Source organism: Bradyrhizobium sp. CCBAU 65884, assembly GCF_028128835.1.
Classification (GTDB): Bacteria; Pseudomonadota; Alphaproteobacteria; order Rhizobiales; family Xanthobacteraceae; genus Bradyrhizobium; species Bradyrhizobium ottawaense.
In genome coordinates, this window is the sequence record NZ_LBJU01000083.1 from 1 (window position 1) to 40,378 (window position 40,378).

The following is a 40,378-nucleotide window of genomic DNA, read 5'->3' on the forward strand; positions in this document are numbered from 1 at the left end:
CCGCGGTCACGGCTCCCGCCGCTCCGGCCGCGACGGTTGCTGCCGCGCCGTCGGTCGGCTTTGACGCCAATACGCAGCCGGCGCCCGTCGCGGCTCCTGCTCCTGCACCCGCGCCGGTCGCAGTTGCTCCGGCGCCCGCTCCGGCCCCTGTGGCCGCCGCGCCTGTGGTGGTCGCCAACACGCCGATCGGCGTCTGGGCCACCGAAGAGAACAAGGGCAATGTCCGCGTCGAGCAGTGCGGCGCCAATCTCTGCGGCTATGCCGAAAAGACCAATGCGCGCATCCTGATCAACATGAAGCCAGAGGGCTCGAAGTGGAGCGGCCGCATCCACGATCCCGACTCCGGCCGCAATTACGACTCGACCATCGCGATGAAGGGTCCGAATGCGATGCGCGTGCAGGGTTGCGCCTTCGGCGGCATGTTCTGCGGCGGCCAGACCTGGAAGCGCGTGAGCTGACACCGCAGGTGTCATCCCGGGGCGATGCGAAGCATCGAACCCGGGATCTCGCGCGGCGAACTCGCACCACAACTTCGAGATTCCGGGTTCGCGACTTCGTCGCGCCCCGGAATGACGAGTAAGAAGGCGGCGCCAAATCCCTCACCGAACGTGACGTCTGAACGTTCGGCCCTCCTCCTGCCACACACGTTCATCCACCATTCAGGTCCCCCCGGCTGATATCAACCGATCTCGCCTCGCGTTCTCACCGGGACTTCCTCGTGACATCAATGCTGGCCTGGCGCCGCTTCGTGTTCGCGCTCGTGCTGCCGGCATTGCCGCTGGCAGGCGCGAGCGTTGCGATCGCATCCGATGCGATCGAAGTCGCCCAGGCCCAGCCACAAGCGCAGCCGGCGCCAGCGCCCTCCCCAACGCCATCGGCTTCACCGACACCGGCCGCGGACGCACAACCCGCCGCCGTCGAGCCGATCGGCAACGTTGCGACCGTCACGGGCATCGCGACCGTGATCCGCGACAAGAATTCCTATCCGCTGCGCGTGCGCGACGACATCTATCTCAACGACGTGGTGCAGACCTCGTCGAACTCCACGGTCGGCATCACTTTCGACGACGCCACCACGTTCAATCTTTCAGCCAGCTCGAAGATCACCATCGACAATTACGTCTATGAGGACGGCGGCAAGCAGAACTCAGGGATATTCGACGTCGGAAAGGGCACAGTGGCCTTCGTTGCAGCTGCGGTGGCGAAGACCGGTAACATGAAAATCACGACGCCGACCGCGACGCTCGGCATCCGCGGCACCACCGGCGTCGTCGAGGTGCCTGAAGGCGCGGCAGCGAGCAGCGCGCGCAACGTCAACATCAAGCTCTATCCCGACGCCGACGGCCGCGTCGGCCACATCGACGTCGACGACCGCACCAGCGGCACGCGGCTCGGCGCGCTGACGCAAGGCGCGAGCGGCTTTGCGATCCGGCCCGGCGCGGCCACTGCCGGAATCATGCGCTTCGCCGCGGTGCCGATTACGATTCCCGCGCAACAGATCGCACGCGATCGCGGTTTCGTCGGCCAGGTGCATCTGGCGCAAACCACGGGCCGCCAGATCGTCACCGAGCAGCGTGACTTCCGCCGCGCCAATCCGACCGCGCTCAGCCGCATTCCGCGGCCGGCCCAGGCGCCGCAGCAACAACAACTGCGGCCGACGACCGCACCTGGCCAACAGCCGCAGCGGCCGAACGGCCAGCCCGGTCAGAACAACCGTCCGGGTCAGCAGCAGCCGGGCACGCCGGGCCGGCAAGGAACGCAGCAGCCGCAGCGGCAAGGACAACAAGGACAAGGCGGCGTCGTGCAACCGGGCACGCCGCGTGCGGGCCAGGGGCAACTGCCGCGAGGACAACAGCAACAAGGCCAGCCGCAGCACGGCCAGCAGCAAGGTGCAGGGCGTCCAACGCGCCCTGGACAAGCCACCCCGCCGAACGCCACGCCGCAAACACAGCCGCAGCGTGGTGGGCAGATTCAGCCCGGAGGAGTCGTGCCGTCACAGCCGGGTGGGACTCATCCGCAGCCGCAACTGCCGCGCACCGGCATGCAGCCGGCCCATCCGCCCGCAGTCCAACCGCCGGGCATGCAGCGACCCGGCGGCTTCCAGCAGCGCCTCCCTGCCGCGCAACGCCCCGTAGCGCCGCGCAAACCGGCGCCGGCTCCGAAGGAGAAGGAGCGGCGGTAAAGTTCGGCGTGCATGAGCGCGCTCGGTGCGCTTCCTCGCCTGAGGGGCTGCTTCCGCAGAAATAGTGGCAGTGAGACTCGCGGAGAGTGCCCTCACCCGGATTGCATCTACGATGCAATCCGACCTCTCCCCGCAAGCGGGGCGAGGTGAAGACAACTCACGCCTCGCCGCGCAGCCAGGCCTTCACCTTCTGCAGGAGACCATGCCGCAGCTCCTCGACGGATGCGGCTTCGGCCGGCGTCAGCGTCTGCAGCGTTGCATCGATATCGTCGGCCGCGAGCGGCGGCGTCGGCTCGGGCGCGGGCGGCGACGCCAGCCCCGCTGCCGCAAGCGCGATCGGGCCGATCTGGGTCAGAAAGGCGCGCTCATATTCGCGCGACAGGCGCGAAAGCGCGTCGTCCAGCGGCAGCCAGTCGACCGCCTTGATGTCGTTCATCAGCTTGCGGACCGGACCGCCCTCAGCTTCCATGCGCCAGAAATGCACGACCTTGGAACGCCCGCCGGACTGATAGACGAGCGTGCCCAGGAATTCGTGGATGGCGACGTCGTGTCCAGTTTCCTCGAGCACCTCGCGGTGCGCGGCCTGTTTCGGCGTTTCGCCGTCGTCGAGCTTTCCCTTGGGCAAAACCCATTCGTTGCGCTTGCGCTGGCGCACGACCGCGATCAGCGGCACAGCTCCACGCCGCAGCACAATACCACCCGCCGCCATGACCGGCGCTCGCGCCATCACTCACATCCGTGTCGATCTATGCATCCCCACAGGACGATATAGGCGTCGGACGCGGCGGATTGAAGGCTATCCTCTCCTCAACAGCGCTTGACCGGCGCGAATGCGCGTGCCCTCGGCGATGCCGTCGCAGAAGGTGAAATCGCCGGGCGCGAGGATGATGATGGTCGAGCCGTGCTCGAACCAGCCGAGCTCCTCGCCCTTGGCCACGTTGACGTCGCAGGGGAAATTGACCGGGCCGCGGGTCTGCGCGTTCAGCACCATGTCGAGGAAGTGCAGGCGGATGCTCGCGACCAGGATCGCGGCAACCGGCACCAGCGTCACGGCCTCGCCGGTCGCTAGACGCGTCCGGATCACGGCGCGCTCGTTCTTGCAGAACAGACGCTCGACCCGCTTCAAGGCGATCGGGTTGACGTTCCAGACATCGCCATGGATCAGCGTGACCCGCTCGATATGCGCACCATGGGGTGCATGGAAGCGGTGATACATGCTCGAGGTCAGCCGCAGCGTGACGAAGCTTCCGTCGCGATGCTGATCAACCAGTGCGGAATCGCCGAGCAGGTCGAGCAGCGAATAGGGCGCGCCCTTGACCTGAAACAGCTCGGTGTCGGCGATCTTCCCGTGGGCGCCGACGATGCCGTCAGAGGGGCTGGCGACAGTGGAAGGATCCGGATCAAAGGGTCGCAGGCCCGGCTTGAGCTCCCGGGTGAAGCAGTCGTGCAGACTCCTGAAATGAGTCTTGCGCGCCTCGGACAGATCGAGGTCGGAAAACAGCTTCCACAGCGCGATCGAGAAGTCCCGCACGAGCGGATTCTCGATCTTGGAGAACCAGCCCATGAAGCGGGTCAGGGCCGCGCGGGGGATGCGGTTGGTCAACAGGAAGTTGAGGTCTTCCTGCTGGGTGAAAGAGGCGATGAGGGCTTTGACTGTCATGAATCTGTCAGCTCACAGTATTAGCGCTTGTTGTCATGGAAACGACACTCCCGATTCTCTCGATGTCCGTGGCCGCCGCAGCGTCTGCTGCCGCCGTCCTCCCGAAGATCAAGGCGCGGGTCGAATTGTCCCGCGCCAAGCACCGGTCGCTCGCCGGGCACTCCAAGATGTCGCGCCGGGTGGCAAAGCTGCTCCCGTTCTACGAATTCGAGGGCGACAAATATTTCGGCTGCGACGGCGCGCCTGATAACGTGGTGGCGCAGCGTAAGGACGCCTTCTTCCGCCTCGCCAAGCTTTACGCCGAGCGCTACCCCAGGGGTCGCGCGATGACGAAGGAAGCGGCGGAAACGATCTCCGACCTGAACTTCACCGAGAGCTACCGCGTGCCGTTCCAGTTCTCGCGTCTCGTCCGCGAGCACCTGGGCACCTCGACCTTCATGGAGTCCTCGCGCGGCGTCACCGTCACGGACGTCGACGGCAACACCTCCTACGACCTCACGGGCTCCTACGGCGTCAACATCTTCGGCAACGACTTCTACAAGGAGTGCATCGAGGGCGCCGAGAAGCGGGCGCATGCACTCGGCCCCGTGCTCGGCCCCTACCATCCCGTCATCCTCGAGAACGTGCAGCGGCTCCGCCAGATCTCCGGCCTCGACGAAGTCTCGTTCCACATGTCCGGCACCGAGGCCGTGATGCAGGCGGTGCGGCTGGCGCGCTACCACACCAAGCGCACGCATCTGGTTCGCTTCGCCGGCGCCTATCACGGCTGGTGGGGCGACGTGCAGCCCGGCGTCGGCAACCCGATTCCGGCGCACGAGACCTACACCCTCGCCGAGATGTCGGAGAAGACGCTGCACGTCCTGCGCACGCGCAAGGACATCGCCTGCGTGCTGGTCAACCCGCTGCAGGGCCTGCATCCCAACGCCAACGCGCCCGGCGATTCCTCGCTGGTCGACTCGTCTCGCGGCGGCAATTTCAATCGCGCGGCCTACACCGAATGGCTCACGAGGCTGCGTGAAGTCTGCACCGAGCGCGGCATCGTGCTGATCTTCGACGAGGTCTTCGTCGGCTTCCGTCTCGCCGCCGGCGGTGCCCAGGAATATTTCGGCGTGCGCGCCGACATGGTGACCTACGGCAAGAGCCTCGCCGGCGGCCTGCCGGTCGGCGTGGTCTGCGGCAAGAAGGAATTGATGCGCCGCTTCCGCGACGACCGCCCCGCCGACGTCTGCTTCGCCCGCGGCACCTTCAACTCGCATCCGTACGTCATGACGGCGATGGACGAGTTTTTGAGCCGCCTCGCCTCCCCGAATTTCCGCGCCATCTATGACGGGCTGGATGCGACCTGGAACGGCCGCGCGCAGAAACTCAACCAGATGATGACCGACGCCGGCCTGCCAGTACGGTTCGCCAACTTCTCGTCGATCTGGACGGTGAAATACACCACCCCGTCCCGCTACAACTGGATGCTGCAATATTACCTGCGCGCCGAAGGCCTGTCCTTGAGCTGGGTCGGCACCGGCCGGCTGATCTTCAGCCTGAACTACACCGACGCCGACTTCAGCGAAGTCGCCGAGCGCTTCGTCCGCGCCGCCGGGAAGATGAAGGCCGACGGCTTCTGGTGGCACGATGGCGTGCTCACCAACAAGAACATCAAGCGGCAGATCTTGAAAGAGATGCTGGCCAAGCGCTTCGGGCGCTGAGGCTTTCTCACTCTCACCCCCGATCACCGCCCGCCCTTCTCCCTCGCCCCGCTTGCGGGGAGAGGGTTGGGGTGAGGGGGACTCTCTGCGCGCGCGGTGAGAGTTGGCGGACAGCCAGCTAGTAGCGCCCCTGTGGATAGCACCCCTCACCCGAATTTGCGCTACGCGCAAATTCGACCTCTCCCCGCGCGCGGGGAGAGGTGAAGGAGCAGCCCCCAAGACGTGGATGCCCGGGACAAGCCCGGGCATGACGTAGGCCATGGACATTCGCGATCCGGGCAACGGCCGTGTCAGGCGTGCTGCTCTTCGAGCGTGGGCTCGCCGATGAGGCCCAGCGTGTGCTCGGGATTGAGGTGCAGGCCGGGGTCCATCAGCTCGCCGCGCATCAGGGCGAGCGGCGCGCTGCGATAGAGCATCAGATCGTGGAAGGGATCGGTCAGGATCTTGGTCATCCAGACGAGGCCGGTCTCGACGTCGCGAATGAAGAACAGGTGCACGGTGCGGAACAACAGACCGCCGCCGCCGACCACGAGCCAGATCTTGGCAACCTGCCGCATGAAGTCGGTCGCGCTCGCCCAGGGGGTGAACAGGCCGAACAGCGAGGGATCGGCGAACAGCACCAGGGGCGAAGCCGCCCAGATCGCCATCAGCACCACCTTGCGCTGAAGATTGTAGCCGACCTTGATCTCTTCCTTGTGCTCGTGGGTGGCCTGGTTGATGTGGTCGTAGCCGTGCGGCTCGAAGAAGAAGTGACCGGCCTGGCGCGAGGTCATCGAGACCAGCCAGCCGACCAGCGCGGAGACGACAGGGTCGATGAACAGCCAGACATAGGCGAAGAGAAAGCTCAGCGCGCTGATGAAGTGCAGGCTCTGGTTGATGCGGCTGTGGTGATAGTAGCGATGGTCGTCCCAGCGCTGGATCCGCAGCTGCTCGAGATAATTCTTGATCATGCTCTCCCCCAAAATGCTTTCGGGTACGGGATTACAGGGATTCGATGTAGGCCGTGTGACATCATCATTTTGTCATGTGACGATGTGCAGCGGCGCGATGACGCACGCGACGCGTGAGCTTCAGCTCACGCCGCTTTCGCGACGTCGACCTTGCGGAAGCGCACCAGTGAGAAATGGCCGAGCGGCGGAATCAGGCGGCGCTCGGCGAGCTCGATGCCGTGGGCGCCGGCCAGCCATTGGGCATAGCGCGACCAGGCGAACTCGGCGGTGCGGAAGCCGAGCGGACGCACCACCGGCTGCAGCTTCTGCTCGATGAAGCGGCGCATGCCGGCATCGGCGCTGACGCGGGTGAGGATGATCAGCTCGCCGCCGGGCCGCAGCACGCGGGCGAATTCGTCGAGCGCCTTCTCGGGGTTCGGCACCGCGGTGACGACATATTGCGCCATCACGACGTCGAAGGAATTGTCGGGGAATTCGAGCTTCTCGGCGTCCATCACCGCGAGGCCTTCGACGTTCTTCAGCTTGCCTTCGGTGACGCGCTGGCGCGCCTTGTCGAGCATCGCTTCCGAGATGTCGGTGCCGAAGATGCGCAGGTTCGGTGCATAGAGCGGCAGCGAGATGCCGGTGCCGACGCCGACCTCGAGCACGCGGCCGCCGATCTTGTTGGTGGCCGCGATCGCCGCCTGCCGGCCCTTGGCGAACACACCGCCGAACACGAGATCGTAGACGGGCGCCCAGCGGTCATAGGCCTGCTCGACCGTGCCACGGGTGAGATCGAGCTGCTGGGTGCCGTCAAGGTTCATGATCTTAGCCATCGATGAGGTTCTCGCTGTGGGTCAGACGTTTGGGATCAACCGCGCACCGGCCGCCGCGCCATCCGAGGCGAGGCGCGCAAGGCGCGGCTGGGCTGAAGTGAGGTGAGATTGCCGACGAACTGGCGCGCGCTGTTTTCCCAGGAACGCTCCAGCGCGAAGTTACGGCAGGTCTCGCGCGACATGGTGAGCGCGCGCAGGCACGCGGTACGCAAATCGTGGTCGATCGCGCCGATCGGATGATCGGCGATGACGTCCTTGGGACCCGTCACGGGAAACGCCGCAACCGGCGTGCCGCAGGCCAGCGCCTCCAGCTGCACCACGCCAAACGTATCGGTCAGACTCGGAAACACGAACACGTCGGCGGCGGCGAGATGCGCGGTGAGATCCGCGCCCTTCTTCTCGCCGAGGAACACCACCTCCGGATATTTCTTCTGGAGCGCCGCCTTCTGCGGGCCGTCGCCCACGACCACCTTGGTGCCGGGCAGATCGAGCGAGAGAAACGCTTCGAGATTCTTCTCTACCGCGACCCGGCCCATGGTCATGAAGATCGGCCCCGGCAGATCGAGCCGTGCCGGCGAGTCGGGATGAAACAGCTCGGTGTTGACGCCGCGCGTCCAGAAGCCGAGCCGCTTGAAGCCGCGCTCGGAGAGCTCCTGCCGCAGCGAGGGCGTCGCCACCATCGTCATCGCGGCGGCATCATGGAAGTGGCGCAGCACGGCATAACCGACGGCGGCGGGGATGCCGGTCCGCACCGAGACATATTCGGGAAAGCGCGTCGTGTAGGACGTGGTGAAGGCAAGCCGGTTGCGACGGCAATAGGCTCGCGCGGCCCAGCCGATCGGACCTTCGGTCGCGATGTGGAGCGCGTCCGGCGCAGCCTTCTCGATCCGCCGCGCGATCTCCTTTCCACTCGGCAGCGCGATGCGCAGGCCCGGATAGGTCGGCAGCGGCCAGGACGGAAAGCCGTCCGGCGTCAGGAAGTCGATCTCGACATCGAGGGCCTTGGCGGCATTCGCCAGCGAGGTCAGGGTGCGGACCACACCGTTAACCTGGGGATGCCAGGCGTCAGTCGCGATTAATACCCGCATGGGGAAATCCCGAGAGTTTGATGATTCTCGGTTTCCGACCATCAACGAAGGATATTTCAGGCGTGTGACGTCACAGAAGTGTCGGCCCACCGTTTTGTTCGTTAACGGGCACCTGCGGCCACGAAACTGTCATGAAACAATCCTTGCCGCCGTGAAACCGTTTTCGGTTTTCCGCGCAAATGTCCCGAAACGTTTTGCGGTTAGTGATCTCAGCAACAGAGCACCGCAACGGTGCCGCGGTGGCCGAAACCACCGAGCAAACAGGGGCGATCACATGTTCAATCTGGATACGTTCAAGACGTTTTCGCGCGCCGTTGCGCTCAGTGCAGTCGCGGTCTCCGCGATCGCATTCGCGGGTAGCGCCAAGGCCGCGCCGGTGCAGCTCTTCCCCTTCTTCCAGCCGCTGCCGCCGTTCGCCGCGCCGCAGCCGATCCAGCCCTATCAGCCATACCAGGCGCCGACCTATCAGACCGAGCCGTCCGAGGACCAGGACGCCGTGGAGATGCCGGCGCGCTTCCGCCGCCAGACCGTCTCCTACGCGACGCGTGAGGCGCCGGGCACCATCATCATCGATACGCCCAACACCTATCTCTATTATGTGCTCGGAGGCGGCCAGGCGCTGCGCTACGGCATCGGCGTCGGCCGCGACGGCTTCACCTGGTCGGGCACGCAGTCCGTCACCAGGAAGGCCGAGTGGCCGGCCTGGACCCCGCCGCCGGAAATGATCGCCCGCCAGCCCTATCTGCCGCGCCACATGGCCGGTGGCCCCGGCAACCCGCTTGGCGCCCGCGCCATGTATCTCGGCGGCACCATCTACCGCATCCACGGCACCAACGCCCCCGACACCATCGGCAAGCGCGTCTCCTCCGGCTGCATCCGCCTGACCAATGATGACGTTTCCGACCTCTACTCCCGCGTCAACGTCGGCACCAAGGTGATTGTGCTGCCGATGACGGAACGGCGCGCGGAGCTCGGAACCGCGACGCGCTGAACCGACAGGACATTGTGACGCAAACGGCCCCGGAACATCCCCGGGGCCGCCTTCGTTTGCCCTCGACATTCCGGCGCGCGCTTGCTGCGGCGCGGGTCCCCGATGGAGGCGCAAATGCAACCACGCCTGCAATCCTCGCCGTATCAGTGGCTGCGCCCAGTCGCCGGTGCCGGAGCGTTAACGCTGCTCGTGTCCGTACCCTCCTCGCTCGCGCAGCAGCCGGCGAGCGACGCGGCAGCTCAGCAGGCCTTCAACAATTCCTGCCGCACCTGCCATTCCGTGAAGGAAGGCGACAATCGCCTCGGTCCCAATCTCAACAAGATCGTGGGACGCAAGGCCGGCTCGCTGCCGGACTACAACTACTCGTCCTCGATGAAAGAGGCCGGCTTCGTCTGGGACCAGGACAAGCTCACGCGCTTCATGGTCAAACCGGACGAGGTGGTGTCGGGCAATAAGATGCAGCCCTATGGCGGCGTCTCGGCGGAGGACGCGGCGAAGGTGGTGGCGTATCTGCAGGCGGCGGGCGGGCAATAGTCGCGTGGGCGCCGCGTGTGAGGCTTGCATTCGAAATCTCAGCGCATCCTTCGAGACGCCCGCCTGCGGCGGGCCCTCAGGATGAGGGCGGAGTGTGCGGCAGCTCGTGCTCACGCAGCTATTGCACCAGGGCGCGAATGCCAGTTAGCCTCATCCTTGAGGAGACCGCGAAGCGGTCGCCTCGAAGGACGAGGCGTTCACACCGGCGGAAATCGCTCATCCGCCGGTCCTCTCTGAGATCAATCGCAGCCACGCCGCTGAATGAAACGCGCTCATCAGCAGATACATCGGCACCATCTCGCCGAGCGAAGACCCGCGCCCGGCGGCGCACAGCATGTCCGCCTGACCGCCGCCGATCATGGCCGTCAGCCCGGCCATGATCGCAAAGGTCGGCGTGGCCGCGAGGCCGAGCCATCTGGCAAGGCTGGCGGCACTAGTCACGACCTTCCGCCGCCTCCTGACGAAACGCCTTCTCGCCGGCGTCCGAGATCTCGACCCACTTCTGGTCGGGCGCCGCGCCTTCGGTGTAGCTGTCGTGCCAGTTCCACCATTTGTAGGTCGGCGTCTGCGGATAGCCTTTTGGCGAGTCTTCCCAGACCTCCTGGCGGCCGAGCGGCGTGATGTCGAGATAATTCCAGGTGCCGCCCATCTGCTCGTCGCCGCGGCTCTTGATGAAATAGGTGCGGAAGATGCGGTCGCCGTCGCGGTAGAACACGTTCGTCCCGTGCCATTCGTCGACGCCGAAATCGGCATCAAAGCTGTCGGTGACGGTGACCCACGGCATGGTCCAGCCCATATGCTTCTTCAGCCTGATGATGTCGGCTTGCGGCGCCCGCGAGGCGAACACCAGCGTGGTGTCGCGAGCGTTGAGATGCGCGACGTGGGCGACCTGGTCGGCCACCATGGAGCAGCCGCGGCAGGCGTGATCAGGCCAGCCGAACACGCCGGGCTCGAAGAAGGCGCGGTAGACGATCAGCTGCCGTCGGCTCTGGAACAGGTCGAGCAGGCTGACCTTGCCGCCGGGCCCCTCGAACGCATAGGTTTTGCTCACTTCCATCCACGGCATGCGCCGGCGCTCGGCGGCTAGGGCGTCGCGGGCACGGGTATGCGCCTTTTCCTTCACGAGCAGTTGCTGACGGGCGGCCTCCCAATCCTGCGGCGACACCACCGGCGGTGTTTGCATGTCGGCCTGTCCGTTGTTCCGTTCGTTTTGGGCTAATGTCATCATGACTCTCCGAATCTCTTGCCTGACGTCTTGCCTGGGCGATCACTCCGCGTCTCGCGGAACCGCTCGCCCTTCACCGCACCTTGTCGGCCGTCAACGAATTCTGGCACCTCGTGGTTGCGCGGTGGGAGTAACAAGTGTGGCGGGATTGACATGGAGTCGCTGATCACGGCCGCAGCGCGCGCGCTCGAGGCCGGCGATCCGCTCGGCGCGCTGAACCGCGTTGCGTTGCGCAACGATGCGCCGTCGCTCGCGCTGCGCGGCATCGCGATGGCGCAGCTCGGCGATCTCGCAAAGGCGAAGACGCTGCTGCGAAGCGCCGCGCGCGCCTTCGGTCCGCGCGAGGCGGTGGCGCGCGCGAGATGCGTGGTGGCCGAAGCCGAGATCGCGCTGGTTTCGCGCGATCTGAGCTGGCCGACGAAGACGCTCGCGGCGGCACGGACGACGCTCGAAAAGCACGGCGATGTCGCCAATGCCACGCATGCAGGCCACATCGAGGCACGCCGTCTTCTTCTCGTCGGACGGCTCGACGAAGCCGAGCGTATCCTCGCCGAGCTTGGCACCTCCCCGCTGCCGCCTGCCCCGCAGGTCGTCCGCGAGCTCGTGGTCGCCGGCATCGCAATACGGCGGCTCAGAACCAAAGACGCGCGCGCGGCGCTTGCCCGGGCAACCCACGCAGCGAGCCTGGCGGGCATCCCCGGGCTGACAGCCGAGGTCGAGAGCACGAACCGCGTGCTCGATACGCCCGCAGCACGCCTGATCACGCATGGCAACGAACGTCCGTTGCTGCTGGAGCAGGTCGAGGCGCTCGCGGCTTCGGACGCACTGGTCGTAGACACGTTCCATCATTCGGTGCGCAGGCGGGGCAGGATCGTCTCGCTCGGAACCCGCCCGGTGCTGTTCGCACTCGCCCGCATCCTGGCGCAGGCCTGGCCCGCGGACGTCTCGCGAGAGGCGCTGATGGCTGGGGCGTTTCAGGCGAGGCACGTCGATGAATCGCACCGCGCGCGCTTGCGCGTGGAGATCGGCCGCCTCCGCGCCAAGCTCAAGCCTGTGGCCGATGTGACTGCGACGAAGCAGGGTTTTGAACTGACGCCGCGCAAGACGCGGCAGGTCATGGTACTGGCGCGGCCCGTCGAGGAGAAGCACGCCGCTGTCCTCGCCTTCCTCTCCGACGGCGAGCCGTGGTCGAGCTCGGCGCTCGCGCTGGCGCTGGGAACCAGTGCGCGCACGGTGCAACGCGCGCTCGACGAGTTGGCGCGATCGAACAAGGTGCAGTCGTTCGGACATGGGCGGGCGCGGCGCTGGATGACGCCGCCTGTCCCGGGTTTCCCGACAGGCTTGTTACTCCCGGGACCGCTCCTGAAGACGTAAGGTAGGAGCACATCACAGGGAGCGATCACATGAAGCGTTCAGCCGCCGAGATCATCAGGGAGTACGGACCTTTTGCCGGCGTCGAGGCCGTGCATGGCGTCACCTATGACGGCAGCCATGTCTGGTTCGCATCCGGCGACAAGTTGAATGCGATCGATCCTGATAGCGGCAAGGTCGCGCGCTCCCTCGATGTCGCCGCGCATGCGGGAACGGCGTTCGACGGCCGGCACCTGTTCCAGATCGCCGAGGATCGCATCCAGAAGATCGATGCGGCCTCGGGCAAGGTGCTCGCCAGCATTCCTGCGCCGGGTGGCGGTGGCGATTCCGGCCTGGCCTGGGCCGAGGGCTCGCTGTGGGTCGGGCAATATCGCGAGCGCAAGATCCATCAGGTCGATCCGGACACGGGCAAGGTCCTTCGCACCATCGAGAGCAAGCGGTTCGTGACCGGGGTGACCTGGGTCGACGGCGAGCTCTGGCACGGCACCTGGGAGGGCGAGGATAGCGATATAAGGCGGATCGATCCTGACACGGGCAAGGTACTCGAACAGCTCGACCTGCCGGCGGGGACGATGGTGTCAGGACTGGAGTCCGACGGCGGCGACCGCTTCTTCTGCGGCGGTGGCGCTAACGGCAATGTGAGAGCGGTCCGCCGTCCCCGGCGCGGGGCCTGAATGCACGGCAGCGATGCGGTCGCTGCCGTTAGCCCGTTCGCCCCAATTCCACCCCATCGGTGCGCTCTAGCGCCCTCCTCGCCTGCCCTGTAGAATCCCTGCCGGGGCGGCTTGGGGGATCGATGCGACTGACGTTGAATCTGAAGACCATCACGATCGCCGTCGTAGTGCTCGCGGCGTCGTTCTTCATCAGCTTGAAGGCCATGGACTGGCTGTCGCCGCGCGCGACGAATTCCGCGCCGCCGGTGGCGCAACTGCCGCCGTTGCCGCCGGTCGCGAAGAGCTCGATCGTCGTGGCGCCGGTCGCCATCGCGCTGTCGGCGATCCGCGACCAGGCCGAGAAGGCCGCCCCGCGCAATTTCGCAGGGAAGGCCGACAACCCGATCTCGCAAATCCTGGAGAACGCCGACATCGGCTGGACCGCCGTGCGCGGGCCGATGGCAGCTGCCGGCGACAAGGACGTGCTGACGATCTCGACACCGCTCAGCGGCAAGCTGAACGTGACGGGCTCGCTGTCCTCGAAAGCCACCGGCGCGCTCGGCGATGCGCTCAGCGGCGTGCTCGGCGGTGACGCAGCGAAACGGATCGGCGCGGTCAATATCAAGAATCTCAACGCCAGCGCTGAGATCAAGGGCAACGTGATCGTCACTTCGCGGCCAAAGCTCGCGGCCAACTGGCATCTCGAGCCCAATCTCGGCGCCCAGGTCAATCTCGGCGACACCAACCTCAACGTCGCCGGCGCCAAGGTCAACGTGCCGGCGCAGGTCAAGCCGCTGATCGACAAGAATGTCGGCGAGCAGATCAACATCGTCTCCGAACGCATCCGCAACGATCCGAGCCTGCGCGAGAATGCGAAGCTGCAATGGGCCAAGGCCTGCCGCTCAATCCCGCTGCAGGGCTCGAGCTCCTCGGCCGCGCTTCCGCCGCTCTGGCTGGAGATGAAGCCGATCCGCGCCATTGCCGCGCAGCCGCGCGTCGATGCCCAGGCCGTGACGCTGCTGATGGGCCTGGAAGCGGAAACGCGCGTGACGTCGACGCAGACCAAGCCGGACTGCCCGTTCCCCGACAAGATCTCGATCGTGCCGCCGACCGGCACCGGCGTGAGCATCGGCGTACCCATCGACGTGCCCTTCACCGAGATCAACAAGCTGATCGCCGCGCAGATGGTCGGCCACACCTATCCCGAGGACGGCTCCGGCCCGGTCGACGTGACCGTCAAGAGCGTCAACGTGGTCCCGTCGGGCGAGCGCCTGCTGATCTCGCTTTTGGTGCGCGCCAAGGAAAAGAAGAGCTGGCTCGGTCTCGGCGCCGAGGCGACCGTGCACATCTGGGGCCGGCCGGTGCTCGACCAGGGGCAGCAGACGCTGCGGCTCACCGACATCCAGCTTGCTGTGGAATCGGAAGCCGCCTTCGGCCTGCTGGGCGCCGCGGCGCGCGCGGTGGTGCCGCAGATGCAGCAAGCACTGCTGCAGAGGGCGACGCTCGACCTGAAGCCGATCGCCGCCAACGCGCGCGAGAAGATCGCTGGCGTCATCGCCGACTTCCAGAAAAGCGAGGACGGCGTCAAGGTCGACGCCAAGATCGACAGCCTGACGCTGGCCGACATTGCCTTCGATTCCAAGACGCTGCGCGTGGTCGCGGAAGCCGGCGGCACGCTGAATGTGTCGGTGACGAAGCTGTCGGGGATGTAGCTCGCCTTCATTCGCCGCGCTTGGACGCCTCTTGATCGGTTGCGCCGCTGGCATTCTGATCGGAGGATGCTAAGCTGTTCCTCGCAACCTCGAATGAGGTGCCGACAGCACTGTAGTGGGTAAACGCGAGGTCAACATGGAAGCCGGCATGGTCACGCCTGCGCCGGCACTGGTGCGCTTTTCCGGCATTCAGAAGACCTATGATGGCGAGCATCTCGTGGTGAAGAACCTCGATCTCGACATCAGGAAGGGCGAGTTCATCACCCTGCTCGGCCCGTCGGGCTCGGGCAAGACGACCACGCTGATGATGCTGGCCGGCTTCGAGGTCCCGACCCATGGCGAGATCTACCTCGCTGGCCGGCCGATCAAGAACATGCCGCCGCACAAGCGCGACATCGGCATGGTGTTCCAGAACTATGCCTTGTTTCCGCACCTGACGATCGCGGAGAATATTGCCTTCCCGCTATCCGTTCGCAAGACGAACAAGGCGGACGTGCAGGAACGCGTTGGATCGGCGTTACGCATGATCAAGATGGAAAACCTGGCGCACCGGCGGCCCGGACAGCTGTCCGGCGGTCAGCAGCAGCGCGTGGCGCTGGCCCGCGCGCTGGTCTTCAATCCGCAGCTCGTGCTGATGGACGAGCCTCTGGGCGCTCTCGACAAGCGCCTGCGGGAGCAGATGCAGCTGGAGATCAAGCAACTGCACGAGACGATGGGCATCACCGTCGTTTACGTCACCCACGATCAGAGTGAAGCGCTCACCATGTCGGACCGCATCGCCGTGTTCAACGACGGCATCGTGCAGCAGATCGACAAGCCCGACGCGCTGTATGAGCATCCGGTGAACAGCTTCGTCGCCCATTTCATCGGCGAGAACAATGTGCTGGCCGGCACCGTCGAGACGGTCGACAAGGACTATTGCCGCGTCGCGCTGGCTGGCGGCGGCACTGTCACCGCACGGGCGGTCAATGTATCAGGCGCGGGCGCATCGACCTCGCTGTCGGTGCGGCCGGAGCGGATCACCATTATCCCGGACGGCACCTCCAGCGACGGACCGAACCGGCTGCCGGCCAGGGTGCAGAACACTATCTATCTCGGCGACCACGCGCTGGCCGTGCTCGATGTCTCGGGGAATGCCGAGTTCATGGTCAAGCTTCAGCCCGGCGCACATGACAGCCTGACACACGGTGCAAACGTGCTCGTCACCTTTCACCCCGAGGACTGCCTCGCCCTCGATCCCGTCTGATCCAGCGATCGAACTCAACGCAACGCACATGAAGAAGGAACCATGACCATGCTGAAGCGCAAGATTGGCAAGATTGCTCTGGGTTTCGCCGCGGCCTTCACCGCTAGCGCCGCGCTGGCCACGGTCGGGCAGGCGCGCGACCTCACCGTCGTGTCGTGGGGCGGCGCGTATCAGGATGCCCAGAAGAAGGCCTATTTCGAGCCGTTCAAGAAGGCGGCCGGAATTGCCATGAACGATGAATCCTGGGACGGCGGCGTCGGCGTGCTGCGTGCCAAGGTGCAGGGCGGCGCCGCCACCTGGGACGTCGTCCAGGTCGAGAGCGACGAACTCGCGGTCGGCTGCGAGGAAGGCCTGTTCGAGAAGCTGGACTATTCCAAGATCGGCGGCGAGGCGGCCTACATCCCGCCGTCGGTCAATCCGTGCGGCGTCGGCGCCATCCTCTATGACTTTGTTCTCGGCTATGACAAGGACAAGCTGAAGGAAGCGCCCAAGGGCTGGGCCGACTTCTTCGACACCAAGAAGATTCCGGGCAAGCGCGCCCTGCGTCAGGGCCCGAAGACCACGCTGGAGATCGCTCTGATGGCCAACGGCGTCGCGCCGAAGGACGTCTACAAGGTGCTGGCGACCGACGAAGGCGTCGAGCGCGCGTTCAAGAAGCTCGACACCATCAAGGGCGACATCGTGTGGTGGAAGGCCGGCGCCCAGCCGCCGCAACTGCTCGCCTCCGGAGAAGTCGCGATGACCTCGGTCTACAATGGCCGCATCGACACAGCGAACAAGAACGAGAAGAAGAACTTCGGCATGGTCTGGGACGGCGCGCTGTTCACGCTCGACAGCTGGGTCATCCTGAAGGGCAGCCCGAACAAGGACGCCGCCTACAAGTTCCTGGACTTCGCAGGCAAGGCGGAGAACCAGTCGAAACTGTCGGAGAATATCTCCTATGGCACCTCGAACAAGGACGCAGCCGGACGGCTCGCGCCGGCCGTTCTGAAGGACCTGCCGACGGCGCCTGACAACATCAAGAATGCGGTCGAGATCAACGTTGCGTTCTGGCTCGAGAACATCGACCGCCTGACCGAACGCTTCAACAAATGGGCCGCGAAGTAGCGCGCCCGGCAAGGCTCGACGAATGACGGATGCGTCCCTGTCCGGTGCCAATGCGTCGACCGAGGTGCCGCTCAAGCGCCGATTGAGGCGCGCGGAGCGGGCACGCCAGGTCAAGGCATTGGCGCTGGTCGCGCCGCTTCTCGTCTTCCTGCTCTTCACCTTCGCAGGCCCCATCGCCGGCATGCTGTGGCGCGCGGTCGATGACCGGGAAGTGCGTCAGGTTCTGCCCCAGACGATCGCCGCTCTCGCCAGCTGGGACGGCAAGGACCTGCCGGACGAAGAAGCCTTTGCTGCGCTGGCAAGCGACATCATGGCGGCGCGCGCCTCCGGCACCATTGCGATTGCGGCCAAGCGGCTGAACTACGCACTCAACGGTTTTCGCACGATCCTGACCAGCACGGCGCGCAATCTGAAGACGATGCCCGAGCCCGGCACGGCCAAGGAGACGCTGGGCAAGATCAATCCGGCCTGGCGCGAACGCACGACCTGGACGACAATCCGGGATGCCAGTGGCCCGGTCACGGGCTTCTACCTTCTGGCGGCGCTCGACCTTGTCAGGAACGTCGACGGCGTGATCGTCGCGGCCCCGACGGACCAGGCCATCTATCGCAGCCTGTTCACCCGCACCTTCATCATCAGCCTCAGCGTCACCGTACTCTGCCTGATCCTCGGCTTCCCGGTCGCCTACCTCTTGGCGACGCTGCCGCCGAGCCGCTCGAACCTGCTGATGATCTTCGTCCTGCTGCCGTTCTGGACCTCGCTCCTGGTCCGCACCTGCGCCTGGATCGTGCTGCTGCAGAGCAAGGGCGTCGTGAACGACAGCCTGCACTGGCTCGGCATCATCGACGAGCCGTTGCGCCTGATCTACAACCGCTTCGGCGTCTGCGTGGCGATGACCCACGTTCTCCTGCCATTCATGATCCTGCCGCTCTACAGCAGCATGAAGGCGATCTCGCCGGCTTACATGCGTGCCGCGGCCTCGCTCGGCGCGCCACCGGTCACCGCCTTCCTGCGGATCTACCTGCCGCAGACCCTGCCCGGCATCGGCGCGGGAAGCCTGCTCGTCTTCATCCTGGCGCTCGGCTATTACATCACACCTGCGCTCGTCGGCGGCGCCGCCGATCAGATGATCAGCTACTTCATCGCGCTCTACACCACCGAAACCGCCAATTGGGGCCTTGCTTCGGCGCTCGGTGCGGTGCTGCTGCTCGCCACTCTTCTGCTGGCGCTCGTCTATGGCAAGCTGGTGCAGGGCCAGCAGGTCACGGGAGGGATGAAGAATTGAGCGACAATGCTTCCCTCCGCACGCCCAGCCAGCGCATCGCGTGGACCGCGACCATCATTGTCTCCACGCTGGTGTTCATCTTCCTGATCGCGCCGATCCTGGCGATCATGCCGTTGTCCTTCAGCTCGGGCTCGTACCTGACCTATCCGCTGCCGGGCCTGTCGTTGCGTTGGTACGACGACTTCCTCAATTCGCCGCGCTGGATGAATTCGCTGAAGAACAGCATGATCATCGGCGTCGCCTCGACGCTGCTGTCCATGGTGCTCGGCACGCTGGCCGCGCTCGGTCTGGCGCAGTGGAAGAGCCGGTTCAAACCGCTCGTGCTGGCCTTCGTGCTGTCGCCGGTCGTCGTCCCCGGTGTCATCACCGCGGTCGGCCTGTATTTCTTCTTCGCGCCGATCGGACTGACCGGCAGCTATCTCGGCTTGATCCTGGCCCACACCGCGCTGGCGACGCCTTTCGTCGTGATCACGGTCGGCGCGACGCTGCAGAGCTTCGACACCAATCTGGCCCGCGCCGCCGCCTCGCTCGGCGCCTCGCCGCTCGAGGCGTTCCGCCGTGTGATCCTGCCGCTGATCCTGCCCGGCCTCGCTTCGGGTGCATTGTTCGCCTTCGCGACCAGCTTCGACGAGGTGGTAATCGTTCTGTTCATGGCAGGTCCGGAACAGCGCACCCTGCCGCGCGAAATGTTCAGCGGCATCCGCGAGAACATCAGCCCGACGATCACGGCAGCGGCGGTCATTTTGACGACGGTCTCGGTGATCCTCCTCGCCACCCTCGAAGGCCTGCGCCGCCGCAATGAACGGCTCAAGGGTGGCGGCTGAGAGCCGGGCGTGACTTCTCTCCTTCCCCGCAAGGACGGCGGCAGTATCGTAGGGTGGGCAAAGCGAAGCGTGCCCACGCTTCTATCGCAATGTTGGTGAGATGGTGGGCACGGCGCAAGTGCGCCTTTGCCCACCCTACGATCCTGATCTCGCTGATCCTGCTTCGCGGAGAGAGGCGAAGGGGAACACCGCCCGCCCCTTCTCTTTTTGCATTCCGCTATGGCGCACACCGCTTAGCTGCCGTGACTGATTGTCGCTAGAACAGTCCCCGTAACAAAGCCCGAATAACAACACACAGGGAGAAGAATAACCATGCAAAAACTCATCGCCGCCGTCGCGGCCGGTCTCGCCCTCGCCGCTACGTCCGGCACGGCGCAGGCGCAGATTTCCGACGACGTCGTCAAGATCGGCGTGCTCACGGACATGTCGAGCCTCTATGCCGACGCGACCGGCAAGGGCTCGCTCGCCGCCGTCGAGATGGCGGTCGCCGATTACGGCGCCAAGGCCGCTGGCAAGCCGGTCGCCGTGGTCGCGGCCGATCACCAGAACAAGCCCGACGTCGGCGTCAACATCGCCCGCAACTGGTACGACAACGACAAGGTCGACGCGATCTTCGACGTTCCGACGTCGTCGGTGGCGTTGCCGGTCTCGGCCCTGACGCGCGAGAAGAACAGGATCCACATCAATTCGGGGGGCGGCTCGTCCGATATCACCGGCACCGCCTGCTCGCCCAACACCGTGCACTGGACCTACGACACCTATGCGCTATCAAACGTCGCCGGCAAGGCGATGGTGAAACGCGGCGAGGACAGCTGGTTCTTCGTCACCGCCGACTACGCCTTCGGCATGGCGCTGCAGCGCGACGCCGCCAACGTCGTCAAGGAGAGCGGCGGCAAGGTGCTCGGCGAAGTCCGCCATCCGCTCAACTCGTCGGACTTCTCCTCCTTCCTGCTCCAGGCCCAGGCCTCCAAGGCCAAGGTGGTCGCATTGGCCAATGCCGGCGGCGACACCACCAATGCACTGAAGCAGGCGTCCGAGTTCGGCCTGACGCAGGGCGGCCAGAAGATGATCGCGCTCCTGCAGGAGATCACCGACACGCATTCGCTCGGCATCAAGGCGACGCAAGGCCTGATCGTCACCGACGCCTTCTACTGGGACATGAACGAGGAGACCCGCGCCTTCTCCAAGCGCTTCAACGAGAAGGTCGGCCACATGCCGACCATGATCCAGGCCGGGCTCTACTCGGCGACCATGCACTATCTGAAGGCGATCGACGCCATCAAGAGCGACGAGGCGCCGAAGGTGATGGCGCAGATGCGCGCCACGCCGGTCAACGACTTCTTCGCCAGGAACGGCAAGATCCGCATCGACGGCCGCATGGTCCACGACATGTATCTGTTCGAGGTCAAGAAGCCCGAGGAATCCAAGGGCGAGTGGGACCTCTACAAGCTGATCGCCACCGTGCCCGGCGACGAGGCCTTCCGCCCGCTCGACAAGGGCGGCTGCCCGCTGGTGACGCACTGAGAGCCGTCTCCCTCGCCCCGCTAGCGGGACGAGGTAAGAAATAGACACGACAGCGCGCCCGGCGAAAACCGGGCGCGCTTCGTTTAGGCAGTTACGCGGGCTGCATTACTCCCTGCATTACTCCGCGTACTTGAACTCCGGCATGTTCTTCAGCTCGTCCTTGCTGGCATTGAACACGGCATGGTCCGGATACCACTTCGAGGTGGACGACGTCGTGGTCGCAGCCGGCCTGTCGGTGCCGGTCGCAGCGCCTGTCGTGGTGGATGCGGCGGGCTTGGCGCCCGGGTTCGTGCCGGTGCCGGTATAGGCGACGGCCTCGTTGACGAACTTCAATTTCTCATAGGGCACGGCGACCAGATGCTCGCCCATGCCGAGGAAGCCGCCGACGCCGATCACGGCAATCTTGACGTTGCCGCTCTTGTCCATCAGCAGCTCGTTGATCGAGCCGATGTTCTCGTTGGCCTCGTTATAGACCTTCAGGCCCGACATTTTCGACGTACGCCACTCGCCGGAAGCGGTCGTGGTGGCCGTCGTCGCGGTGGCCGCGGTCGGCGCCTTGTCGGTGGTGGCGGTCGGCGATTGCGCGAACGCAACGGTCGCAAGCAGTGCGGTGCCGGCGAGGCCGGCGGCGATGGATTTCGTCAGCATGTTGTCCTCTCCTTCACAGAAAAACTCGTGTAGAGAAAACAGCGCTGATCACACGCAGTTCCGTGCGCGCCGCAATTTCGTCGCGCTATGCGCGAGCGCGAAAACCTCGCAGGGACTGTTCCTGCGTCACCCAGGAACATTTTGCGGCGCACGGTTCCCCGCCGACGATCATGCGCCCTGGGTGAAGCATGATCGCGGCGAGGACCCGCGCCGACCCGCGTCGCTCAGGGTCAGCTCTTGTAGTCGATCAGAAGCGCGGAGAAGTCGGAATTGCCGGAGCCGCCGTTGGCGCCGTAGGGCGAGCTCGATGATTGCGACTGTTGCAGCGCCTGCAGGAACTGCTGGAGGATCTCGGCGGTGGTCTGGTCGCTGGAGGTACTGCTGGTCGAGTCCGTGGACGACGCCGAATCCGTGGAGCTGTCGTCCGGCGGCGGACCGGGCGGAGGTCCGCCTGCACCACCGGGGCCGCCCGCCCCGCCCGGACCGTTCGCGAAGGCGGACTGAAACACGTTCTTCAGCTCCTCGGCCTGGTCCGAGGTCAGCGTGCCGTTCGACAACTCTTTCGAGATGAGGTCGTCGATCTTCGACTGCATCTCGTCCTTGGAGGGGCGCGTGCCGCTGGACTGGTCGCTCGACCGGCTCTGCTGGAGTGCCGTGTCGATGTCGGTCAGCGCCGTCGAGAGCGCCGACTGGTCCGAAGACGAGATCGTGCCGGCGGACACTTCCGATTGCAATTCCTGCTGCAGCCGCTGAAGCGGCGACTGGTGGTTGCCGGCGGAGGCCGCCGAAATCGAGGTCATGATGGCTCCTTGGATTTTGCGGGGTTTCGTCGCGGACCACGCCACGCTATGGTTAACGGCCTTAACGAGACCTTGCCCTTTCGCGACGGCGCGATTGCCGCCTGTTGCGGGAAGCCAACCAGAAACAATCCGAAACAAAAATCTTCGCCATTTGGCCCGAATCCTGGACAAACAAAGCGCATGGCCATTCCCAATCCCAACATCCTGGTCGTCGAAGACGACCGCGAAACCCGGACGTTGATTGCGAAGTACCTGCGCAACAACGCCTGCAACGTCACCGCCGTGAGCGACGGCCGCGAGATGTCGCGCGCCATGGCCGATCACCGCGTCGACCTCATCATCCTCGACGTCATGCTGCCGGGCGAGGACGGCCTCAGCCTGTGCCGCAAGGTGCGTGCCGAGGCGCAGACGCCGATCATCATGCTGACCGCGCGCGGCGAGGACGTCGACCGCATCGTCGGCCTCGAGATGGGCGCGGACGACTATCTGCCGAAACCATTCAATCCGCGCGAGCTGCTCGCCCGCATCAACGCGGTGCTGCGCCGCCAGGCCGCGGCTCAAGCGGCAAGTTCGATCGAAGGCGCGAGCACGCTCACCTTCGAGGGTTGGCACATCGACCTGCGGCTGCGCGAGCTGCGCAATCCGGAAGGCGCGCGCGTCGCGGTGACCAGCGCAGAATTCGATCTCCTGCGCACGTTCTGCGAACGGCCCGGCCGCGTGCTGTCACGCGACAGCCTGCTCGACCTCACGCAGGGCCGCAACACCGGCTCGTTCGAACGCTCCATCGACGTGCTGGTCAGCCGCATCCGCCGCAAGATCGAGCCCAATCCGGCCGATCCCACCCTCATCAAGACGGTGCGCTCCGGCGGCTATCTGTTCACGCCGCGAACGCAGGTCGCAGGCCCTCAAGCAGCAAGCCCTCAAGCAGCGAGCACTGAAGCGGTTGCGGCGCCCCTGAGCAGTTGAAGCGGGCGCCGAGGATGAAGCCGTTCGGATTCTTCCACCTCAAGGGGATCGGCGGGCAGATCGCCGCGCTGGTGCTGGCTTCGACCGTCGCGCTCCATCTCGTCGTCACCACCGCCTTCCTGATCAGCCGGCCCGACCGCCCCGACACGCCGCCGGACGGCGCGCATCAGCTGACCGATGCCGCGCTGCTGCTCGGCTCGGCCGAGGCCGGCGAGCGTCCGCGCCTCGTCGCCGATCTCGCGCGCGCCTTCCCCAAGCTCGGCATCGAAATGCTCGCGCCCGGCACCGCAAGCGTCGAGGAGAGCGACAATCAGCACCTGCGCGGGATGCGCCGTCATCTCGGGCGCGGCTACCGGGCGGTCCAGCTGACCTCGGACGGCACAGTATCCCGCGTCGGCGTCGCGTTGCCCGACGGCACCATGATCGCCGGGCATGTCGAGGGCGGGCCGCGGCCATGGTTCTGGGGCGCGCCGTGGCTGATGGCGCTGATGTCGGCTTTCATCTGCGTCAGCGTGCTCGGGCTGTGGGCGGCGCGCGCGCTGGCGGCTCCGCTGTCGTCCTTCGCCAAGGCCGCCGAGAATTTCAGCCTCGATGGCGGGGCGGAGCCGCTGCCGGAGCGCGGCCCGGAAGAGATCCGCTCGGTGGCGCGCGCGCTCAACCGCATGCATGAGCGGATCGCCCGCCTGATGTCGGATCGCACCAGGATGCTCGCTGCGATCAGCCACGATCTGCGCACGCCGATCACGCGGCTGCGCCTGCGCGCCGAATTCATCGAGGACGAGGGCAACCGCAAGCGGATGCTGGTCGATCTCGACCAGATGCGCGCGATGCTGGAATCGGTGCTGTCGCTGCTGCGCAACGACCGCAAGGTCGAGGCGGTCACTCTGGTCGACATCGCCAGCACGCTCCAGCTCGTCGCCGACCAGTTCGGCGACATGGGCCATGTCGTGCATTATGACGGGCCGGCGTCCGTGACCGCCGCCGCGCGGCCCGACGATCTGCATCGCGGCGTCACCAACCTGGTCGAGAACGCCGTGCGCTTTGGCGCCGAGGTGATGATCCGCCTCGACATCTCGGGCACCACGCTCGTCATCGACGTCGAGGACGACGGCCCCGGCATTTCAGATTCGCGCAAGCAGGAGATGCTCGAGCCGTTCGTGCGCGGCGACGATGCGCGCACCATGGACGAATCCACCGGCTTCGGGCTCGGCCTGTCGATCGCGCGCGCTATCGCGCTCGCCCATGGCGGCGAGCTATCGCTGCACGACCGCAACCCACATGGACTAATCGTACGGATGCAATTGCCGCTCTGGCAGCAGCCGCGGCTCGCCGCCTGACTCAAGCCGCGAGCGGCGGGTGCTCGATGGCGGTCTCGTCGAAGATGGCCACGGCCTCGAAACGATAATTGCAGGCGTGGCAATTCCAGAGATAGGAGACGCGCCCCTCACCCGGCTCGATCCAGTCAGGCTGCGGGATCGGCGTGCCGCATTGGGCACAGGGGTTCTGTCTGGGGATGTCGCCGGCATACAGCCTGGCCATGTTTGATTTTGTCATGGCACCTCTCCCGATTTGCAGCGTCTTCTTACTCGCTTTCGCTGGCACGCGCGAATAGACAGGCGTGCTGCCGCGAGCGGGGGTCGTCCGCCCCCGAAGCTCTCTTGCGCCAGCTTTGAGTCGTAACAGCGGCTCGGCACCGCAAAATCGGGCGATGGCGGCGTTTGGTCACATCATCGCCGCGTTCGGAAGGCCTAACGACGACTGGGCGCAGGTCACTCTAGGGGACCTCAGGGATATCTGATGAAAATTTTACGCATTGCCGCGCTGCTCGCGGCCGGATTGACATTGCCGCAGGCCGCAATCGCGGGTGAAGCTGAATATGCCGAGATGGTCGCGGCCCATGCCCGCGCCAACGGCGTGCCGGAAGCGCTGGTGCATCGCGTGATCATGCGCGAGAGCCGCTACCAGCCACACCTCGTCGGCCGCGGCGGCACCATCGGGCTGATGCAGATCAAGCTCGCGACCGCCCGCGGGGTCGGCTACACCGGCGACGCCGCCGGTCTGCGCGATCCCGACACCAACCTCACCTATGCCGTGAAATATCTCGCCGGCGCCTATCGCGCCGCCAATGGCGACCACGCCCGGGCCGTGCGTTATTTCGCCGGCGGCTATTACTACGCCGCCAAGCGGCAGCGGCAGGAGACCGTGCAAATCGCCAATATGGGCGAGCCCACTATGGGCAATATGGGCCAGCCCTGGCTCGAGCCGAACGGCAACCCGCAGCCGATGTTCGGCAGCGTCCCGCATAAGAAGCTGGCCCAGCGCGTCCGCAACGCGCGGGCGCAGGCGCTGAAATAACTCCCATGTCCCGGACGCGCTGCGACGCGAAGCGTTGCTGCGCAGAGCCGGGACCCCGCATCCCTGCATCAGCATGGGCCCCGGCTCAGCAGCGCACCACTGCGTGATGCGCTGCGTCCGGGGCACGGCTGCAGTTCCCGTCAACACGCGTTGACCACCCCGCCCCACTGTCCTACATTAGAGCCGTTCCGAGGGGTGCTCCGAGGAGGAGCTGAGATACCGCTAAATGGGCAATACCGCCCAGGACCGCGGTGACCCTTTGAACCTGATCCGGGTCATGCCGGCGAAGGGACAGGGATGTTGCAAACGACCAAGCGACAGGATTCACCGGTATCCATCATTGGCGCAGGCATCGCGGGTGCCTGGCAAGCCCTGCTGTTCGCGCAGGCCGGCCATGCCGTGACCTTGCACGAGCGCGGTGACGAGGCGATGACGGACGCCACCAGCCATTGGGCCGGCGGCATGCTCGCGCCCTATTGCGAGGCCGAGGTCGCCGAACCCATCATCAGCCGCCTGGGGCTGCGCTCGCTCGACCTCTGGCGGCGCGAGCTGCCCGATACGCCGTTCAACGGCTCGCTGGTCGTCGCCCATCCGCGCGAACGCAGCGACTTCGAGCGCTTTGCGCGCATGACCGAGGACCACCGCCGGGTCGATGCCTCAGGCCTCGCCGCGCTCGAGCCATCGCTGGAAGGCCGCTTCCGCGACGCGCTGTTCTTCCCGGCCGAGGGCCATGTCGAGCCGCGCCGCGTGCTGCCGCAGCTGCACGAGCGCATCCGCGCCGCCGGCGGCACCATCAAGTTCTCCAGCGACGTCGCAGCCGGAGATCTCGACGGCATCGTGATCGACTGCCGCGGCCTTGGCGCCCGCGACGAGCAGAGCGAGCTTCGCGGCGTCAAGGGCGAGATGATCCTGATCGAGACCAGCGAAGTGCAGCTTGCGCGCCCGGTGCGGCTGATGCATCCGCGCTGGCCGCTCTACGTGATCCCGCGCGAGGACAATCTGTTCATGCTGGGCGCGACCTCGATCGAGGCCGAGGACACCGGCGTCAGCGTCCGCTCCGCGCTGGAGCTTTTGGGCGCCGCCTACGCCGTGCACCCGGCGTTCGGCGAAGCCCGCATCGTCGAGTTCGGCTCCGGGCTTCGTCCCGCCTATCCCGACAATCTGCCGCGCATCGGCATTCGCGGCCGCAGGATCAGCGTCAACGGCCTCTATCGTCACGGCTTCCTGATCGCGCCGGCGCTCGCCGAGCTGACGCTTGCCTATGTCGAGCGCGGCCAGATCGACAACGAGGTGATGCAATGCGTTTGATCGTCAACGGCGAGCAGCGCGAGGTAACTTCGGGAAGCGTCGATGCGCTGCTCTCGGAGCTCGACTACGAGGGCACGCATTTCGCGATCGCGCTCAACTACGACGTCGTGCCGAAAAGCCGCTGGGCCAAGACGGCACTGAAGGCCGGCGACGAGATCGAGATCATCACGCCGCGGCAGGGAGGGTGAGGTGATGGTGGCACGCTCTATCCACTTGTCGTCCCCGCGAAGGCGGGGACCCATAACCCCAGGGAGCGGTTATCGCGCTCGGTCTCTCCCCGCGTGCCCCAGGAGAAATCACGCGGTATGGATCCCCGCCTTCGCGGGGATGACAACTGCATTTGAGGAGACACCGTCAACATGGTGACCTTCTACGGCAAGACTTTCGCCTCCCGCCTGCTGATCGGCAGCGCGCTCTACCCCTCGCCGGCGATCATGCAGGAAGCGATCCGCGCCTCCGGCTCGAACATCGTCACGGTGTCGCTGCGGCGCGAATCCGCCGGCGGCAAGACCGGGGACGCGTTCTGGAATCTGATCCGGGAGCTCGATGTCACGGTGCTGCCGAACACCGCGGGATGCCGCAGCGTGCGCGAGGCCGTGACCACGGCAAAGCTCGCCCGTGAATTGTTCGGCACGAGCTGGATCAAGCTCGAAGTCATCGCCGACAACGACACGCTGCAGCCCGATGTCGTCGGCCTGGTCGAAGCCGCCGGCATCCTGATCAAGGACGGCTTTGAAGTGTTCCCCTATTGCACCGAGGATCTCTCGGTCGCCAACCGCCTGGTCGATGCCGGCTGCAAGGTGGTGATGCCGTGGGCCGCTCCCATCGGCAGCGCCAAGGGCATCACCAATCGCGACGCGTTGAAGCTGCTGCGCGAGCGCCTGCCCGATATCACGCTGGTGGTCGACGCCGGCCTCGGCGCTCCCAGCCACGCGGCGCAGGCGCTCGAGCTCGGCTATGACGCCGTGCTGCTCAACACCGCAATTGCAAAAGCCGCCGATCCCGTCGCGATGGCAAAAGCCTTCCGCCTCGGCTGTGATGCCGGCCGCACCGCTTATGAAGCCGGGCTGATGAACGCCCGCGACTTCGCCTCCCCCTCCACCCCTGTCGTTGGGACTCCGTTCTGGCATGCCGTATCCTGATCGATTTTATCCCGTCGTCGACAGCCTCAAATGGGTCGAGCGGCTGACAAAGCTTGGCGTCGGCACCATCCAGCTGCGCGCCAAGGAGCTCAACGACGCCGACGCGCTGCAGATCGTCACCGACGCGCTGGCGATCACCAAGGACACGCAAGCCAAGCTAGTCGTGAACGACTATTGGCGCGCCGCCGTCGTCGCCGGCGCGAAGTACCTGCATCTCGGTCAGGAGGATCTGGCGGAAGCCGACCTAAAGTCCATCCGCGAGGCCGGCCTCTCGCTCGGCATCTCCACCCATGACGATGCCGAGCTTGAAACCGCACTCAAGGCAAAGCCCGACTACGTCGCGCTCGGCCCGATCTTCTTCACCACGCTCAAATCGATGCGTTTCGAGCCGCAGGGCATTCCGAAGATCACGGAGTGGAAGAAGCGCATCGGCACCATTCCGCTGGTCGCGATCGGCGGCATCAAGTTCGAGCAAGCCGCGGAGATCTTTGCCGCGGGCGCGGATTCCATCGCGGTGGTCAGCGACGTCACGCAAAACCCCGACCCGGACGCCCGCGTGCAGCAGTGGCTCGGCCTGTCCACGGAGGCTGCGTGATGCGCACGCTCTCTCCACACACTCCGCTGTCATCGCCCGGCTTGACCGGGCGATCCAGTACGCCGCGGCTCTTCCGTATCCCACGACAGTCTCTGGAATACTGGATCCCCGCCCCCCGTGCGCGATTGCGCACTAGGCGGGGATGACAGCTCTAATCGACGCTCGCGCAGCGAAACGAACGAATTAAACTGGAGGACCCCATGAACATCCGCTCCAACCCCGAAAAAACCATCCCCGCCGTCACCACTGGCCCCCTTCCCTCCTCGCGAAAGATCTTCGCCTCCCCCGACGCCGCGCCCGATTTGCGCGTGCCGCTGCGCGAGATCATCCTGTCCGAAGGCGCCGGCGAGCCGAACCTGCCGGTCTACGACACCTCCGGCCCCTACACCGATCCGAGCGTCACCATCGACGTCAACGCCGGCCTTGCCCGCAATCGCAAAGCCTGGGTGCTGGAGCGCGGCGGCGTCGAGGAATATCAGGGCCGGCAGATCAAGCCGGAGGACAACGGCAGCGTCTCCACCGACAACGCCGCGCGCGCCTTCTCGGCCTATCACCAGCCGCTGCGCGGCCTCGACGGCCACAAGATCACCCAGCTCGAATTCGCCCGCGCCGGCATCATCACCAAGGAGATGATCTACGTCGCCGCGCGCGAAAACCTCGGCCGCAAGCAGCAGCTCGAGCGCGCGGAAGCCGCCCTCGCCGACGGCGAAAGCTTCGGCGCCTCGGTGCCTGCCTTCATCACCCCCGAATTCGTGCGCGACGAGATCGCGCGCGGCCGCGCCATCATTCCCTCCAACATCAACCACTCCGAGCTCGAGCCGATGATCATCGGCCGCAACTTCCTGACCAAGATCAACGCCAATATCGGCAACTCGGCGGTGACGTCGTCGGTCGAGGAAGAGGTCGAGAAGATGGTGTGGGCGATCCGCTGGGGCGCCGACACCGTGATGGACCTCTCGACCGGCCGCAACATCCACACCACGCGTGAGTGGATCTTGCGCAACTCGCCGGTGCCGATCGGCACCGTTCCGATCTACCAGGCGCTGGAGAAGTGCAACGGCGATCCGGTGGCGCTCACCTGGGAGCTCTACAAGGACACGCTGATCGAGCAGTGCGAGCAGGGCGTCGACTATTTCACCATCCACGCCGGCGTGCGCCTGCAATACATCCACCTTACCGCCAACCGCGTCACCGGCATCGTCTCACGCGGCGGCTCGATCATGGCGAAGTGGTGCCTGGCGCATCACAAGGAGAGTTTCCTCTACACGCATTTCGACGAGATCTGCGACCTCATGCGCAAGTATGACGTCTCGTTCTCGCTCGGCGACGGATTGCGTCCGGGCTCGATCGCCGACGCCAACGACCGCGCCCAGTTTGCCGAACTCGAAACGCTCGGCGAACTGACAAAAATCGCGTGGAACAAGGGCTGCCAGGTCATGATCGAAGGTCCCGGCCACGTGCCGATGCACAAGATCAAGATCAACATGGACAAGCAGCTCAAGGAGTGCGGCGAAGCGCCGTTCTACACCCTTGGACCGCTGACCACCGACATCGCGCCGGGCTACGACCACATCACCTCAGGGATTGGCGCCGCCATGATCGGCTGGTTCGGCTGCGCCATGCTCTGCTACGTCACGCCGAAGGAGCATCTCGGCCTGCCCGATCGCAACGACGTCAAGACCGGCGTCATCACCTACAAGATCGCAGCTCACGCCTCCGATCTCGCCAAGGGCCACCCGGCGGCGCAACTCCGCGACGACGCCCTCTCCCGCGCGAGGTTCGACTTCCGCTGGAGCGACCAGTTCAACCTCGGCCTCGATCCTGACACCGCCAAGAACTTCCACGACGAGACCCTGCCGAAGGAAGCCCACAAGGTCGCCCATTTCTGCTCGATGTGCGGGCCAAAGTTCTGCTCGATGAAGATCACGCAGGACGTGCGGGACTATGCGGCGACGCTGAATGATCCGAACTCGGTGGGCATGTCGATGGCCGGCACCGCCGAAGACGGCATGGCCAAGATGAGCGCGAAGTTCAAGGAGATGGGCAGCAGCGTTTATCTGGATGCGGAGAAGGTGAAGGAGAGTAATCGGGTGCTGTGAGGGAAAGCCGCCACGCTCCCATAATTTCGCTGGAAGCCGATCCGGTAATCCGCGGACGCGTAGAGGCCGGGCGAAAGCCTGGCCTCTTTCATTTGGCACAGAACGATCCAACGGCGCACTGGAGAGCAAGGGTCCGGTATCAGAGTGAGAGAGTTTGAGACTCGTTAGATGCGTCGATCTTGGTACTCTTGCTCCGTGAGACCCTCCAACTCTAGATCCCCGATTTGAAATGACCAACTCGTCCTCTGCTTAATCGGGTCGTTTTGGCGCCCCCCGAGAAACCACCAGGATCTGAATTCCGGATTATCGTAGATCGACAGAACGTCTCCATTTTCAAACACCAAATCGAGCTGGTCCTTGCTGACAATTCGCGCCTCGGCAACTTTAATCCGCAGAATGCGATCGACATTCAGAGATTTTTGAGTGCCGTAGATATCGTAAGAGAAATCGACTGCGCCATCGGAGGACTTGAATGAGAGACGGTCCGCCACATTCAGCAAAGCATGCTCATTCTCGAACCAAAACATAATATGATACTTGTCGATCGTCACTTGATAGAGCTCCCATCCAATGATGGGGCTAAAATCAAGGTGTTGGGTGAAACCAATCGCCATCTCAAATTTACCGCTAGCAAGCTTAGCTCGGATAAGAGTAGCGACATCCGAGGTCGTTGTCGTCCCGCATATCTCTTCCCTCATGCGAGCTACAGCCGCGGATGTCTGACGTGTCGAACGCACCCCCCCACCGCCTCCCCGACCAACTCCGTCCCAACCTCCGTCTCGTCTTCGTCGGCACCGCCGCCTCGACGCGCTCGGCCGCGGTCGGGCACTACTACGCCCACCCCGGCAACCGCTTCTGGCGCGCGATCCATGAGGCCGGGATCACGCCGCGGCGGTATCAGCCGAGCGAGTTCGCATCGCTGATCGCGCTCGGGATCGGCTTCACCGATCTCTCCAAGTCGCGCGCCGGGATGGATCACCAGATCGCGGCTGAGACGATCGACGTATCGGGCTTCAGGGCGAAGATGGACAAGTATCGGCCGCGGACGATTGCGTTCACGAGCAAGAAGGCGGCGATTGTTTTATGGCAGGCCGTCGAGCGGGATTGCGCTGGGGCGGCAGCTGTCGGATGCAAGCTGGCCGGAGATTTTTGTGCTGCCCTCGCCGTCCGGTGCTGCGTCGGGGAGTTGGACTCTGGAGCCGTGGCGCGAGTTGGCGGTGTGGATTGGTCGTGAGGTGAGCTGACAACGGCGCGTCACACTCCGCCGTCGTCCCGGCGAACGCCGGGACCCATAACCACAGGGAGGGGTTTGGCGAAGACTGTTCGTTCGGGAAGGGGACCAACCGCAACAGATAAATCACGCGGTATGGGTCCCGGCGTTCGCCGGGACGACACCGTTTGTTTGGCTACACGCGGGAGAAGGAACGAACCGTTGTCGGAATCCGCGCTGCCCGTTCGTCCTCGAACCAAACGCGCGCCACATGGAGCCACTTATGCCCCCCACCATCACTGCCTTCGAAAGCTCCCCCGACCGCGGCCGGGGCCAAGCGCGCGACATGCGGGTTCGCTGGGCGTTCGAGGAGGTCGGGCAGCCCTATGACGTTCGGCTCCTCTCGTTCGCCGCGATGAAGGCGCCGGCGCATCGCGCGCGGCATCCGTTCGGGCAGATCCCGACTTATGAGGATGGCGACCTCACTCTGTTCGAGTCGGGCGCGATCGTGCTGCATATCGCCGAGCGCCATGCCGGCCTGCTGCCGAAGGACGCCAATGCCCGCGCCCGCGCGATCGCGTGGATGTTCGCCGCGCTGAGCACGGTGGAGCCGCCGATCGTCGAGCTCGGCATGGCCATGCTGTTCGAGCGCGACAGGAGCTGGTACGCGGAGCGGCTGCCTATGCTCGAGGAGCGCGTCCGTACCAAGCTCGGCGAACTGTCCCGCCACATCAGTGGTGCCGACTGGCTCGATGGCGCCTTCAGCGCCGGCGATCTCATGATGGTGACGGTGCTGCGGCGGCTAAACACATCCGGCCTGCTGGACGAATATCCTGACATCGCCGCCTATGTCGCGCGCGGTGAAGCGCGGCCGGCGTTCCGGCGCGCGTTCGACGCGCAGCTGGCGGTGTTCAAGGCTGCATCACAGTCGTAGGGTGGATTAGCCCCGGGCTGCGCGAATGTACCTCGGCATAATCCTGCGACCGTCTCGCGCCGCCTCACTGAAACCGATACGTCATGGCGAACGTCGCCAGATGCGCCCGCATCGCGACGTCGTAGGTGTTGACGGACGGATCAAACTCGGCCCGGCCGCTCGACCGTGCGACGGTGAAGCCGGACTTGCCGTAATCGGCATAGCGGTATTCGGCGCGCGCGAGCCAGTTGCCCCACACGACTGTCTCCAGGCCGCCACCGAGCGTCCAGCCCATCTTCGTGGTCGACGAATTGATGATCGGCGACGACAGCGCGAAGAAGCCGCTGCAATTGCGGCTGGTGCAGGTCGAGGTCAATTCGAAGTTCTGCCACGCCGCGCCGGCGGTGGCATAGAGCATGGTGTGGGGGTTGACGAGATAGCCGGCGCGCGCGCGCAAGGATGCGTCCCAGCGGCTGCGGATCGAAAGGCTCTCGCCGCGCGCCTGGGAGTCGGCGAGATGGACGCTGGTAAAACCTTCGCGCACGGTGGTGCGGTCGGCAAAACCAAAATCGCCCTCCACGCCGGCGGTCCATTGCGAGGCGAGCTGCCAGAGATAACCGGCATAAGGGCTGGCGCGGAACGCGGTGTTGTCCATCGGCCGGTTGTTGGCGCGCTCTGCGAGGTCGAACGCAAAGCCGCCGATCGTCTCCGATGTAGCGGTCAGGTCGGTGCGCGTGGCGCGCGCACCGAGACCAAGGCCGAGATACGCACCGGTCCAGGACGGCAGCATGGCGGCCTGCGCTTGCAGCGGATGCGAACCGGCGCCGGTGACGGGAGCACCGAACTTGTAGGCGAGGCCGACGCTCGCCGTGTGGGTCCGCAGCCTGGTGTCGAAATTGTCGACCGTCAGCGCGGGCCCCGCGCCGCTTCTGGTGCGTGCCATGGTGAACGGCGTGGTGCCGAAATCGGCGTAGCGATAGTCGGCGCGCAGCAGCCAGTTGCCCCACAGCGCGGTCTCGAGGCCGCCCCCGAGCGTCCACCCGGTTCTGGTGGCGGAGTTCGACACCACGGCAGGCAGCGCATTGTTGCAGGTGGCGCCAACACAGACCGAGGTGACGTCGAATTGCTGCCAGGCAAGTCCGCCCGTCACATAAGCCATTGTCGCGGGCGTCAGGAGATAGCCGGCGCGGCCGCGCAGGCTCGCATCCCAGCCGGCCGTGAGCGCAAGGCTGTCGACGAGGAAGGTGGACGAGCCGGCCCGCGGCGAGGCGCGAAACCCCTGGAGGATGGTGGTCTGGCGACCAAAACCCACATCGCCTTCGACGCCAAGGACCCAGCTCGGCGCCACCTGCCAATTGAATCCGGCATAAGGATTGACGCGAAGGCCCGGGCCGTCGAACGGCTGACTGACGACGGCATCGCTGATGTCACGGGGAACACCGTCCAACAGCACCGATGTGGTGGTGAGGTCGGCGGCCGTCGATCGAAAGCCGAGGCCGAGGCCGGCATAGAAGCCGGTCCACGACGAGACCGCGACGGGCGGCGCCTTGGTGAGCGGCTTTGCCGCGAGGTCCGCAGCCTGTGCCGGTGCTGCCAAGGCCAGCACGACCATAAGCGCGCCGCCGCAAGACAATGCCGGCATATTTCGGCGGGTCGGTGAACATCGCATGTCGGGGCCCTGGCGCAAGAACTCGAGGCCGAATCCGTACCCCGAACGGGGGACACTTCGCGTCCTTCGATCGAACGACACCGCCCACACGGCGCCGGACTGTTGCAAGCGTGTCACTGCAGCGATACGACTCCGGGTGGAAGGGAGCCCGCCCATGCTGACCCTCTATTCCTACCCGCAACTGTTCGGCGTCGCCGACAACAACGGCTACGGCCTCAAGGTCTACGCCTTCCTCAAGCTCGCGGGCTTGGAGTTCGTGCACGAGCACATCTTCGACGCCTCGGCCGCACCGCGCGGGCAGCTGCCCTACATCGTCGACGACGGTGAGGCCATCGGCGACAGCGAGACCATCATCGCGCATGCGATCGCGAAATATAGCCTGACGATCGATGCCGCGCTCTCGAGCGAGCAGCGGCGTGCCAATCTCCTCGTCACGCGCATGCTCGACGATCTCTATTGGGTGATGTCGTATTCGCGCTGGAAGGACGAGCGCTATTATCCGGCGTTCCGCGACGGCTTCATCGCGCAACATCCGCAAGTGAGTGCGGAAGGATTCGAGAAGGCGAAGGCGTATAATGCGCAGCGCTATCATTACCAGGGCATCGGCCGCTACACGCCGGAGCAGGCTTACGCGCGCGGGCTCGCCGATTTGCAGGTGCTGGCCGAGATCGTGCCCGCCGCGGGCTTCGTGCACGGCGCGGCGCCAACGAGCGTCGATGCCGGCATCTACGGCTTCGTCGCGAACATCTATTATTTTCCGATCCCGACGCCGCTGAAGGCGTTCGTCGATGCGCAGAAGAATCTCGTCGCGCATTGCGAGCGGATTCATGCGGCGATCGGAAAATCGTAGGGTGGGTTACGCGCAGCGGCTGCGCGAAGCGCGGGCCGATGCGCGTAACCCACCTCTTCTCCTTCCGCGGTGAGAAGTGGTGGGTTACGCCAAGGGTCTAACCCACCCTACGGCGGCACCCTGCTCTACCGCATCGTGATCGCGAGGCCGCTGAGATCCGCATTCGCCATCAATCCCACCTGGGTGCCGGTCAATTCCAGCACGGCGCCCTTCTGGTTGGTGAGCACGATGGCGCGGGCGCCGCGGCCGACGGCAAGGCCGGCACCGGCGGCGCCGTAAACGCCGGCGACATCGGAGGGACGATTGATGTTGGAGACGCGGCCGCGCAGCACCGTCTTGGAACCGCCGAAGACGAGACCGTAGTCGAGCCCGCCGGTGGACAGCCCATAGGAGCGGCCGCGGAAGTTGAGCACGCCGGAACCGCCGGAGCCGCCGATGATCCAGCCCGCCTTGTAGATCGTCAGCACCACGGTGCCGCCGTCGGCCATCGCCGAGGTCGAGAGCCCGGCCAGGGCGGCAATGGCGACCAGCGCGGCGCGGAAGGTGGATGCGATCTTCATGGATATCTCCGGGGGCTATTTTTCAAGGAGGGATTCGAATCAGACGCAGCGAATCTATCCGATGGATCGCGGCGGCAAAATGATGGGGCTGCCATGAGACGCAAGGCGCGGCGTCGCACTCAACCGTCATCGCCCGGTCCAAACATCCAACCGGGCGATCCAGTATTCCAGAGGCGGCGGTGACTGCGCCGAGAGGCCGCGGCGCAATGGATGCCCCGGTCAAGCCGGGGCCTGACGGCGGAGGTTCGGGCACAAAGTCGCGCATCGCCATCATCCCATTCCGCCCCTGTCTTGCCCGACCGAGCAACTTGGAGGTTTAGCCTTTACCGAATTGTAAAAACTCAATGATCTCCACATGATCTCTACTGTGCATGGGGTTGTTTTCGCGTTTTTGTTCTTGCCGGTCTCCGCAACCCGATTGCAAGTCTCCCGCATGTCGCTACGCTCATGCGGGCTACGCGCCCGTTCCTGCATTCGAGGTGATGCCATGCCGATCCAGCATTTCGCGCCCCCGCCGCACGTGAAGGCGCCGCCGCTGTCCTTTGCGACGCGCGTCGGTGATCTCCTGTTCGTCTCCGGCATTCCCGGCTTCGATGCCAATGGTGCGCTGCCCGACGGTTTCGAGGCGCAGTTCGCCAATGTCGTCGTCAACATCAAGCGCGTGCTGGACGAGGCCGGCGCCGGTGTCCGCGACCTCGTCAAGGTCAACGTCCTCTTGACCCGCGCCTCCGACGTTGCCGCCATGAATGCGCTCTATGCCGGCGCCTTCGGCCCGCCGCCCTATCCGGCGCGCACCACCTGCGTGGTTCACGCCCTGCCCGACCCGAGGATGCTGATCGAGATCGAGGCGGTGGCGTCGCTGGCGAAGTGAGCCACTGAGCGTGTGGCTTGCCGGGCACGCGGCCGAACCAAATGCTTGGGGAACAGCTGACATGTCCGTGAACGGCAGCTCCCCGGCTTGCAAAGGACCTGCTTTTACCGCACGAATTTTTGCGTCCCACTTCCCCACAAGGAGATATTTCATGCGTCGCGTTCTCGCCCTCTGTGCCGTTGCCGGCATCGCCACCTCCGTGTTCGCCGTGCCGGCCTCGGCGGCGGTCGGCTATTACGTGATCCGCTGGGACAACACCGGCATCTGCCAGGTCTGGAACGAGGACCTGAAGTACAAGCCGTTCCAATGGGGCGTGTCGACCTACAAGGTCGTCAGCAAGCCGCTCCCGACCTTCCAGGCCGCTTCCGACGTCCAGATCAAGATGCGCGCCGAGCGCCGCTGCACGCTCTGAGCTTTTGCAACGGACCGGATTTGGAGGGCGGGTCGCGCGAGCGATCCGCCTTCTTCTTTTGCGGGACCGCGCGTTTTCCGGCCGAAATCAGCCATGTCCCGCCCGCGCGCTTTGAACCTGACCGGCCTGCGGAACTACTCACATCTTGTCCGGGGCGCATCCCCAGCGTCCGGCACCCAGCCCTCCCCGCATTGCCGGGAGGCGCATCACATCATTCATTTGAGGAGCTGATCATGCGTCGTATTTCCGTGCTGTGCGCTGCCGCCGGTCTTGCCGTCACCGCCTTCGTCGCGGCGAGCCCAGCGGAAGCCAGCTATCACCTGATCCGCTGGCAGGACACCGGCCTCTGCCAGATCTGGGACGAGAGCATCCCGACCACGCCGTGGCCGGCCGGCTATCATCGCGCCAGCGCAACCGTGCCGACGTTCATCGACGCACTCGCCGTGAAGGACGCCGCGCTGAAGAACGGCCAGTGCACCTGGTAAGATTTCGATCGGCGGACGAAGAGCGGGCAAGGACGCGGGCATGCGTTCTTGCCCGTTTCTCTTCGAGATGTCGCAGGGTGGGCAAAGCGCAAGCGTGCCCACCGTTTCCATCTATCACGAAGATGGTGGGCACGGCGCTTGGCGCCTTTGCCCACCCTACGAGATATCGTCGAGCACCTCACGCGTCCTTGTGCGCGCCGGGATGGATCAGGACGTCGCGCGCGGCGGCGAGGTCGATGAAGGCTTGCGTGCTGCCGCCGTGGTCGGGATGCATGCCCTTGGCGGCGCGGCGATAGGCCTGGTTGATGTCCTCGCAGGTGAGCTGCACCGCGAGCGGCAGGCCGAGCATCTTGCGGGCACGATCCTCGCTGGACAGCTGTTTCGGCGTGGCGTTGCGCCGGCCGAAGCGCGGCGCGGTCAGATCATGAACGACTTCGAGAACGACGCCGATGCGGCGCTGGGCCGCCAGCGTGACGCCGTGATCGTCATTCTCGACCGCCTGGCGCAGCACCGGAAGCGCCTGCTCGGCGGCCTGGCGCAGCGTGGCATCGACGCTCGTCCGCGCGATCTCGGCCACGAGCCGGCCCGCCTCGGCCCAATCGGCCGATTGCGCCGACCGCAGGCGTTCAAGGGCGAGTTTCCAGGAGTCGAGCCGTGTGTCGAGCCGTTCCATCATGCGCGCAACGTTTAGCAATGAAGATCAGTATGCCAAGGCTGCCGTTTCCGTCCCCTTAATTTCGAGTTAGCGTTTCGTGAAACTTCGAAACGAAATCGGGAGAAAAATGTCATGGCATTGCTCGCAAACCACATCGCCGTCATCACCGGCGCCGGCTCCGGCATCGGCCGGGCCATCGCGGCCGGCTACGCTCGCGAGGGCGCGCAAGTGGTGCTGCTCGACGTCAATGCCGACACGGTCGCGGAGGCCGCCCAGGAGATCCGCAAAGCGGGCGGCAGGGCCGAGAGTTTTGCGCTCGACGTGACCCGGCGCGAGGACTGTTTTGCGCTCGCCAAGCAGATCGCCGACAAGGTCGGGCAGGTCTCGATCCTCGTCAACAATGCCGGCATTACTCGCCGCAACGCCTTCACCGCGGAGACCGAGACGGTGGCGAAGGACTGGAACGACATCATCTCGCTCAACCTCAACGGCGTCTTCAACATGACGCAGGCCTTCCTCGCACCCTTGCGCGCGAGCAAAGGCCGCATCGTCAATATCGGCTCGATCCAGTCCTTCGTGCATCTGCGCACGCCGAGCTCGGCTGCCTACACGACCTCGAAACACGGCGTGCTCGGCTTCACCAAGGCGCTCGCGGTCGAGCTCGGCAAGGAAGGCGTGCGCGTCAACGCGATCGGGCCGGGCTTCATCGAGACCAACATCAACGCCAATGTGCGCGCGACCAATCCGGCGCTGGTGCAGGCCTTCGTCGACCACACCCCGCTGGCGCGCACCGGCAAACCCGAGGATATCGTCGGGCCCGCGATCTTCCTCGCGTCGGATCTGTCGGCCTATGTCACGGGAACGATCGTGATGGTGGACGGCGGCTACCGGACGGTGTGAGGCGCGACTCACTACCCCCGCGCACGGGATTCATCGTCCGCCTTGTAGGCAATTGCGCCACTGGACCGGACGATGACACCGCATGCGTGGAAGAGATAGTCCCGCATCACGATGCATCTGGCGCCAATCGCGGCGGCTTAGCGGCATTCCTGGGGTCAATTGGTGCGTTCGTTCGCGATTAACCTTTCATTAACCAAACCCGCCCACCGTACATCTACGGCTTGGGGGTCGTTGGTTCTCGATCCGCTTCCAAAGATGGCAGCGGGCGTTGATCGGGAGGTGTGTTGATGACCACTGTTCATGTCGCTGCGTCCGAGTCGGGCGCGCAATTCCTTGCTCCCAACCAGATCGTTCCGCTTCTGATCGGCGCCACCGTCGACGAAGTCGAGCGCGAGCTCGTGCTTCAGACGCTTGCGCGCTGCGACGGCAACCGCACCCGCGCATCGCGCGTGCTCGGCCTGTCGGTGCGCACGCTGCGCAACAAGATCAGGATCTACGCGGCGTCCGGCATCGACGTGCCCGCCTATCAGGATTAGCGTCCGAGGACGCGCCGCTGAATCAATCCGCCGATGATGACCGCAAGCGCGATCATCACGACCGAGGCTGCGATCATCTCGATCGCGCGGAGGAAGAAGGCCGTCATGACAGCCCATGACGGCTGCGGCTCCTCGGCGAACGCGACCGGCACGACGTCGGGTACCAGTTGGTGCGCGAGGCCAAGCGCTGCTGCAAGGACGGCAGCGAACAGCCAAAGGATCTTCCACGCTGCGCGCATCGGTCGCTCCTCGCAAGAGATGTGGCCGTGCGATCGATGACACAGCAGCGCGTGCCGCCGATTGATGTTGATCAAGCGTGGTGAGCTGTCCCGGCGGAATTGCTGCTGTCGTCAAACGCCGCTAAGTAGCTTGCTTCCGGTCAAGGGAGCAGCGGCGTGGCAGACGAACAGAAACGGCAGGGATCTCAAGGGCCGCGCGGACGGCAGGGCGAGCCGGGACGGCCGGGACCGCAGGGTCATCCGGGCCGGCGCGGTCCCGACGGCGCGCGCGGCAAGCCGGGTCCGCAAGGCAAGCCGG

The 40,378-nt window shown here is 65.3% G+C and carries 44 protein-coding genes, 1 pseudogene and 1 riboswitch; of the genes and pseudogenes, 30 read left to right on the top strand and 15 right to left on the bottom strand.

What is annotated here, in order from left to right; genetic code table 11:
* Both XI03_RS04815 and XI03_RS04820 read left to right on the top strand, forming a co-directional pair.
* A partial coding sequence (locus tag XI03_RS04815) for a DUF2147 domain-containing protein (protein ID WP_271591482.1) occupies positions 1-458 on the top strand: 458 nt, incomplete at its 5' end.
* Positions 459-727: 269 nt separating this feature from the next.
* A complete protein-coding gene (locus tag XI03_RS04820) occupies positions 728-2,182 on the top strand; it encodes a FecR domain-containing protein (protein ID WP_271591507.1) in 1,455 nt (484 codons plus the stop codon).
* A gap of 157 nt (positions 2,183-2,339) precedes the next feature.
* On the opposite strand, the gene XI03_RS04825 is transcribed toward XI03_RS04820, so the two are convergent.
* Both XI03_RS04825 and asd read right to left on the bottom strand, forming a co-directional pair.
* On the bottom strand, positions 2,340-2,909 hold the full coding sequence (locus tag XI03_RS04825) for an NUDIX hydrolase (protein ID WP_212475189.1): 570 nt from the start codon (positions 2,907-2,909) through the stop codon (positions 2,340-2,342).
* 69 nt (positions 2,910-2,978) lie between these two features.
* Positions 2,979-3,842 carry an archaetidylserine decarboxylase gene (gene asd / locus XI03_RS04830; RefSeq protein ID WP_271591483.1) on the bottom strand — a complete coding sequence of 288 codons (864 nt, stop codon included), beginning with the start codon at positions 3,840-3,842 and terminating at the stop codon, positions 2,979-2,981.
* A 35-nt stretch (positions 3,843-3,877) separates the two neighbouring features.
* On the opposite strand from asd, the gene XI03_RS04835 reads away from it, so the two are divergent.
* Positions 3,878-5,542 carry an aminotransferase class III-fold pyridoxal phosphate-dependent enzyme gene (locus XI03_RS04835; RefSeq protein ID WP_271591484.1) on the top strand — a complete coding sequence of 555 codons (1,665 nt, stop codon included), beginning with the start codon at positions 3,878-3,880 and terminating at the stop codon, positions 5,540-5,542.
* Positions 5,543-5,832: 290 nt separating this feature from the next.
* On the opposite strand, the gene XI03_RS04840 is transcribed toward XI03_RS04835, so the two are convergent.
* The 3 genes from XI03_RS04840 to XI03_RS04850 all read right to left on the bottom strand — a co-directional run bounded on the left by XI03_RS04840 (position 5,833) and on the right by XI03_RS04850 (position 8,395).
* Positions 5,833-6,492, bottom strand: a complete 660-nt coding sequence (locus XI03_RS04840) for a hypothetical protein (protein WP_095426050.1) — start codon at positions 6,490-6,492, stop codon at positions 5,833-5,835.
* 125 nt (positions 6,493-6,617) lie between these two features.
* Positions 6,618-7,307, bottom strand: coding sequence for a class I SAM-dependent methyltransferase (locus XI03_RS04845; RefSeq protein ID WP_271591485.1), 690 nt, complete (start codon positions 7,305-7,307; stop codon positions 6,618-6,620).
* Between the two features lie 35 nt (positions 7,308-7,342).
* Positions 7,343-8,395, bottom strand: a complete 1,053-nt coding sequence (locus tag XI03_RS04850; RefSeq protein ID WP_028145560.1) for a glycosyltransferase family 4 protein — start codon at positions 8,393-8,395, stop codon at positions 7,343-7,345.
* 274 nt (positions 8,396-8,669) lie between these two features.
* On the opposite strand from XI03_RS04850, the gene XI03_RS04855 reads away from it, so the two are divergent.
* Positions 8,670-9,386 carry a L,D-transpeptidase gene (locus XI03_RS04855; RefSeq protein ID WP_095426047.1) on the top strand — a complete coding sequence of 239 codons (717 nt, stop codon included), beginning with the start codon at positions 8,670-8,672 and terminating at the stop codon, positions 9,384-9,386.
* Between the two features lie 114 nt (positions 9,387-9,500).
* Positions 9,501-9,920 carry a c-type cytochrome gene (locus XI03_RS04860; protein WP_442869694.1) on the top strand — a complete coding sequence of 140 codons (420 nt, stop codon included), beginning with the start codon at positions 9,501-9,503 and terminating at the stop codon, positions 9,918-9,920.
* Positions 9,921-10,136: 216 nt separating this feature from the next.
* Here the strand turns inward: XI03_RS04860 and XI03_RS04865 are convergent, their stop codons facing one another.
* Together XI03_RS04865 and XI03_RS04870 are read right to left on the bottom strand one after the other, a co-directional pair.
* A complete protein-coding gene (locus XI03_RS04865; protein WP_038971273.1) occupies positions 10,137-10,361 on the bottom strand; it encodes a hypothetical protein in 225 nt (74 codons plus the stop codon).
* Positions 10,354-11,145, bottom strand: a complete 792-nt coding sequence (locus XI03_RS04870) for a DUF899 domain-containing protein (RefSeq protein WP_442869695.1) — start codon at positions 11,143-11,145, stop codon at positions 10,354-10,356. Before XI03_RS04870 ends, XI03_RS04865 begins: the two co-directional genes overlap by 8 nt.
* Before the next feature lie 153 nt (positions 11,146-11,298).
* Here XI03_RS04870 and XI03_RS04875 point away from each other — a divergent pair, with 153 nt between their 5' ends.
* The 8 genes from XI03_RS04875 to XI03_RS04910 all read left to right on the top strand — a co-directional run bounded on the left by XI03_RS04875 (position 11,299) and on the right by XI03_RS04910 (position 20,867).
* Positions 11,299-12,519, top strand: a complete 1,221-nt coding sequence (locus XI03_RS04875; protein WP_271591488.1) for a helix-turn-helix domain-containing protein — start codon at positions 11,299-11,301, stop codon at positions 12,517-12,519.
* A 29-nt stretch (positions 12,520-12,548) separates the two neighbouring features.
* A complete protein-coding gene (locus XI03_RS04880; RefSeq protein ID WP_212475181.1) occupies positions 12,549-13,190 on the top strand; it encodes a Vgb family protein in 642 nt (213 codons plus the stop codon).
* Positions 13,191-13,312: 122 nt separating this feature from the next.
* Positions 13,313-14,881 (top strand): DUF4403 family protein, encoded by a 1,569-nt coding sequence (locus XI03_RS04885; RefSeq protein WP_271591489.1) that lies wholly within the window; start codon positions 13,313-13,315, stop codon positions 14,879-14,881.
* Between the two features lie 136 nt (positions 14,882-15,017).
* Positions 15,018-16,127 carry an ABC transporter ATP-binding protein gene (locus tag XI03_RS04890; RefSeq protein WP_271591490.1) on the top strand — a complete coding sequence of 370 codons (1,110 nt, stop codon included), beginning with the start codon at positions 15,018-15,020 and terminating at the stop codon, positions 16,125-16,127.
* 48 nt (positions 16,128-16,175) lie between these two features.
* Positions 16,176-17,234: an ABC transporter substrate-binding protein gene (locus tag XI03_RS04895; protein WP_271591508.1), complete on the top strand. Its 1,059-nt coding sequence runs from the start codon at positions 16,176-16,178 to the stop codon at positions 17,232-17,234.
* A gap of 22 nt (positions 17,235-17,256) precedes the next feature.
* On the top strand, positions 17,257-18,519 hold the full coding sequence (locus XI03_RS04900) for an ABC transporter permease (protein WP_271591491.1): 1,263 nt from the start codon (positions 17,257-17,259) through the stop codon (positions 18,517-18,519).
* Entirely contained in the window at positions 18,516-19,343 is an 828-nt protein-coding gene (locus XI03_RS04905; protein WP_271591492.1) for an ABC transporter permease, read from the top strand. Before XI03_RS04900 ends, XI03_RS04905 begins: the two co-directional genes overlap by 4 nt.
* Positions 19,344-19,655: 312 nt before the next feature.
* Positions 19,656-20,867: an ABC transporter substrate-binding protein gene (locus tag XI03_RS04910; protein ID WP_271591493.1), complete on the top strand. Its 1,212-nt coding sequence runs from the start codon at positions 19,656-19,658 to the stop codon at positions 20,865-20,867.
* A gap of 117 nt (positions 20,868-20,984) precedes the next feature.
* On the opposite strand, the gene XI03_RS04915 is transcribed toward XI03_RS04910, so the two are convergent.
* Together XI03_RS04915 and XI03_RS04920 are read right to left on the bottom strand one after the other, a co-directional pair.
* Positions 20,985-21,515, bottom strand: a complete 531-nt coding sequence (locus tag XI03_RS04915) for a PRC-barrel domain-containing protein (protein ID WP_018318630.1) — start codon at positions 21,513-21,515, stop codon at positions 20,985-20,987.
* A 230-nt stretch (positions 21,516-21,745) separates the two neighbouring features.
* Complete coding sequence (locus XI03_RS04920) at positions 21,746-22,315, bottom strand: hypothetical protein (protein WP_271591494.1); 570 nt, start codon at positions 22,313-22,315, stop codon at positions 21,746-21,748.
* A 180-nt stretch (positions 22,316-22,495) separates the two neighbouring features.
* On the opposite strand from XI03_RS04920, the gene XI03_RS04925 reads away from it, so the two are divergent.
* Together XI03_RS04925 and XI03_RS04930 are read left to right on the top strand one after the other, a co-directional pair.
* Positions 22,496-23,281: a response regulator gene (locus tag XI03_RS04925; RefSeq protein WP_028145573.1), complete on the top strand. Its 786-nt coding sequence runs from the start codon at positions 22,496-22,498 to the stop codon at positions 23,279-23,281.
* Between the two features lie 14 nt (positions 23,282-23,295).
* Positions 23,296-24,618, top strand: coding sequence for an ATP-binding protein (locus XI03_RS04930; protein ID WP_271591495.1), 1,323 nt, complete (start codon positions 23,296-23,298; stop codon positions 24,616-24,618).
* 1 nt (position 24,619) lies between these two features.
* Here XI03_RS04930 and XI03_RS04935 read toward each other — a convergent pair whose 3' ends face one another.
* A complete protein-coding gene (locus XI03_RS04935; protein ID WP_028145575.1) occupies positions 24,620-24,835 on the bottom strand; it encodes a hypothetical protein in 216 nt (71 codons plus the stop codon).
* 243 nt (positions 24,836-25,078) lie between these two features.
* On the opposite strand from XI03_RS04935, the gene XI03_RS04940 reads away from it, so the two are divergent.
* The 6 genes from XI03_RS04940 to thiC all read left to right on the top strand — a co-directional run bounded on the left by XI03_RS04940 (position 25,079) and on the right by thiC (position 30,780).
* Positions 25,079-25,636, top strand: a complete 558-nt coding sequence (locus XI03_RS04940) for a lytic transglycosylase domain-containing protein (RefSeq protein WP_271591496.1) — start codon at positions 25,079-25,081, stop codon at positions 25,634-25,636.
* A 181-nt stretch (positions 25,637-25,817) separates the two neighbouring features.
* A riboswitch (TPP riboswitch) is annotated at positions 25,818-25,946 on the top strand.
* Positions 25,934-26,944 carry an FAD-dependent oxidoreductase gene (locus XI03_RS04945; RefSeq protein ID WP_271591497.1) on the top strand — a complete coding sequence of 337 codons (1,011 nt, stop codon included), beginning with the start codon at positions 25,934-25,936 and terminating at the stop codon, positions 26,942-26,944. It overlaps the preceding riboswitch by 13 nt.
* Positions 26,935-27,132, top strand: a complete 198-nt coding sequence (gene thiS, locus XI03_RS04950; RefSeq protein WP_271591498.1) for a sulfur carrier protein ThiS — start codon at positions 26,935-26,937, stop codon at positions 27,130-27,132. The genes XI03_RS04945 and thiS overlap by 10 nt, the downstream gene beginning before the upstream one ends.
* Positions 27,133-27,303: 171 nt before the next feature.
* Positions 27,304-28,086 (top strand): thiazole synthase, encoded by a 783-nt coding sequence (locus tag XI03_RS04955; RefSeq protein WP_028145579.1) that lies wholly within the window; start codon positions 27,304-27,306, stop codon positions 28,084-28,086.
* Positions 28,073-28,681, top strand: a complete 609-nt coding sequence (locus XI03_RS04960; protein WP_271591499.1) for a thiamine phosphate synthase — start codon at positions 28,073-28,075, stop codon at positions 28,679-28,681. Before XI03_RS04955 ends, XI03_RS04960 begins: the two co-directional genes overlap by 14 nt.
* 200 nt (positions 28,682-28,881) lie before the next feature.
* Positions 28,882-30,780, top strand: coding sequence for a phosphomethylpyrimidine synthase ThiC (gene thiC / locus XI03_RS04965; protein ID WP_271591500.1), 1,899 nt, complete (start codon positions 28,882-28,884; stop codon positions 30,778-30,780).
* 164 nt (positions 30,781-30,944) lie between these two features.
* On the opposite strand, the gene XI03_RS04970 is transcribed toward thiC, so the two are convergent.
* The gene (locus tag XI03_RS04970; protein ID WP_271591501.1) at positions 30,945-31,394 is read right to left on the bottom strand and encodes a hypothetical protein; all 450 of its coding nucleotides are present in this window, start codon (positions 31,392-31,394) and stop codon (positions 30,945-30,947) included.
* 101 nt (positions 31,395-31,495) lie between these two features.
* Between XI03_RS04970 and XI03_RS04975 the strand changes: the two are divergent.
* Together XI03_RS04975 and XI03_RS04980 are read left to right on the top strand one after the other, a co-directional pair.
* Positions 31,496-32,024: pseudogene (locus XI03_RS04975) on the top strand (mismatch-specific DNA-glycosylase).
* A gap of 249 nt (positions 32,025-32,273) precedes the next feature.
* Positions 32,274-32,924 (top strand): glutathione S-transferase family protein, encoded by a 651-nt coding sequence (locus XI03_RS04980; RefSeq protein ID WP_271591502.1) that lies wholly within the window; start codon positions 32,274-32,276, stop codon positions 32,922-32,924.
* Positions 32,925-32,988: 64 nt separating this feature from the next.
* On the opposite strand, the gene XI03_RS04985 is transcribed toward XI03_RS04980, so the two are convergent.
* Positions 32,989-34,515, bottom strand: coding sequence for an outer membrane protein (locus tag XI03_RS04985; protein ID WP_271591503.1), 1,527 nt, complete (start codon positions 34,513-34,515; stop codon positions 32,989-32,991).
* Between the two features lie 211 nt (positions 34,516-34,726).
* Between XI03_RS04985 and XI03_RS04990 the strand changes: the two genes are divergently transcribed.
* Positions 34,727-35,422: a glutathione S-transferase family protein gene (locus XI03_RS04990; RefSeq protein ID WP_271591504.1), complete on the top strand. Its 696-nt coding sequence runs from the start codon at positions 34,727-34,729 to the stop codon at positions 35,420-35,422.
* 125 nt (positions 35,423-35,547) lie between these two features.
* Here the strand turns inward: XI03_RS04990 and XI03_RS04995 are convergent, their stop codons facing one another.
* Positions 35,548-35,982 carry a hypothetical protein gene (locus XI03_RS04995; RefSeq protein ID WP_028145586.1) on the bottom strand — a complete coding sequence of 145 codons (435 nt, stop codon included), beginning with the start codon at positions 35,980-35,982 and terminating at the stop codon, positions 35,548-35,550.
* Positions 35,983-36,469: 487 nt separating this feature from the next.
* Between XI03_RS04995 and XI03_RS05000 the strand changes: the two genes are divergently transcribed.
* The 3 genes from XI03_RS05000 (at position 36,470) to XI03_RS05010 (ending at position 37,750) form a co-directional block, all read left to right on the top strand.
* On the top strand, positions 36,470-36,853 hold the full coding sequence (locus XI03_RS05000; protein WP_271591505.1) for a RidA family protein: 384 nt from the start codon (positions 36,470-36,472) through the stop codon (positions 36,851-36,853).
* A gap of 151 nt (positions 36,854-37,004) precedes the next feature.
* Entirely contained in the window at positions 37,005-37,265 is a 261-nt protein-coding gene (locus XI03_RS05005; RefSeq protein WP_028145588.1) for a hypothetical protein, read from the top strand.
* Between the two features lie 233 nt (positions 37,266-37,498).
* Positions 37,499-37,750, top strand: coding sequence for a hypothetical protein (locus XI03_RS05010; RefSeq protein WP_038947729.1), 252 nt, complete (start codon positions 37,499-37,501; stop codon positions 37,748-37,750).
* Positions 37,751-37,928: 178 nt separating this feature from the next.
* Here the strand turns inward: XI03_RS05010 and XI03_RS05015 are convergent, their stop codons facing one another.
* Positions 37,929-38,426: a molecular chaperone DnaJ gene (locus tag XI03_RS05015; protein WP_028145590.1), complete on the bottom strand. Its 498-nt coding sequence runs from the start codon at positions 38,424-38,426 to the stop codon at positions 37,929-37,931.
* A 111-nt stretch (positions 38,427-38,537) separates the two neighbouring features.
* Here XI03_RS05015 and XI03_RS05020 point away from each other — a divergent pair, with 111 nt between their 5' ends.
* Complete coding sequence (locus XI03_RS05020) at positions 38,538-39,305, top strand: SDR family NAD(P)-dependent oxidoreductase (protein ID WP_271591506.1); 768 nt, start codon at positions 38,538-38,540, stop codon at positions 39,303-39,305.
* Positions 39,306-39,592: 287 nt separating this feature from the next.
* Positions 39,593-39,841 carry a helix-turn-helix domain-containing protein gene (locus tag XI03_RS05025; RefSeq protein WP_028145592.1) on the top strand — a complete coding sequence of 83 codons (249 nt, stop codon included), beginning with the start codon at positions 39,593-39,595 and terminating at the stop codon, positions 39,839-39,841.
* On the opposite strand, the gene XI03_RS05030 is transcribed toward XI03_RS05025, so the two are convergent.
* Positions 39,838-40,080, bottom strand: coding sequence for a hypothetical protein (locus XI03_RS05030; protein WP_028145593.1), 243 nt, complete (start codon positions 40,078-40,080; stop codon positions 39,838-39,840). The two genes, XI03_RS05025 and XI03_RS05030, sit on opposite strands and share 4 nt — an antisense overlap.
* Positions 40,081-40,236: 156 nt before the next feature.
* Here XI03_RS05030 and XI03_RS05035 point away from each other — a divergent pair.
* Positions 40,237-40,378, top strand: a 142-nt coding sequence (locus XI03_RS05035) for a collagen-like triple helix repeat-containing protein (RefSeq protein WP_271591509.1), incomplete at its 3' end; no start/stop codon positions are given.

Coding starts and splice junctions, on each gene's coding strand:
- XI03_RS04820 (WP_271591507.1), top strand. CDS start 728: ATGCTGGCCTGGCGCCGCTTCGTGTTCGCGCTCGTGCTGCCGGCATTG.
- XI03_RS04825 (WP_212475189.1), bottom strand. CDS start 2,909: ATGGCGCGAGCGCCGGTCATGGCGGCGGGTGGTATTGTGCTGCGGCGT.
- asd (WP_271591483.1), bottom strand. CDS start 3,842: ATGACAGTCAAAGCCCTCATCGCCTCTTTCACCCAGCAGGAAGACCTC.
- XI03_RS04835 (WP_271591484.1), top strand. CDS start 3,878: ATGGAAACGACACTCCCGATTCTCTCGATGTCCGTGGCCGCCGCAGCG.
- XI03_RS04840 (WP_095426050.1), bottom strand. CDS start 6,492: ATGATCAAGAATTATCTCGAGCAGCTGCGGATCCAGCGCTGGGACGAC.
- XI03_RS04845 (WP_271591485.1), bottom strand. CDS start 7,307: ATGGCTAAGATCATGAACCTTGACGGCACCCAGCAGCTCGATCTCACC.
- XI03_RS04850 (WP_028145560.1), bottom strand. CDS start 8,395: ATGCGGGTATTAATCGCGACTGACGCCTGGCATCCCCAGGTTAACGGT.
- XI03_RS04855 (WP_095426047.1), top strand. CDS start 8,670: ATGTTCAATCTGGATACGTTCAAGACGTTTTCGCGCGCCGTTGCGCTC.
- XI03_RS04860 (WP_442869694.1), top strand. CDS start 9,501: ATGCAACCACGCCTGCAATCCTCGCCGTATCAGTGGCTGCGCCCAGTC.
- XI03_RS04870 (WP_442869695.1), bottom strand. CDS start 11,145: ATGACATTAGCCCAAAACGAACGGAACAACGGACAGGCCGACATGCAA.
- XI03_RS04875 (WP_271591488.1), top strand. CDS start 11,299: ATGGAGTCGCTGATCACGGCCGCAGCGCGCGCGCTCGAGGCCGGCGAT.
- XI03_RS04880 (WP_212475181.1), top strand. CDS start 12,549: ATGAAGCGTTCAGCCGCCGAGATCATCAGGGAGTACGGACCTTTTGCC.
- XI03_RS04885 (WP_271591489.1), top strand. CDS start 13,313: ATGCGACTGACGTTGAATCTGAAGACCATCACGATCGCCGTCGTAGTG.
- XI03_RS04890 (WP_271591490.1), top strand. CDS start 15,018: ATGGAAGCCGGCATGGTCACGCCTGCGCCGGCACTGGTGCGCTTTTCC.
- XI03_RS04895 (WP_271591508.1), top strand. CDS start 16,176: ATGCTGAAGCGCAAGATTGGCAAGATTGCTCTGGGTTTCGCCGCGGCC.
- XI03_RS04900 (WP_271591491.1), top strand. CDS start 17,257: ATGACGGATGCGTCCCTGTCCGGTGCCAATGCGTCGACCGAGGTGCCG.
- XI03_RS04910 (WP_271591493.1), top strand. CDS start 19,656: ATGCAAAAACTCATCGCCGCCGTCGCGGCCGGTCTCGCCCTCGCCGCT.
- XI03_RS04915 (WP_018318630.1), bottom strand. CDS start 21,515: ATGCTGACGAAATCCATCGCCGCCGGCCTCGCCGGCACCGCACTGCTT.
- XI03_RS04920 (WP_271591494.1), bottom strand. CDS start 22,315: ATGACCTCGATTTCGGCGGCCTCCGCCGGCAACCACCAGTCGCCGCTT.
- XI03_RS04925 (WP_028145573.1), top strand. CDS start 22,496: ATGGCCATTCCCAATCCCAACATCCTGGTCGTCGAAGACGACCGCGAA.
- XI03_RS04930 (WP_271591495.1), top strand. CDS start 23,296: ATGAAGCCGTTCGGATTCTTCCACCTCAAGGGGATCGGCGGGCAGATC.
- XI03_RS04935 (WP_028145575.1), bottom strand. CDS start 24,835: ATGACAAAATCAAACATGGCCAGGCTGTATGCCGGCGACATCCCCAGA.
- XI03_RS04940 (WP_271591496.1), top strand. CDS start 25,079: ATGAAAATTTTACGCATTGCCGCGCTGCTCGCGGCCGGATTGACATTG.
- XI03_RS04945 (WP_271591497.1), top strand. CDS start 25,934: ATGTTGCAAACGACCAAGCGACAGGATTCACCGGTATCCATCATTGGC.
- thiS (WP_271591498.1), top strand. CDS start 26,935: ATGCGTTTGATCGTCAACGGCGAGCAGCGCGAGGTAACTTCGGGAAGC.
- XI03_RS04955 (WP_028145579.1), top strand. CDS start 27,304: ATGGTGACCTTCTACGGCAAGACTTTCGCCTCCCGCCTGCTGATCGGC.
- XI03_RS04960 (WP_271591499.1), top strand. CDS start 28,073: ATGCCGTATCCTGATCGATTTTATCCCGTCGTCGACAGCCTCAAATGG.
- thiC (WP_271591500.1), top strand. CDS start 28,882: ATGAACATCCGCTCCAACCCCGAAAAAACCATCCCCGCCGTCACCACT.
- XI03_RS04970 (WP_271591501.1), bottom strand. CDS start 31,394: ATGGCGATTGGTTTCACCCAACACCTTGATTTTAGCCCCATCATTGGA.
- XI03_RS04980 (WP_271591502.1), top strand. CDS start 32,274: ATGCCCCCCACCATCACTGCCTTCGAAAGCTCCCCCGACCGCGGCCGG.
- XI03_RS04985 (WP_271591503.1), bottom strand. CDS start 34,515: ATGGTCGTGCTGGCCTTGGCAGCACCGGCACAGGCTGCGGACCTCGCG.
- XI03_RS04990 (WP_271591504.1), top strand. CDS start 34,727: ATGCTGACCCTCTATTCCTACCCGCAACTGTTCGGCGTCGCCGACAAC.
- XI03_RS04995 (WP_028145586.1), bottom strand. CDS start 35,982: ATGAAGATCGCATCCACCTTCCGCGCCGCGCTGGTCGCCATTGCCGCC.
- XI03_RS05000 (WP_271591505.1), top strand. CDS start 36,470: ATGCCGATCCAGCATTTCGCGCCCCCGCCGCACGTGAAGGCGCCGCCG.
- XI03_RS05005 (WP_028145588.1), top strand. CDS start 37,005: ATGCGTCGCGTTCTCGCCCTCTGTGCCGTTGCCGGCATCGCCACCTCC.
- XI03_RS05010 (WP_038947729.1), top strand. CDS start 37,499: ATGCGTCGTATTTCCGTGCTGTGCGCTGCCGCCGGTCTTGCCGTCACC.
- XI03_RS05015 (WP_028145590.1), bottom strand. CDS start 38,426: ATGATGGAACGGCTCGACACACGGCTCGACTCCTGGAAACTCGCCCTT.
- XI03_RS05020 (WP_271591506.1), top strand. CDS start 38,538: ATGGCATTGCTCGCAAACCACATCGCCGTCATCACCGGCGCCGGCTCC.
- XI03_RS05025 (WP_028145592.1), top strand. CDS start 39,593: ATGACCACTGTTCATGTCGCTGCGTCCGAGTCGGGCGCGCAATTCCTT.
- XI03_RS05030 (WP_028145593.1), bottom strand. CDS start 40,080: ATGCGCGCAGCGTGGAAGATCCTTTGGCTGTTCGCTGCCGTCCTTGCA.